Origin of the sequence: Caballeronia concitans, assembly GCF_001544615.1 — a bacterium.
Taxonomy (GTDB): Bacteria; Pseudomonadota; Gammaproteobacteria; order Burkholderiales; family Burkholderiaceae; genus Caballeronia; species Caballeronia concitans.
Map to the genome: position 1 here is coordinate 1 of NZ_FCNV02000004.1, position 57,671 is coordinate 57,671.

Here is a 57,671-nt window from a genome sequence, read left to right on the forward strand (position 1 = left end):
CATCAACTTACACCACGGCCACCCCTCCTAAGCATTTTCCCGCCAGCAGCTTTTTGCACACTTCTCGGTACATTACCCGGCCGGTGTCAGATCTGGAGAGCTTCCGAACGGCGGTTGTACGAGCAGCGGGGCCGAGGCAGTTGCCCGGGGCTGACAGATGAGTCGATCCGCAGGATGCGGCCGACTGCGCAGTGCGTCAGCCGTTGGAACGCTTGAGCCGCATCGCGATGGAAAATCTGTCGGCGGGATGGATGCTGACGGATGTCTCGAAACTGTTGCCCGCCGAATCCAGATAACGCCGAACAATCTCGAGCGCTGCCGTCCCGGCCTCGACGCGCAGCCGCTTTGCCATCTCTTCCGAAACCAGCACCGCCTGGATCCCTTGCTGAATCTCCGCAATGCTGTGCCCGTAACGTTCCTCGATCAAGTCGCTGATCAGTCTGTCGGGCTGTTCGCGCGCGATTTCCGCGACGTCGGCGTAGTCGGGCGCGATGTACACGTCTGTCCAACCAACGGGCGCGCGGACCTTTCCTCCATCGATTCGCAGGCTCGAAATGCGCACAAACCGCGTCCCTTCGGCGCACTGCAGCGTCCGGGCGAGATCGCGATCCGCGACGACCACTTCTGTCGATTGCATGAGCCGCAAGGTGTCCGACCCGAACTGAGCCAGATCGTCCACGGAGGCAAGCGTCGGCCGGAATTCATTGCGTGGACGGGACGACTCCACGCGCGTTCCCGCGTTCTTGCGACGCGAAACCAGACCCCTCTGCTGTAGCTCGTTCAGCGCTGCGCGCACCGTATGACGGCTCGTGCGGTAGTGGTCCCGCAACTCAAGCTCGGTTGGAAGGACAGTACCGACGGGATAGCGCCCGGAAGCAATGGCTTCGGTGAGTTCGCGCGCGATCTCCGCGTAATGGGGTCGATTCATGGGTCGGATAAGCGTCTTTTGCGTGGCTTCGGGTTAATCATAACTTGCCCGAACATGTCCGGACATATTAATCTGGATATGTCCGGACTTATTGACATCGTCTTCGCTTGAGTCCAGCCTTTTCAGTTCGAACATTCGAGGTTGCAATGACGCATATCCCCGTTCCGATGGCCAGCACCGTGGTCGATTCCATCCTCTTCCGTGACGCCTTCGGAACCGCCAAAATGCGCGCGCTGTTCTCCGATCACGCGCTGATTCAACGCTATATCGACGTCGAGGTTGCGCTCGCGAAGGCAGAAGCGCGCGTCGGCGTGATCCCGGCCGATGCGGCCGAAGTGATCGCGCGTGAGTCGACGATCGAGCGCATCGATTTCGATCACATGCGCGAAGAGACCGATATCGTCGGCTATCCGATCCTGCCGCTCGTGCATCAACTGGTGCAGATGTGCGGGGACGCCGGGCGCTACGTCCATTGGGGCGCGACGACGCAGGACATCATGGACACGGCGGTCGCGCTGCAAGTACGCGACGCACTCGATTCGATCGACGGCGATATTCGCGAACTGCGCACGATTCTCGCGAATCTGGCGAAGAAGCATCGCGACACGCCGATGGCTGGCCGCACGCACCTGCAGCAAGCATTGCCAGTGACCTTCGGCTACAAGGTCGCGATCTGGCTCGCGATGTTCGATCGTCATCAGGAGCGAGTCGCCCAGATGCGCGAACGTGTGGCCGTCGTGGAATTCGCGGGCGCGGCGGGCACGCTGGCGTCGCTGGGCGACACGGGCTTCGAGGTGCAGAAGGCGCTCGCCGAAGAACTGAAGCTCGGCGTACCCGCAACCACATGGCATGTCGCGCGCGACGGCTTCGCCGAGGCCGTGAACCTGCTCGCGCTGGTCACGGGCTCGCTCGGCAAGATCGCGCTCGACATCATGATCATGGCGTCCACCGAATTCGCGGAAGTCTACGAGCCCTTCGTCAAGGGCCGCGGCGCGAGCAGCACCATGCCGCAGAAGCGCAACCCCATCTCCAGCGAACTCATGCTCGCGGCGGCGAAGGCCGTGCGCCAGCATGCGGGACTGATGGTGGACGCCATGATTCAGGACTTCGAGCGCGCCACCGGTCCGTGGCACGCGGAATGGATCGCGATTCCCGAGAGCTTCATCCTCACCGCGGGCGCGTTGCATCAGGCCAAGTTCGCGCTCGGCGGTCTCATCGTCGATGAAGCGCGCATGAAGCACAACCTCGGCATCAGCAAGGGTTTGATCGTGGCGGAAGCCGTGATGATGAGCATGGCGCCTCACATCGGACGTCAGCAGGCGCACGACATCGTGTACGACGCATGCCGCACGGTGAACGAGCATGGCGGCACGCTCGCGGAAGCACTCGCCGCCCTGCCCGAAGTCACGAAGCACTTCGACCGTGCTGCGATCGACCGCATGACCGATCCCGCTCACTACCTCGGTCTCGCACCGCAGATGGTGGACCGGGCCATTGCGCTGTCCAGCGAAATCTGAACGTAACGATGAGGAAGGAGCACGCGATGCATCACGAACCCGCATCACACGACGACGCAACCGTCGCAGCGACGAAGAAGCTGCCGTGGTACCGCAAGCTCGGCATGCAGGTGCTGGTGGCGCTCGTCATCGGCATCGTGGTCGGCTTGCTGTTCCCGAAGTTCGGCGCACAGCTCAAGGTGCTGGGCGATATCTTTCTCGCGCTCATCAAAGCAGGTGTCGCGCCGCTCGTGTTCCTCACGATCGTGCACGGGATTGCTTCTGCGGGCGATGTGAAGAGCGCGGGACGTGTGGGGTGGCGTTCCATCGTCTACTTCGAGGTCGTCTCGACGATCGCACTCGCCTTCGGCCTGCTCGCCGGCAATCTGCTGCAAATCGGTAAAGGCATGACCGGGGTGGCGGTCGGCGCTGTGCCGGCAACCGCAGCGAAAGCCGCGCCGCAAGGCTTCACCGAGTTCGTGATGCATATCGTGCCGGACAACTTCATCGGCGCATTCGCGAAGGGCGAGTTGTTGCAGGTGGTCGTGCTCGCGGTGATGGTCGGCATCGGCATTCTCGCCATTCCGGAGCGCCGTCGCGTGCGCATCAACGAAGGGCTGGATCTCATCTCCGAAGTGCTCTTCTCGTTCATCAATCTCGTGATGAAGCTCGCGCCGCTCGGCACGCTCGGTGCGATTGCCTTCTCGGTGGGAAGCAACGGCACAGCCGTGCTGATTGCGCTGGCGCAGCTCGTACTGAGCTTCTATGCGGTGATCGTGCTGTTCATCGTCGTGGTAATGGGCGTGATCGCGAAGCTCGCGGGCTTCAGTCTGTGGCGCTTTCTGCGCTACATCAAGGATGAGATCTTCATCGTGCTCGGGACCGCTTCGTCCGAAAGCGCCCTCCCGCGTCTTCTGATCAAGCTCGAACGGCTCGGCTGCGCGAAGCAAACCGTCGGGCTCGTGTTGCCGACCGGCTATGCGTTCAATCTCGACGGTACGTCGATCTTCATGTCGATGGGCGTGATGTTCATCGCGCATGCGTATGGCGTGCCCATCACGCTGGATCATCAGATCGGCATTCTGCTGCTGATGCTGTTGACGTCGAAGGGCGCGGCCACCGTGTCGGGCGGCTCGTTCGTCGTGTTTGCGGCAACGGTCACGTCGACTGGCATCCTTCCGGTCGAAGGCCTTGCGTTGATCTTCGGCGTGTACCGCTTCATGTCGATGGCCATCGCCACTTGCAATACGATCGGCAACAGCCTCGCAACCGTCGTGATCGCCAGGTGGTCGCGGACCTTCGACGCGGCCATCGCGCAGCGGCACCTGCACCCGGAGCGCTACCCCGAAACCGCACATGCCGACGAGTACCTTGCCGATGGCAATCTCTTGCCCGAAGACACGAACGACGCCAATCCGCATCCGCATGGCATTCCGCTCAAGGGCGCCCGGAACGCGCCCTGATTCGAATGCGGTGTCGCGCTCCCAACCAATTCCGAGATTGTGTACCCGCCATGAACACGCCATCGCGAATCGAACATGACGCATTCGGTCCCGTCAAGATTCCGTCGAATCGATACTGGGGCGCACAGACGCAGCGTGCCCTCGGTCTTTTTGAAATCGGCGAAGAGCGTTTCCCGACTGTCCTGATCCGAGCGTTCGGCTTGCAGAAGTACGCGGCCGCCCGCGCGAATGTGCAGTGCGGCGTCCTTGCGACCGAGCTTGCCTCTGTGATCGAGCCGGCCGCGATCGAACTGCACGAGGGACGATGGGATGACCACTTTCCGCTGACGATCTGGCAGACGGGCTCCGGTACGCAGACCAACATGAACGCCAATGAGGTCATCGCGAACCGCGCGAACGAGTTGCTCGGACAACCGCTCGGGACCAAGACGCCGGTGCATCCCAACGATCACGTCAACCGGTCGCAATCGTCGAACGACAGCTTTCCGACGGTGATGCATGTGGCGGCCGCCATCGAAGTGAATAGACGTCTGCGGCCGGCGCTGGATGAACTGCGCTTGGCGCTCGCCGAGCGCAGTCAGGCTTTCGCCGATGTCCTGAAGGTCGCCCGCACGCATCTGATGGACGCCGTGCCGATGACGATGGGGCAAACCTTCGGCACCTTCGAACACCAACTCTCGAATGCGCTTGCCCGAATCGACGATGCCTTGCCCCGCCTCTTGATCCTGCCTCAAGGCGGCACTGCCGCCGGCACGGGACTGAATGCGCCTGCGGGCTTCGACGGCTTTTTCTGCGCGACGCTCGCGGAGGCTACCGGCCTAGCGTTTGTCCCCAACCCGCACAAGTTCGAGGGCATGGCGGCACACGACGCGCTGGTCGAACTGTCGGGCGCGCTGAACACGATCGCGACTTCGCTGCTGAAAATCGCGAACGACATCAGGTTCCTCGCTTCCGGTCCTCGCTGTGGTCTCGGAGAATTGCGGATCCCCGATGACGGACTGACATCTTCGATCATGCCGGGCAAATGCAATCCGACGATTGCGGAAGTGCTTGTGCAGGCGTGTTTCCAGGTCATCGGAAACCACCAGACGATCACCATAGCCAACGCATCCGGGAACTTCGAACTGAACGTCGCCAAGCCAGTGCTCGTCTACAACCTGCTCCAGTCATTGCGCGTTCTCGCTGACTCCGCCAGCGTTTTTGCCAGGCGCTGTGTCCGCGGTCTCGACGTGGATCGTGAACAAGTCACGACTAACGTTCAGCGGTCACTGCTCGCAGTCACGGCCCTTAATCCGGTACTCGGTTACGACCGGGTCGCACAGATCACCGCGACGGCGTTGCGCGACCGTGTGACACCGCGCGCAGCGGCGATTGCGCTCGGTTTCCTCGACGGCGATGAATACGATCGGCTAGTCGATCCTGCTCTGCTCGCCGGCGGTACCGCTTCAAAGCGATGAATCGGCCGTACGCCGTAAGCGGTCGGATGCACACCTGACGACGCTGGCAGCGCTTCGGTCATAGCCCCTGCCGTGCACGGTCACCCTAATTCGCTCGTCCACGTTAGAAGCTTCCATCGACGGTCGCTGTTTGATGTCGCGCGGCCGCTCAAACGTCAGCTTGACCGCATCCGCGAGAGTCCGCAACTGGCCGACCTGGTTGAAGACAGCGCGGCCGCCTCGGCCCGCTACAAAGCGTCGCTGTCGGACAGAATTCGACCCATTGCAGTCGGTCGGATCGTCGCTATTGCAAGGGCACTTGTCAGACTGGAACGGACGTTCGGAACCTTGAGCTACGGGCCCGTCCTTGCCCCTTGCCGACGTTCGCCATCAGAAGCCCATGCGGCTGGAGCAGGCCGCTTGATCGCATGTCGCGATTCGGCGCGGCGAAGGTCGACCCGCGTAACCTGCAAATGAGCCTTGATACGTTGGGCCAGGCAGACGACGCTCAGCGATGCGAGGCGGTAAGGTCTGTCCTACGTCAAGCTAACGATTGACCCCGTAGATGGTGCCTGTCAGCACGTTATCCCGGCATGCAGCGGTGTCGCGATCGAGCGCTTCCGAAAGACGGCGGCCAATGGATTCGAGAGTTTCTTCGCTGCGAATTGAACTAGGCCGACGAGTCCGTCATCCCGCACTTGTTACGCGCAGGCTTTCCGCAGTTCTTCAGTTCTTCTACGGTGACCCGCCCCGCCACCGGGGAGTTTCTAATCTGAGTCGCGCGCTCGATGCCGCACCTGCCCGCGAGGTTGTCGAGACCTGCGAGGGTAATAAGTCCCTTACCGGAGTTGACGTGGTTACGACGGCAGCTTTGCTGCGAGTACGTGGATGTTCATGATTTCTGGCGCATTAGCGAAAAGATCCGCGGCCCTCGCCATCAGCGTCTCGGCTACTTTGCCCGACAGGTGCGCCTCGCGTCCGGCGTCGTCGGGGAACGCGTCGAAGATGCCGTACACCGATGGCGCGATTTTCAGCGCGAACCACGCGATCGTCGCGGGCTCCTGCTCGACGAGCGGCAATCCGCTCATCAGGAAGCTTTCGACTTCCTGCTCCTTGCCGGGCTTCGCTTCAAGCCGGACGAACAACGCTGTCTTGACCATGCCTGCCTCTGTGTTGATGACGGTTACGGGCGTCGACTGGAACTTCCGCACGATCTGTTACGCGTGCCTGGCGCGCACTAGCCAACTGACTTAATTGAGCGAGAGAAGTTCCGTGCTGGTGCCTCCTTTGGTCGACTGCTGCAATCCGAAGAAAGTCACGCCCGCTGCGCAGCATTCGCAGCTACATGTTCAGCAACCGGCCAGGTTCGGCCGTTCGGCCGAGCACTCGGTAACGAGCGCATAGGCGATGTGACACGGTTCAATTACCATCCCCGGGTTTGCGTCTGGCGCATGTCCCCCACCGGTAATGCGTTGACGAGGTCTCAGCGCACGCTGTTGCGATCTCAGCGCTGGTGAGCCTCCCAACGACTCTTGTTCGATCGGCTGCAAGCAACGCTTAATACTCCGACTCGTCGGCCCGAAGTGTTAGGGCGCGGCGGTTGACACGTTTGACGTGGCCCACAACCAGGCAGGTCGCGTTCAATGCTTCCCCAAGTGCACTTGAATTTCGCGCGCGTCGAGGGCCGAGAGATCTTCGTTGATCTCCTCAAAAATCATCTGGCGTGTCTGCTCGCTCAGGCGCTGTCGAAGCATGCCGAGAAATTTCGGCTCCGCCGCAAATCGCAATCGCTGATACCGGTGATGAAGCCGTCCGTGTTCGACGCGGTCGGCGACGGTCTTCGCGAACTTCTCGCGTTCCTTTTCACTCAGCGCCGGCCCACTGGGGGCGGCGTTGACGAGGTCTTCGATTTCCCGCAAGTCCAGTTTTAGTCCCGTAGTCTCGAAGATTCGAGCGCGGCTGCCGTCGGCGACGACAACCCAGGTAGTGTCAGCCATGGTAAGCCTCTGAGCGCGATCGGTCGCCGGGCTCGGCGGCCATAGCAAATCGTCGCATGACGCAGGCGACCTTGGCGGTCAGCGGCGATGAACCAACGTCAAAGCGTCGTCGTGAAATGACATCAACAGGGTTCCTCTCTAATGGAAGTCTAGCCATGACCCACGCGCGCTTCTTTCCGGTTTTTGCTCAAATGTGTCAGGATCCTGCGGTCATCCGGTCTATCGCCCCATCGGGAATCATGCAGACTACCTCAGCTACTCTTCCGCCTGTTGAGGAGTCGCATCGGAGCGTTCGCCTCGAACGTTGGTACGAGGCTGTCGCAGCCTGGCCGCACAGAGAAGCGCCCGATACGATACGCCGAGGCCGTCGTCGGACGGAAGGAGGACTTTCGGCCTGCTAGCCGGTCACTGCCAGTCCGGAAAGGATGTGGACGATCATCGCGCTGACTTCAGTGGCATCTTCAGGACGGCAGCGCAGTTCTGGCCGAGCGGGCGTCGCAACAGACTGGCGTGTACTGACCGACCAGGGCGACGCGTCAAGATCGACTTACTGCGCAGTCGATGCGGTCGTCCCCCGAGGGTCGCATTGCTCTGCGTCTCGCATGAGCGAGTGGGACGATCATTGCATTAGTCAGTCTGTGCCTGTCCGAATTAACGACTAGACTTAGGATGGTCGGTGCAGCTTACACACCATGCACCGTCTCCTCATGATCCGGATACGCGGCCCAAGGAGGCAGACCGATGCCAAAGACCGTTCGAACCGCTGAGCAGATTCGCGACGAGCTGCAAAGCCGCATGATGAAAATCGCCGCTGAAGCGCCGGGAGCTTTGCACGTACGCATACCGCTACCGGAGCGGCACCCGCCCGACGCATCGGGCCGCAACTGGAACATCTTGCCGCTCAATGACCTCGGGGCAGACTGCATACGTCATGTCCAGAAGGTGGTCGAAGACATGCGTACCGAATTCGTCCTTCCCGAGTGACGCGGTGATAGAGAACTGGGACGGATCATTCGAACGCATGCGTGTGAGCTTCGACGTTGGAAGATTGTCGTACGGCAAAGGACGGAGCAGAACGGACGCGGTGTATTGCAGGCGCACAGTGAACGCACGTCATGCCGATAGCCCGTGGCCGAACCTGGTCCGGAGACGGCTCAGCCGGAATGACTGACGCGGACACGCGGTGGGCAACAGCATCACTGTGGCACGCGCTTTCATTGATGGCAACCCGGAAGAATCGCACGAGCGACGTTATCGAAGCGTCGGCAGAAAGCTAACAAATTCCGGCAGAATCGCGAAAGACTCATTCCAATGATGCGTCTACCGTACTGCGATAGGGTCTACCGTTGTAGCCAAGCGCGGGCTCGTAACCGGTGAAGCGCATGCCACGGAAAAAGCCCTTGAATGTCCTCAAAGGCGGACAAGTTCATGGTCAGGATCTACGGACGCATGCGCAGCGCTAACGGCTACGCGATACGCGACTTCCTACATCGCTCCGACATACCGTTCGAATGGATCGAACTTGGCAGCGATAAGGAAGCGAAGGATCTCGCCCACGTGCAGCATCTTTCCGACTCCCGCTTGCCGATCTGCGTCTTCCATGACGGAACCCGGCTCGAATGTCCCACCGTTCGGCAAATTACCGAGAAGCTCGGCTGGTTTGCGAGTCCATCGCGGGAGGCCTACGATCTGGCGATTTACGGCGCGGGACCGGCAGGATTGAGTGCCGCCGTCTACGGAGCATCGGAAGGGCTGCATACCGTACTAGTCGAGCGTTGGGCACCGGGCGGTCAGGCAGGCAGTAGTTCAAAAATCGAGAACTATCTGGGCTTCCCACAGGGTGTGTGCGGCGCGGACCTGGCAGAACGGGCGCGGGTCCAGGCCATCAAGTTCGGCGCAGACATCCTGGTAGCGCGCGCCGGCGTGCGAGCGGATTTTCCGCCCGGCCAGGGCATCGTGTATCTCGATGACGGCACACGTATTACGGCGCGCACGTCGATTTGCGCGACCGGCGTGGCATATCGCACGCTCGGCCTCGAAGATGAAGCGCGCTTTCTCGGCGCTGGCCTTTACTACGGCGCGGGCGCGAGCGAAGCAGCGCTGATCCATGGCGAAGACGTCTATGTGGTGGGAGGCGGCAATTCGGCGGGACAAGCCGCTATGCACTTTTCGCAATCCGCCAACCGCGTCTATATGCTCGTGCGTGACACCTCGCTCAAGAACACGTTGTCCCACTACCTGGTGGATCGCATTACGGCGGCGCCGAACATTGAAGTTCGGACCAGCACCGAAGTTACCGCGCTCGCAGGCAGTGACACGCTGCAGGAGATTACGCTGACCGATGTGCGCACGGGACGGCAAATCTCGGTAAAGGCGAATTGGCTATTCGTCTGCATCGGCGGCGTACCCCAGACCGAATGGGCGCAGGAGGTCGGCATTGTCCGAGATGACGCCGGTTATCTAGTGACGGGTCCCGACTTGCAGGAATATCGGTCGAGTATGAAATGGCCGCTCGAGCGCGCGCCGCTACATTTGGAAACCTGTGTGCCTGGCGTATTCGCTGCGGGCGACGTGCGTCACGGGTCGATCAAGCGTGTCGCGTCGGCGGTCGGCGAAGGGGCGATGGCTGTCGCGCTGGTGCATCGCTATTTAGATAGCGCGTGAGCGTAAGCGCAACCTTGATTCGCACGCTTGCGCGCCTGTCCGAGGAGTACGATCATGACCGCTGGTTGCACGCATCTGGGCGAGGCCCGCCTTTTCCACACGCCCATCGACTATTGCGAGGAGTGCATCAAGCTTCGTCAGCCGTGGGTCCACTTGCGGCTTTGTCTTTCGTGCGGACACGTCGGCTGTTGCGATTCGTCGCCTAACCGGCACGCAAGCAAGCATTTTCACGCGACCGGTCATCCGCTGGTGCGCTCAATCGAACCTGGCGAAACTTGGATCTGGTGCTATCGCGACGAGATTGTCGTAGGAGAACTTGAATCGTGACGGTACGCCGCCCTCCCGTGCGGGCGGCGTCTCGTTCAGGCAATGCGGGCTCACGTATGCGCCGGTTCTTGCTCCGCCCCTTCGATCGTCGCTTCTGCGGGTGCTGAGCCCTTCTGCACACGTACAGAGTGGGAACCCGAGTCGTAGGTCATTGTGACCTTGTCGCCGTCGTGAACGTCCCCCCGCAGCAGCGCATCGGCGAGTTCTGATTCCACTTCAGCCCGGATCTTGCGCTTGAGCATTCGTGCGCCGAACTCGGGGTCATAGCCGATCTCCGCGAGATGATTGCGCAGCGAATCGTCGAACGACAACTCGATGTTCTGCCCGGCCGCAGTGCGTTGCACGCGCGCGAGTTGCAGATCCACGATGCTACGGATTTGCTCCTTGCCGAGCGCATGGAACACGACGACTTCATCGACCCGGTTCAGGAACTCGGGCCTGAAGTGATGCCGCAGTATTTCCATCAGACGGTCGCGCAGCGCGGGGTAGTCGAGTTGCTTCTTGTCGGAGCGCACGTTGTCCTGGATCAGCTGCGAACCGATATTGCTCGTCGCGATAATGATCGTGTTCGTGAAATCGACGAGACGGCCCTTCCCGTCGGTGAGGCGGCCTTCGTCGAAGAGCTGCAACAGGATGTTGTGCACCTCCGAATGCGCCTTTTCGATTTCATCGAGCAAGACCACGCTATACGGACGGCGTCGCACGCGCTCAGTCAACTGGCCGCCTTCCTCATAGCCGACATAGCCCGGAGGCGCGCCCACCAGCCGGGCTACGGTATGCCGCTCGGCGTACTCGCTCATGTCGATGCGCACGAGCGCGTTCTCGTCGCCGAACACAGAGGCGGCGAGCGCTTTCGCGAGCTCGGTCTTGCCCACGCCAGTCGGTCCGAGAAAGAGAAAGCTAGCGGTCGGCTTGCCGCCTTCGGTGAGACCGGCGCGTGAGAGTCGGACCGCCTTCGCGACGGCGCTGACGGCCTCGTCCTGACCGATCACGCGTTCCTTGAGGCGATCTTCGAGGCGCAGCAGCTTCTCGCGGTCTTCGGCGGTAAGTTCGGACACCGGCACGCCGGTGAGCGACGCCACGATCTGCGCGATGTCCTCCGCTGTGACCTCTTGCGAACTGGTGCCGCGCTCTTTTTTCCACGCCTCGGTCGCATCGTAAAGCCGCTTTTGTTCTGAAACGAGCTTGTCTTCGAGTTCCTTTGCCTTGTCGAACTGCTTGGCGGCGCTTGCCGCGTCCTGTTCCTGACGCGTGCGACGGATGGTTGCCTCGATGTCGTGCAGTTGCCCCGGGCGGGAATTTGACGAGATGCGCACGCGGGCGGCCGCCTGGTCGAGCAGGTCGATGGCCTTGTCCGGCAGGAAGCGCGCTGCGATATACCGGTCCGACAGCTTGGCAGCGGCCGCGATCGCCTCCTCGGTGATCTTCACCTTGTGATGCGCTTCGAGGCGGTCACGCAGTCCTCGCAGGATTTCGATCGTCTCCGCGACGCTCGGCTCGGGCACGTTCACCGGCTGAAAGCGCCGTTCGAGCGCCGAATCTTTCTCGATGTACTTTTGGTATTCGTTGAGCGTCGTCGCGCCCACGAGATGCAATTCGCCGCGCGCGAGCGCCGGCTTGAAGACGTTGCCGATATCGAGGCCGCCTTCGCCGCCGCCCTGGCCAGCACCGACGATCGTATGTAGTTCATCGATGAAAATGATCAGCCGGTCCTGATTCTCGACGATCTCGTCGAGAACCTGCTTCACGCGCTCTTCGAACTCGCCACGATACTTTGCCCCCGCCACTACGCTGTTGATGTTCAACTCAACGACGCGCTTGCCACGCAGCACCTCTGGCACTTGGTCCTGGGCGATACGCTGCGCGAGTCCTTCGACGATCGCCGTCTTGCCGACGCCCGGTTCGCCGATCAGCACCGGGTTATTCTTGCGCCGACGCGCAAGGACTTCGATCGTCGTTTCGATTTCCTTGTCGCGGCCGATTACCGGATCGAGCTTGCCGCGCCGAGCGAGGCTGCTGAGATCACGCGCGTACTTGTCGAGCGTTGGCGTGGTGGAGCGGCCCTCGACGGTGCCTTCCTCGGCACCCTTGCCGACTACCTTGACCGTCTTCTGCCTGAGCGCGTGCGACGATAGCCCATACTTGCGCAGCAGTTCACCCGCAAAGCCGTCTTCTTCTTCCGCGAGCCCGATCAGGATATGCTCCGGTCCGACGTAGCTGTGGCCGAGTTCTCGTGACGCGGTGAGCGCGTTTTCGAGCGCACTCTTCGCGCGCGGCGACACGCCGATGCGTTCTTCGTCCGTCTTCTGCGCGCGGTTGCCGCGTGGTGCGTTCTGCTCGATATTCTTCCTGATCTCCTCAGGATCGAGCTTGAATTCGCGCAGAATCTCCTGCACCACGTTATTGCTGACGAGTGCGAGCAGCAGGTGCTCGGTATCAACTTCGGACTTGCCGAACTCGACCGCCATCTGCGCGGCCGCCTGCAAGCGGTCCAGCCCGCTTTCGCTCAGGAACGTCTGCAGGTCGACGGCTTCGCGCGCACGGCGATGCCGGCGCGGCCGGCCGCCAGCGCGTCCGCCGGCAGACTCACCCATTTGCCCGCTATCGGCGTCTGTACCTTGATCCGATTGTGCGGGCGAGCGTCCGATGCGTGACCGGCTACCCTGGCCGCTTTCCATCTGCGGCCACATGTCTTCGAACAGACTGTCGAACAGTCCGCCGTGAAACAGGGACTCGAGCGGCGACAGGCCGCGCTGATTGCGCGCCATGAACTCCATGTAATGCTCATTGCACAACATCAACTGACGACGCTGGCCGTTTTCGGTGATCGTGATCTGCGAGGTTGCCGGTTTGCCGCAAACGCTGCAAGTAGGCATGATGTTCTCCGTAGTTTGGACAGAGGATGGTCCTTCTGGTCACCCGCGCACAGCGCGACGAGTGCCGTCGCGAAGTGCCGCGAGTGCGGCTTTGGATGCGCTCCGGTTCGCCGAGCGCCTTCTTGGCGGCTTCGTGAGGGGCATCGTCGGGGACGATGGAAGCTGCCGACCTGTGCGATGTAGCCGGGCGCGAACCGCGCTACTTGATCTCGAGACGCCGCTTCGCCGCGGGCTCTTTTGCCGCTTTTGGCAACCGTACGGTAAGCACGCCGTTCTCGAAATTCGCCTCGGCACCGTCGAGATCGACGCCGGAGGGCAGCGGAACCGCGCGCTGAAACTTCCCGAACGCCCGCTCCACCCGATAGCAGCCCTTCTCGTCGCTCTTCGATTCGATGCGCTTCTCGCCGGTCAGCACCAGCATGTCCTCAATGACTTCGAGTTCCACGTCCTCGCGCGACAGTCCTGGCAACTCGGCCACGATACGAAGCGCGTCGCCGTCGTCGACCACGTCGAGTCGCGGCTGAAAGCGGCTGGGACTGAAGTCGCCGAACCGGTTGCCGAGCGGTCCCATTCCGCCGAACGGATCGCGTACGAGGTCAGTGAGAAGATGCAGGGGATCGGGCAGCGGCCACCGCGCCGCATCGAACGATGCCGGCCAGGCGGGCGCGGACCCATCCGATATCGACGGCCCGGAGGTTTGCTGTGCAGACGCGACGTTCGGTTTCGTGCCCGCGCCATTTTCCTCTGGACTCCTGCGCATGAAGCGAAAAGGATTCCACTTATCGACGTCCAATATCATCGCTACGCTCCTTGTTCCAAAGAGCCGTCGCAGCGGCCCGAACCTTCAGTGACTGCCGCTTTGGCGCTCGCTACCAATGTCAGCTCTTGGCATATTCGAACTCCGGCAGTTTCTTGAGCGCGTCCTTGTTGGCGCCGACCAAGATTGCCTTCGGCGCTATCTGCTTGAACTGCTGAATGGGAATGGCGACACGGTGCGCCGCCACCCCGAGAAAGCCGCCGACGTCGATAATCGCGACCGAAAGCGAGCCATCCGGCGCGACAATCAGGTCGTCGACGCGGCCGATCTTTTCGTTCTTTTCGTTGTAGACATCGGCGTGAATCATCTTGGATGCGCGCCAGCCCGTTGCGACCACTTGCTCTTCAGTGACGGTCACCCCGAGTGTCGCCTTGCCGGCGATGGGCGCATTCTGCGCCGTCGCGCCGCTGGCCGCAAAGCCAAAGGCGGACAGCGCGAGGATGATTGACGGCAGCCTTACGGCCGATGCGAAGTTTGTCTTCATGTCGTTCTCCAAATGCACAACGGGCTACGTGGGCGCCGGGCGCGGGCTGCGCTCATGAATGCAGCGGCGCATTTTGCTTGTCGCGAAGGACGGTGCTGCGCCAATTCCGTGCGCCGATGCCAAGGAAGAGCAGAAGCGCACCGGTCACCATCGCGTAGGTGCCGATCATCCAGACGAGAGCAAGCGCTCCAGCACCCGGGACGGCCAGCACGAACATGCCAAACAGAACCGACAGGCTACCGACGAACAAAAGCGGCCACTGCGTCCGACCGCGCCTTCTCAGCCGGAACCAGGCGATGAGGTCGAGCACTCCGGTGACGATGGCGTTCGCGCCCATCACGGTGATCAGCACAAGCGCCGTCACGCCCGGTGCCGCGACGGCAATCAGGCCCGAAGCGATCATGCACAGCCCAAACAGCAAGGGAACCCACCAGTCGGCGCGGATCGAACGATGGCGTATCGCCGCGCTGACCGCAGCGACGCCTCCGATGAGTGCATACGCCGCGAACATCGCGACAAGAACCAGCAGCGTGAGACCAGGCCAACTGAGCGCGAGTAGGCCGAATATTATTCCGGCGGCGCCACGCAGCGCGAGCATCCACCATGCGCGACCGAGCAGTTCGTCCATCGTTTCGGCTCCTCAGGCGGATCGCCGGTATTCGGTTACGACAGCGCGTGCAATCTCTGTTTGATCAAGCGTACGTCCGCGAGGCGCGGTCTTCTTTCGAGTTCCTGCCCAAAGCTGTCGGATTCCTGCGTTGTCGGTTGGTCACCGGTCCAGTCGAAAGCGCATCGCCAGATCGGAGGGGCGGTGATGCGCAAGGCGGAAAGCGCGAGGCGTACAGCCCACATAACGATGAAACACGGCCGTGAAATGCTGCTGCGTCTGAAAGCCAACGCGTGCTGCGATATCGACCAGCGGGAGACTTCCTTCTGAAAGCATTGACTGCGCTAATTTCAACCTTTCGGTTGTCAGGTAGAAGTGCGGCGGACGTCCGGTCGCCTTTTTGAAAACCCGCGCGAAATGCGAGGGACTCATGTGCAGGAGCGCGGCGAGGTCCTCGATCTGAATGTTGTCCGCGATGTGCTCGTGTATGAAACCTTCGACAACGGTTAGCTTCGACTGGGTGAGGCTCGTTCCCGTCTCGCTCGTATCAGCAGTGTGTCCGTACCGGTGCACGAGATGAAGTGCAAACACTTCTGCGAACGCGGCAAGGCATCTAGGGTTCGGGCTACTGCTGGCGTGCAACGCGGCAAGCGTGTCGCCCGCTTCGCGCAAAAAAGGGTCCCACGCCTTGAACCAGCTCGGGATCTCGCAAGTCGGGGTGCCGAGTGCGTTTCGAGCGGTTTCCCTCAGCCTGGCCCAATCGAGCGCGACGACAAGGCCGCGCGGGTCGTTGTCATTGACGAGCTTGACACGCGCAAACGCCGGCACGACCGCGATGAACGGCGCGCTGACGCTTAAATGCTGATAGGACTGCGCGCTGCTGGGGACGGTGTTCGCATACGCGGTGGTCCGGTCAGCCGGGATAACGCACAGGATCCATTGCGCCGACTTAAGGCCGCTGTCAGTGAACGTCGCACCGATCCCGTCGCAGCGAAGGTACTGCACTTGTGGCGATCGGTTTGGCTGGTCCATTGCGCGTCCTTCCGGTCAGGCCTGAAATTCGTCAGCGTTGAATATAGTGTTTACTTTCCGTCCATGCCAGCTTGTTTTGTTATCAGCAGGCGTCGTTCCTTATAGGCGCCCGCGAAGAGCAAGCTTCGTCCCGACGCGCGCGGGGCGTAGGGCTCGACGTTGAAATACCGCTTCCGCCCGGATATGCAGGCTTGTGCGAAGCTCAAGCAGAATTTGCAGTGTCGATGACCTGCATGAGAAAGGAGCGGTGAATTAGTCGCGCTTTTGGCTATCTCGCACGGCGCGCTCAACAATTGCCGCATCAACGGGATCGTCGCGCTGCCGCATTAGCCAATAAACGCTGCCCAGTGCGATTAGCGCGGCCGCGAGTGCAGCAATGCGAGCCGGGTCCGTGGCTGGATCGAGGATGATGAACTTGCGCGCTATCGCGAGCATCGCCACAAGAATCACTGTCTTGACCTGCACGATGTGATCGCGTCTTAACATGACGCGGGTGATCGAATGCTTGAATTCCATCGCGATCAACAAAGTCATTACCATCCCGAAAACCGCCTGGAACATCGCATGATCCAGCGGATTGAGCGCCCCTGACAGCGACAGGACCATGACCGCCCGAATCAGCTGCCACAGCGACACGACGATGATCACCGAGATCACGACGCTCAGGATGTGGGCGATGATCTGCTCGAAGCGCTCATAAAAGGTCAGCACGCGCCATTGCAGCCGGAATTCGTCGAGCTTCACGCGAATCTGCGTTGGCTTACTCATGGATCGGGTGCAGGAAGACTCGGGACATGGAGTGACGCCGATCATGGCGTGGATGCGCCCTGACGGCCGCAACGAAAGCCACAGCCGGCCCTGTGATGCTGAGCCATGCGTGCGGCCTTTTCTTTCGTCTTCGTGCTGTTTTTTTTCCCTTGTCTGCTTGCTGTGCACACACCCGACGCCTTCTCCAGCGCCGAGCGCTGCTTGAATCCCATTCCCGCGAGCGGCGCCGCGCTTGCGTGCCCCGCTCAAGATGAAACTCTTAATCACCGGGAAAAGGTCGCATCGATATCCGCACGAACAGGTGTTACCTCGTTGCCCAACGCGCGTCCTACTATCCTTAGCGGTGTCTGCAGTCCCCCCGGTTCTTCCGCCGCCCGCGGCTTGTGTGACCGAGAGATGCGACTACCTCTGTTGACATCAACCGGGCACGCGAATAGCTGCTGACCGTCTTGCGCAAAGTGACGGGCGATCCGGAGCGCCCAGCACTTCCTGTTTGGGATAGCTCCACACTTATATGTGCAACTATCAATAGCAGACGCTGTCCGCGAGGTGCCAGTGGATCAGACAGGGACGCCACGAGCGAGCCCGCGGGCTTGTCGACGCGGTGGGCCGCCACGCGGCTTCGTTGTGTCTGGCCTGAGCGTGATCCGGCCGGGAGAGTCTCGGGCGGCGCTTCCGGCCTTGCCATATGCGCCCGTGGTCGGGCGGACAGGCCGAAGGTCTTCGAATACCTTGGGCGGACTTCATGTTCCTGAACCTGCCACCGCATGCGGAGCACAACCAGACCGACTACGTGCTGTACGCCGACAGCTTCTCGACCGGCTGGCACGCATTCGAACTTGCCAGCATGGGGTCCGGCGCCGCTGTGGTGATTTAGACATCCGAACCGTTGTGTCTGAAGGCCGTGCATCGGCCATGATCAAGGGGCCGCAGCATCATGGTGCTCGATTGCTATCCCGACCGACTCAAGTTCGCGCAGTCGATCGGCGCGATTGCGATCGAAGATTCGAAGGAAGATCCAGTGCAGCGGGTCACGGACGTCGGCTATCAGTGCCACGATCCGGCTCCGCAACGCCACGAGCGTCCGAACCTCGCGAAGAGCAACCTGATTTTCGTCGGTCGAGTTCGCTGGCGGGATCGGAGAGTTCGGCGTCTTCACTCCGGACGGCCCGGTCGCGCGGGCCGAACCGGCAAAGCAAGGAAAAGATTACATTCGATCGGGGCAACTGCTCGTTCGGAGCCCAGCCGGCCGCGCGAAGCCATCGTTCATTGTTTCGCATGAGTTTGGTTTCGACGACGCACCTGACGCCATCAACACATCGACGTGCGCGAGCACGGCTGGACCTAGCAGGTCTTGCACCGCTGAGGCTAGCGAAGCGACGCGGCGCTCGTAGCCCTACGGGCGCTCGAGTCGATTAGTCATCGCGACCGATAGGAAGCAGCGAACCGCAGTAGGGAGAAGCCGGCGAGAGAATCTCAGTGGCGACAGCCTTGCCGGTCGTCTTATGGAGCCCGACGCACTTCAATACAAAGCCGATTGATTCCACCAAGTCACCGAAATGCAGCAGCAACACGTGGCGAACGCGATGGACGTATCATCCAGAGGCTGGCGGATCAAGCAAGGACTCGCAACTTCGCCCGCTCCTAAATCGCACAACGCGGCCAGTCACGCCTTTGAGACCGTACACGGAGAAACTCATGGAAATTCTCGTAGTCTTGACCTCGCATGACCAGTTGGGAAACACCGGCCGCAAGACAGGCTTTTGGCTGGAGGAGCTTGCTGCGCCGTACTACGTGTTCAAAGATGCAGGCGCAGAAATTGTCCTGGCATCACCCAATGGCGGCCAACCACCGCTTGACCCTAAAAGTAACGAGCCGGCTTCGCAAACGGACGCCACGCGTCGCTTCCAAGCGGACGCCGATGCCATGGCAGCACTCGCTAAGACCGCAAAGCTCAAGGACGCGGCGCACGGAAAATTTGATGCAGTGTTCTACCCGGGCGGCCATGGCCCGTTATGGGACCTGGCAGAAGATCGCGACTCGATTGAACTGATCGAAAGCACGATCAACGGCGGTAAGCCCGTTGCCTTGGTTTGTCATGCGCCGGGCGTGCTGCGGCACACCAAGCGACCCGATGGGAAGTCTCTGGTAGACGGAAAGTCGGTCACCGGGTTCGCGAATAGTGAAGAGGAAGCTGTGGGCTTGACGGAAGTCGTGCCATTTTTGGTCGAAGACGAACTCAAAGCAAACGGCGGCAAATATTCGAAGGGCGCCGACTGGCAGCCATATGTGCTCGAGGACGGACTGCTGATCACGGGACAAAACCCGGCCTCGTCGGGGCCTGCTGCTCTGGCACTGCTGGAGAAACTGAGGAAGGACGCTCAGTAGTGAGCCGCGCCGCCGGCAGGCGAACAACCGGAGCAATTGACGCGAGCGACTGTATGCTCCTGAGGCCGTAGCGCAGCCCGGCGCTGCGCCACATTCACCTTTTGCCGCGTCTGTTCTGCCCGTCAGTTCACAGCCACTTCGATACGCCGCGGCTTTGATTCTCCGCGACGAGGCAGCGTCAACCGTAGAAACCCCGTCTTTCAGTGACGCGTCCATCTCCGATGAAGCGAAGTCGTCGCTCACCATGAACCTCCGCGCGAAACGCGGTGCTCGAACTCCGGCGCGAGTCTTCTGGCCGATCGCCTTTGCGTTGGTCTCTGTCTCGCCGGTTGCGCCGCCGGACAGATACCTCACGGACCGCGAATGCCATGACCCGACTGCGCTGGAGAAGTTCGAATTCGCGCACAGGATCAATGGTGCGTGTGCCGGTTCCGGAGCAACGCGATTCCGCCAACAACCGCGGTGGCGATGAGCGCCTTGCGCACCAGCCCGGCGGGGTTGTGGCGCAGTTCGGCCCGGATGCCCATTTCGCCGAGGACATTAGGTACGTGGCCATGCCGCAGATCATCGACGATGCCTTCCACCACGTTGACCCGGTCGGCGGCGATCAGCATCAGCCAGTGGCGCAGGTCGTTCTCCGGCAGCTTGTAGGCGAGGCGCCGGATCGCGCCCGACAGCCATTTCGGCGGCTGGGCCGTACCGAAGATCGGCGTGATGCCCGGCCGCTCCGGCGAATAGAACACTTCGACGGTCTGCGCCTGCTGTACCGGCTGTCCCTGCGGCACGTGAATGAAGCGCGGCGGCGTGCGCTCCATCGGGATGGCTGGACGGTTCTTATGGTCGAGGTCCGAGCCCCAGCCGGGGATGCGCTGCAGGTCATCGCGGGGCGGACTGTGCCGGTTAAGGTCGTAGTCCATCTGGCGCTCGCAGTCGACGTGTCCGTGGTGTTGCGGGTTCCGCCGCTGCTCGGCAAGATCGCGGCGCGCGATTTCGTTATCCATGGCTGCTCCTTTAGTGAGCGACGCTGGTCACCATCGAGCGCGCCGAGCCGGCACGCGGAGGAATCAGCACAGGTTTGATGCAGTTGTCGTACTTGCTCGCGAAGATGTGGTACGCGTCCGAGGCCTCTTCCAGCGGCACACGGTGGGTAATGATCTCTTTCGGGTTCAAATGCCCTTGGCGGATGTGCTCGATCAGGTGCGGGACATGGCGCTTGACCGCAGCCTGGTTCATCCGCATCGTGAGGCCCTTGTTCAGCGCGTTGCCGATCGGGACTGCGTTGAAGGTCGGTCCGTAGACACCGACGATCGACACGTTACCGGCCTTGCGCACCGAGTTGATGGCCCAGAACAGCGCGGTCGCCGAACCCGCCTGCAGCATGGTCCAGCGCCCGGTGATAGTTTGGGTCAGGCTGCCCGCCGCCTCGCAACCGACCGCATCGATGCACACGTCCGCGCCCAGCCAGTCCGTCATCTTCTTGATGTGCAAGGCTACGTCGCTCACCTCGCGGAAATTGACGACTTCGCAGGGAGCGTAGCGGCGTACGAAATCGAGCCGGTAATCGATATGGTCGACCACGATTACGCGGCCGGCGCCGAACAGCCAGGCCGACCTGGCGGCGAAGATGCCCACCGGCCCGGCGCCGAACACCACCACGGTATCGCCTTCATGGATATCACCCATCTCGGCGGCCTGGTAGCCGGTCGGCAGCGCGTCCGTCAGCAACACCGCGTCGTCGTCGACGATATCTTCTGGCACCTTGTATGGTCCCACGTCGGCCATCGGCACGCGAACGAACTCGGCTTGGCCGCCATCGTAACCGCCGGTGGTGTGCGAGTAACCGTAGATGCCGCCCACGGCGGTCGCTTCGGGATTGGTGTTGTGGCAGTTGCTATACAGCTCGCGCTGACAGAAAAAGCACGAGCCGCAGAAAAGGTTGAAGGGCACCAGCACGCGATCGCCCGGCTTGAGCGTCTCAACCGCAGAGCCGACCTCTTCGACAATGCCGACGATCTCGTGGCCGAAGGTGTGTCCAATGCGCGTGTCGGGCACCAGCCCATGGTACAAGTGCAGATCCGAGCCGCAGATGCAGGCGCGCGTCACGCGGACAATGGCGTCGCCTGGGTGTTCTATCCGGGGATCCGGTTTTTGCGACACGCGGATCCGGTAGGGTCCACGAAAGTTTGTGGCTAACATAAAACCTCCTTTCAGCAATTTTCCACGGTCAAGCACATCTGTTCGCAGTACCGTCGCGTGGCTTCTCGTTAGGCAAAGGACCGTGCTGCAGCGACGCCATTGCGAGCGCCGAAGCCAAACATGCTGACGGTCGTGCGCTTCATTCTTGCCTCCGTGTGTCGCTGTCCCTGTCGGCCACGGCTCGCATGACGCGGACGGTCTCGCATTCGTCGTGCCGTCTTCGCAGCCTCGTCATGTTGCTCACGCGAACTTGATGCAGTCGATGGAGCGTCCAGAGCGGGATGGCGCATCAGCGCCTTCCGATGACTTTCTTGAGTCGCTTGCGGCTCGACGCGTCGGTTTAGGTCGGGCGCCCGATTCGCCACGCAAACGCGTATCTCACCTTTGAGAAGAGAGACACCGGTGCACCGCTCTTAATAAGTGCATTCGGCGATGCTTTCCCTGGCCGGTTCGCTCGGTCGCGCAATAACAGAGGCTCGCCGCTCCGGTATGTCTCTTTTCAAAAAGCGCTGCAGGTCATCAGGCGTTGGATGCGTGCCCCATTCGCTTCCTTCTGCCACCGAACTCAACGATCCATGAGTCAGAAGGATCAATGTCTGCTAGGACCGTTCCGTCGCTCGTGATACGGATTCGACAGGCCGACACGTCATAGTCGGCCGCGACTTCTTGATCGCCTACCGTAACGACCGCTGCTATCGTCTTCATCTTCATACGACCCCATGCGTCGATGCATTCCCACTGGTAATCGGCGGCAGGAAAGTGGCTTCGCAGGTGGTCGCCGTGTGCTACTCCGATTACGGACCTCATGCAGCGCTCGGAGTCTTGCCCACATGAGCGCTCTCACCTCGCCTCCTAGGGGTCATCGCTGTAGCGGTGAACGAATAGTCGGTGGCTTCGCATCAGTGTCCACGTCAAGAATGCGTCCTCAAGTGCTTCAGTTAAGCCGTTGCCAAGACAGCTTCTCGCTACGTCGAAGCCCGCCGCCGGTGCACTCGATCATTGCGCTCTGCTGTCCTGGACGGGTGCTCCGGTGAGACACGCTCACCCTGAGTCGACATAAATTGGGCACGCGGATAGCTCTCAACGTTGGTGCACACCGTCATGACCACTCTGGAGTTCCCCGTCCCTATTATTTAGGAAAACTAGAGACATCTTCGGTTCCCTTATTTATTGAAAACGCTGTTCGCAAGGTGCCGGTCAGCAGGAGAGGGATGCCCCGCAGGTGCGCCTGCAGGTTCGTCGACACCATCACCCGCCGCAGGTCCTCTAGCCCGGGGCCAACTGGAGAACCAACCTATGCGAATCGCACAAATTGCACCGTTGCACGAAGCAGTTCCACCAGAGTTATATGGCTCCACTGAGCGCGTGGTGTCCTATCTGACAGATGCGCTGGTCGACCTCGGCCACGATGTAACCTTGTTCGCGAGCGGCGATTCACAAACCCGTGCGACGCTCGCGCCAGCCTGGCCGCGCGCGCTGCGGCTAGATCCCGCCGTCCGCGATCCGCTCGCTCCGCACATGCTGCTACTCGAAACGGTTCGCCGGCGCGCGCATGAGTTCGACGTGTTGCACTTCCACCTCGATTACATGCCGTTCGCGCTGTTCTCTCGGTTCGATACGCCGTTCGTCACGACGCTGCACGGCCGTCTCGATCTGCCCGAACTGCAGCCGGTCTTCGACACGTTCACGCAGGCGAACGTCATCTCGGTTTCGGACAACCAGCGTGGCCCGCTGCCGCAGGCGAACTGGCTGAAGACGGTCTATCACGGGCTACCGGATGGCCTGCTCACGCCGCAGCCAAGCACGAAGCCTGAATATCTTGCGTTCCTTGGGCGCATCTGCCCGGAAAGACGTGCCGACCTCGCGATCAAGATCGCGACGCAAAGCGGGCTGCCGCTAAAGATCGCGGCGGAGGTCGGCAAGCTCGATCAGGAGTATTTCAAGTGGACGATCGAGCCACTGCTTTCCCAGGCACACGTCGAATTCATTGGCGAAATCGACGAGGCACGGAAGTCGGAGTTCCTATCGGGTGTGAAAGCGCTGCTTTTTCCGATCGACCGGAACGAGCCGTTCGGCCTGGTGATGATCGAAGCGATGGCCTGCGGGACGCCGGTGATTGCGTTCAATCGCGGGTCCGTGCCGGAGGTGATCGATCATGGCGTGACTGGCTTCATCTGCGAAGACGTGCAAGGCGCGGTCAGCGCGCTGCATCGGATTGACGAGCTTTCGCGCACGCGGGTTCGCGCACACTTCGAGCGCCGCTTTAGCGCAAAGACGATGGCGCTAAATTATCTCGAGGCCTACACGTCGATGCTGCGGGCCTCGAAGAGCCTCGCGCCAGGTATCGTAACCCCATAGAAACGACGACGTCAGGAGGCAATGGACGAGCGCGGAGCAACACTTTCCGCTTTGCAGCAAAAGAGGGGTGAGGTAACGAAGGAGCAGTACTGATGCCAGATTTCTGGAAGACAGCGTTCGAGGGCGGCGGCGGCGTTCGCGCGTTGCTGCGCGAATTCGACTGGAGCGCGTCGCCGCTCGGACATCCTTCCGGATGGCCGGCCCCGCTGACCACCGCAGTCAGGATGGTCCTCAGCTCGGCGTTCCCAATGTTCGTCGCTTGGGGTCCCGAGCTGAGGTTTCTCTACAACGATGCGTACGCTGTGATGCTAGGCGGCAAGCATCCGGCCGCACTCGGCGGCCGATTCGAGCAGATTTGGTCGGAAGTCTGGCGTGACATTGAGCCCATTGTCGACAGCGCGCTCGCGGACCGTTCGTCCTATTTCGAAGACCTGCCGCTCACGGTGATACGCCACGGCTACGCGGAGCAAAGCTTCTTCACCTTCTCCTATTCTCCGCTGCACGAGAATTCCGGACGCGTTGGCGGCATGTACTGCACGGTTATCGAGACGACCGAACGCGTGCTGGCAGAGCGGCGCGCGGCTTTCGAGCTGCAGGTGTCGGAGGCACTGCGCCCGCTGAACTCTCCCGAGGACGTCGTCACGCGGGCGAGCGCGCTGCTCGGCGAGCAATTGAAGCTCGCCCGCGTGATGTACGGCGAATGTGACGAGACCGGCAATACCTTCTTCGTGCCACGCGACTGGACTGCCCCACCGTTAGCGAGTCTTGCCGGGACGAGCTTCGCGCTAGACGATTTCGGGCCGGCCATCGTGAACCCGCTGCGCGCCGGTCAGGTTGTCACCGCGAGCGACAGCCGTACCGATCCGCGCACCGTCGAGTTTGGGATTTCGTACGCCCTCACCGGCATCCGCGCACTTGTTGCGGTGCCGCTGATCAAGGCTGGTCGACTGGTGGCGTTCCTCGGTCTACACCGCGCCGGACCGTACCAATGGACCCCAACCGACATCCGGCTCGCGCGCGATATGGCGGAGCGCACTTGGGCCGCAGTCCAGGCTGCACGCGCGCAGGCGGAGTTGCGCGCCGAAAGGGACTGCAGCCGCTACATTTTCGACACGATCGGCGAAGGCTTCATGCTGATGGACCGCAACTGGGACGTCACTTACATGAACGCGGAAGGCCTGCGCATCGTGCGCCTCACGAAGGAACAAGTGATCGGGCGCAGCCACTGGCAACTTTGGTCCGAAGCGGTTGCCTCCGATTGCGCGCGCATGTATCGACGGGTGACTGAGAGCGGCAATGCAGGCGCGTCTGAGTATTGTCAGAGCCGTAGTGACGGCAACATCACCTGGTTGGAAGTGCGCGCCTATTCGACCGACGAAGGCGGGATCGCGTCGTTTTTCCGGGACGTCACCGACCGGAAGGTTGCCGAAGAGAAGCTTCGGGCGGCCGATCAGCGCAAGGACGAATTTCTCGCGATGCTCGCGCACGAGTTGCGCAACCCGCTCGCACCGATTTCCGCCGCAGCCGGACTGTTGCAGGTTAGCAAGCTCGACGAGGCGCAAGTGCGCCACAGCAGCGCGATCATCGCGCGTCAGGTCGCCCACATGACCACACTCGTGAACGACCTGCTGGATGTGTCACGAGTCACGCGCGGGCTGGTCGCGCTAGCCAGGGCGCCGGTCAGTGCGCAAACCGTAATAGCGGAGGCTATTGAGCAGGTTCGCCCGCTGATGCAGGGGCGCGCCCAGCAGCTGTCGGTGCATCTTCCATCGGTGGAGGCGACCGTGCTCGGCGACAAGGCGCGGCTGGTGCAGGTGGCCGCGAACTTGTTGCATAACGCAGCTAAGTACACGCCAGATGGGCGCCTCATTGAAATACGCGCGCACATCGATGGTGACGAACTGGCGGTGACTGTGCGCGACGAGGGCATCGGTATGGCGCCCGAACTGACCGCGCGCGCATTCGACCTGTTCGCGCAGGCAGAGCGTTCGTCCGACCGCTCGCTAGGTGGGCTCGGGCTCGGGCTCGCTTTAGTCAAGAATCTGGTAGAACTGCACGGCGGCTCGGTGCGTTGCTTCAGCGAGGGACTCGGCAACGGCAGCACCTTTGTGGTCAGGCTGCCGTTGATGCGGGTGCAACAGGTCGCTGCCGGCCGGCACGCAGAGAAGACGGGAGTAGCGCTGAACCATCGCCTCAAGCTGCTAGTCGTCGACGACAATGTCGACGGCGCCGAAGCACTCGGCACGCTACTCGCGTCATGTGGGCACGAAGTGTTCGTCGAATACGAACCGCGGCGCGCGCTCGAACGTGCGGCGCGGGAACGGCCCAATGCGTGTCTGCTCGACATCGGTCTACCCGACATGGATGGCAACGAACTCGCGCGGCGCCTGCGTGAGCGGCCGGAGACGGCCGACGCGACGTTGATCGCAGTGACCGGATACGGCCAGGATGAGGATCGCCAGCGCAGCGCGCAGGCCGGTTTCGATCACCATCTTGTCAAACCGGTCATCATGGAGCAGTTGGCAGCGTTGCTCGCAGGCATCGACGCGAAAAAGGATGATTGAAACCGCCCTTTGAGGATGCGCTCGCTGACGCTTTCACGCCGGGCTTTCCGCGTACGGCGCCGCCGACGCGCGAATGCAGCACACCGCGCACCGCAGGCTTCGGCCGCGAGCGGAAGTTTGTCGGATGGCAGGCCTACCATATACGAAGGTGCGCCGGTCGGCATCCGCTTCAATACACAGGTTGGACGCCCGCTGCAGGCGATACGCGCTACGCCCATTCAGAGACCGGAAACGGTCAATGCGCATCAACGCTCTTTGCGGTGAGCGGCTCCAGGCCCATTGTTGGCGCGTGCGGCAAGCGCTCCATGCGTGCATAGCGCCTCGACCATTCGCGCTGCGGCGAGCCAGCGCCAGCCGTCGCGGATGGTCACCACGATGCGGTTCGCCGTTCTCGGCTGCGGCAATTCCTGGAGGAACGAACTGGCGGCAGGAAAATGGCTTCCGAGGTGCTCGCCGTGCACTACGTATTCGGCCTCTTAGAGGCAATGTCCTTCTCACAGGGAGCGTTCCGCTCGGGGATCTGCTGGCCCGCCCCGCTCTACGCCGTGCACACGATCTGAACTGATGCCATCCTCTCCAGCGCCCCAACCGCGTCGCGGGGGCAGTGAAAAGTAGCTATGACGTCAACGAACATGCACTTCGACAAGTGCCAAACCGGCGGTGCTCCTGTGCGCGATGTGGCACAGTCGGCCATGGGTTTCTACTCATCCTTCGCGACTGGTGCAAGACGCGAAGCGTCATAAGACCCGCATGTTCCCGTCGACGAACCGGATTTGCCTCTTGCCTTCCCAGATAGCGCTCTCATCGGTAGCCTCCTTGTGAGCGAGCGGCCGCATTTCGCGATCTCCTTCGTTTCTCGCGTAAGCGCACTGTCAGGCATGCCGAGCATGCCGCGGCATCGGCATAGCCATTGCTGCCTTTGATCGACCCGATCAAGGAGGACAGCGATGAGCAAGCGAGAAGTGCCGGGCGTCGGCCCTTACGGTGGGCCCGCAGGCGGATGGGGCGCGTTGCAGGCAGTGGCGCGCGCGCTGAAGCATCAGATGGGCGTGGCGCGCGAAGCGACGATGCTCCTCAAGGTCAATCAGCCAGCAGGCTTCGACTGTCCCGGTTGCGCGTGGCCGGACCCGCGCAGCACGTCGTCGTTCGAGTTCTGCGAAAACGGCGCGAAGGCGGTCTCGTGGGAAGCCACGACCAAGCGCACGACGCCCGAATTCTTCGCGCAGCACAAGGTGAGGGAACTGTGGGACTGGAGCGATCACGCGCTGGAGGACGAAGGCCGCCTCACCCATCCGATGCGCTACGACGCCGACAGCGATCACTACGTGCCGGTCTCGTGGGACGAAGCGTTCGAGCGCATCGGCGCGGCGCTTCGGGCCCTGCCCGATCCGAATATGGCAGAGTTCTATACGTCGGGGCGTGCATCGAATGAAGCGGCGTTTCTGTATCAGCTCTTCGCGCGCCGCTTCGGCACCAATAATTTCCCGGATTGCTCGAACATGTGCCACGAGCCGACGAGCGTCGGCTTGCCCGAGGCGATCGGCGTCGGCAAGGGAACGGTGACGCTTGCAGACTTCGATCATTGCGATGCGATTTTCTGCATTGGCCACAATCCCGGCACGAATCATCCGCGCATGCTCGCGACATTGCGCAGCGCGGCCCGGCGCGGCGCGAAGATCGTCGTGCTCAATCCGCTGCGCGAGCGCGGGCTCGAACGGTTCGCATCGCCGCAAGATCCCGTTGAGATGGTGACTGGACGCTCGACGCCCATCGCCACCGACTATATCCAGTTGAGGATCGGCGGCGACGTCGCGTTCTTGAAAGGCATGATGAAGACGGTGCTCGCGCTCGATCGCGACAGCATCTCAAAGGGCGGCGAAGGCGTGCTCGATCGCGCGTTCATCGACGCGCATACCGAGGGACTGGAAGAAGTCATCGCAGATCTCGACGCGACTGCGTGGAGCGAGATCGTCAATGCATCGGGTGTGGAGCGCGCCGACATCGAGCATGTCGGCAAGCTATATGCCGGGTCCAAGGCCGTCATCGCATGCTATGGCATGGGCGTTACGCAGCACCATAGCGGCACGGCCAACGTGCAACAGATCGTCAATTTGCTGCTGATGCGCGGGAACATGGGCCGCGACGGCGCAGGCATTTGCCCGTTGCGCGGCCATTCGAACGTCCAAGGCGATCGCACCGTCGGGATCACGGAAGTGCCGCCGGTGGACATGCTCGATTCCATCGAGCGCGTGTTCGGCTTTTCGCCGCCGCGCGAACATGGTCATGGCGCGATCACCGCTATCGAAGCAATGCGCGACGGGCGCTCGAAAGCGTTGATCTGTCTTGGCGGCAATTTGCCTGTCGCGATGTCCGACACCAAAGTTTGCTTCGATGCGATGCGCAAGCTCGACCTCGCCGTGCATGTCTCGACGAAGCTGAATCGATCGCATTTGCTCACGGCAAAGGAGACGCTCATTCTGCCGTGTCTCGGCCGCACCGAGCTGGATGTTCAGGCGAGCGGGCCGCAATCCGTGACGGTTGAAGATTCGATGTCGATGGTGCACGCGTCGCGCGGCTCGCTGCCGCCGGCGTCGGAGCATTTGCTTTCGGAGCCGGCCATTGTCGCGCGCATGGCGAAAGCCACGCTCGACGACGATTCGCTAGACTGGGACGGCTGGGTAGCCGATTACAGCCGCATCCGCGGTCTGATCGAAGCGGTCTTCCCGCAGTTCGACGGATACAACGAGCGCATTCAGGACCCCGGCGGCTTTCGCCTTTTCAACGCGGCGGCCGCACGTCAATGGAATACACCGGCCGGACGCGCGCGGTTTATCGCACACCGGGGCGTGATGATGGACCCGCGCTTGGATCGTGACGATGCGCTGATTCTCGCGACAATCCGCAGTCACGATCAGTACAACACGACGATCTACGGTTTCAACGACCGGTATCGCGGCATCACCGGGCGTCGCGATGTGGTCTTTGTGAACGAGCGCGATCTCGAAGCGCGCGGCTTGCAGCATGGCGATCTCGTCGATCTGGAGACGATCGAAAGCACGGTGAGCATCGGCGGAACGCGGCGGCTTTGCGGGCTGACGGCGGTTGCGTTCGATATCGCGCCGGGGTCCATCGCCGCTTACTACCCGGAAGCGAATTGCCTCGTATCGCTCGCGGACAACGATCCGCGCAGCGGCACGCCGTCGTACAAGTCGATTCCCGTGCTGCTTTCGTTGAGTCAGGGCGATTGCGAAGTCAGCGCGGATGCGCAAACGTGGCAGCACGGAGATGTGCCCAACGACAAGACCGGCGCGACCGTGGCGGCGGAGATGCCGGCGCATCGGCGAACGACCGGTACGCCGTCATGAGCGACGCTGAAACGCCAAGTGCCGCTGATTGATGTTGGCGGGTGCTTCCTTCGAACGTCGAAAGCATCTCAGCACCGGGGCGGAGGCTGGAGGCGAGTCGCTTGCTGGCTCGCCCAGCTTCGATAGCGATCGCCGGCCTCCGCGTAAAAGCCACTATTGCACATTCCCGGTCACCTTGCTGCAATTTAGACCTTGCGAAGCCAGTGCGACGGACGGTCGATAGCAGTCGACAGAGGTGGCGAGCGCGTGCTTTGCAGACGGAGTATCTCTCGGCGACGCCGTCCACAATCTTTATCGTCCGCAGTGCGCTTGCGGTGGCGGTGTGACCGCTTGTCTAGAGACGGAACACCGCGACCGCTTCATTCAACTGCCGCGCCTGTTGCTCGAGCAACTGCGCCGCTGATGCCGCCTGCTCCACAAGTGTTGCATTCTGTTGAGTCGCCCTATCCATCTGCGCCACCGCACGAGCGACCTGCTCGATACCCGAACTTTGCTCGGACGAGGCAGCTGATATCTCGCCCATGATATCGGCCACCTGCTTCACGCTGATAAGGATGGCCTGCATGCGGTCCCCCGCCTGGTTCACGAGCGCACCGCCCGCCTGGACTTTTCCGCTCGACGTCTCGATCAATTCCTTGATCTCCTTGGCCGCCGCCGACGAGCGCTGCGCAAGCGTTCGCACTTCGGAAGCTACCACCGCGAATCCCCGTCCCTGATCACCCGCACGCGCTGCTTCCACAGCCGCATTGAGAGCAAGGATATTAGTCTGAAAGGCGATACCTTCAATAATCGCGATAATGTCGCCAATGCGCGCAGAGCTCTAATCGATCTCGGCCATGGTCGCCACGACCCCCTCTACCGCACTGCTGCCATCGTGGGCAGTTTCCGTAGCGGTGGTCGCGAGCGTCAGCGCCTGCGACGCGTTCTCAGCATTTTGCCTTACCGTACCGGTCAGCTCTTCCATGCTTGCCGCCGTTTCCTGCAATGACGCCGCCTGCTGTTCCGTGCGCGAAGACAAGTCGAGATTGCCAGAGGCGATCTGTTGCGCGGCCGTTGCGATGGTGTCGCTCGCGCGGCGCACCGCGTTCACTGTGCTCGCGAGACCATCACGCATGCGCGAAAGCCCGGTTAGCAGCGCACCCATTTCATCGGGATAACGGACTTCGATTCGTTGCGACAGATCACCCGCCGCAATCCGGTCGAAGTGTTTCAATGCCTCGTTGAGCGGGCCGCTGATTGCGCGGCGTAGCGACACTAACATCAATCCACCGGCAAGCAAGCCGAGCACCGCGGTACCAACAGTTATTGCGCGAAAGTGCCGAAAGCCAGCTTCTGCACCGGCGTATCGGACCTTTGCCTCGTCGCGTTGAAGCTGCTTGAGATCCGCGCTTGCCGTGACATAGTCGGTATTGGCCAAAGCGATTCTCTTCAGCGCAACTTTCACGGCAGCGCCGTCCATGCCCTCAACTGAATCCGCGAACGCGTCAAGCTCGTTCTGCACCTGACTGCGCTTCGCATTGACGACAGCCGCAAGCCTGCTTTCTGTGGACGTGGCGGGCAAGGCGAGGTATTGCTTCCAGGCCTCCATGCCTTGCCCTTTGAGCATGCGATAAGTGGCCCCGTCTTTCTCGACGGTCGGTGCGGTCGGATCGAAGGCGATCCGGTCCACGGTGGTCCGTTCCCGGCTGATCGACAGTTCGGCATCGCCGATGAGCCGTGTGCTGGCGAGCCGGTTTTCGTACGTCTCGCGGTTGGCGTCGTTGCTGCGGGCCATACCGGTCACGCCGAGCGCGCCGATAATGATCAGCAGCACTGACAGCAAAAGTATCGCGGCGCTAAGTCGCGCGCGTATGGATAGTGTTGGCATCTTGTTTATCCTCGTGTAACGCTCGAACCGCCGAGCCGGGTGCCGTGTCATTTCTTCATCGACCAGCCGCATCAATCTGAGCCGATTGCCGTTCCTCGGCGTCTGCGGCAGACGTTCTTCTAAGTAATCCTGGTAGGACATCGGTCGTAGGAAGCGGTCTATCGCGACGTCTCGACCGGAGAGGCTGCGCGAGCGTATTAATCAGGTTGTCTGACAATATTTGTACGTCCGCGTGATGTCAAGTGCTCGACGTCTCTCTTTACCCAACAGGCGTGTTCTACATGGCTTGTGGCGGGTGCTGTCCGCATAGGTTCGACTGCCGCCGAGCATGTTCACCGTGCTCTTCCCGTCCGAGCGCATAAGCAACGCTTCTAACAACCCTTCGAGATCGGAAAAACCCCGCACAGCGCGTTCGAAGCGAGGCTAGCGCATCGCGGTCTGATCTACCAAAAAACAAAAACAGCACAGCATAACCGTGATCAGGCACAGCACAGATCACCGCTATCGAACCTTTTTAGCCGTAGGAACTGGGGACCAAGCTCGTCAAGACGGGTGACACCCAGTAATCCCATGTCTGCGCGAATCTCCGCGTTGATCAGGCCGATTGCATGTTCAACACCTTCTTGTCCGGCCACGCACGCGGCATAGTTCATCGGCCGTCCGATGAAGGCGCATTTCGCTCCGAGCGCCACTGCTTTCAAAACATCGGTGCCGCGACGAAACCCGCTGTCGATCATCACCGTCATGTTCGGGGCCGCCTTCACGACGTGCGAAAGCATGCGGATTGGCGACACTGAGCCGTCCAGTTGGCGCCCGCCATGATTTGACACGATGACGCCATCAGCGCCAATGTCGCGAGCCATCGCAGCATCACCCGGATGCAGAATGCCTTTCAGTATCAGGGGCCCCTTCCACCGCGCACGAATCTCGCGAATCGCGTCCCAGTCCAGATGCTCGCGACCACTGAAATCGCGGTTCGCTTCGCGCGACAGCAGTGGTTCACCGCGGACTGCGGACGCGTTCTCAAAGTGGGGCATGCCGTGTCGGAGCATCGTCCGAAGGAACGTGGATAGCGACCATGTCGGATGCGTGATGCCATCGAGAAGCAGTCGCAGATTGGGCCGAAGCGGCGTTTTGAAGCCGGTACGGAGATTGTTTTCACGATTGGGCACGACAGACGAATCAACTGTCACGACCAGCGCGGAGACTTTCGCCGCACTGACTCTCTCAACAAGCGCGCGCATATCTGCGAAGGTCTTCGGCATGTACACCTGGAACCACGTGCCGGGGGCGGCCTCGACCACTTCCTCGAGTCGGATCAGGGACGCCGCGCTGAGTATCATCGGCACCCCGCATTCTTGCGCGGCCTTCGCCTGCGCAAGATCGCCACGGTAGCCCGTCAACGAACTGATGCCCATCGGGGCAATGCCGACGGGCGACTCATAGCGCACACCGAAGAGTTCTGTCGCCTGGCTGCGCTGCGATACGTTGCGGAGCACACGCGGGACAAAGCCCAGTTCATCGAAGGCGGATCTATTGTCGGCAAGGGAAGCGTTGTCTTCGGTCGCCCCGTAGACATAGCCGAACAGTGGACGCGGCAACCGGCGCCTGGCGGCCGGCTCAAAATCGGCGAGTGAGAGGAAGCCGCGCATGCGGGTTGATACGTTGGCGTTTCGCTTGGTCATGGCGATGCAGCAGAAGTTCGACGATACAAAGAGCCCGGCCACCTGGCCTTCTCATTTGCGCAATGTTAAACGGACCGCATTGCGACCCGCACCTTCACGGCGGAAGCGACGCATTGCGCGCATGGGCGTCCGCATAGCGCGCAAGCCGCCTCAGCGAGCAGCGGGGAGCGACTCCCTTTGGCCGCGCCCACCAAGCCCGAGCCTGAGCCAAACCGCCAGGGCACCAATGCCAAGCAGCAGCAGGCTGAACGCAGGCACCAGCATCGGCGCTGAGGCGCTGTGCATTACTTTGCCGACCCACGGCATGATGTTCTGTGCGAGAAATCCGCCGACGCTCGACCCGGCCGCGATGACAGCGAGTGCGGCAGCCCCGCCCGCGCCCTTCATGAACGATGCGGGCAAGAGCCGCGGCGGCAGTGCCCAGAAGCATGGGATCATGAGGTACAGGCAGGGGGCGCCAAGCGAGAGGGCTGCAAAGCGCATCGCATTCGAGAACGGCCCGACGCTCGCGATGAAGCAGATAATGCCAAACGACGACGCGCAGAACGCCGCAATGAGTACCGCGCGCGGCGTCCGCAGGCGACGAGGCAGCCATAGCAGCATCAGCGAAGTCACGAGCCAGGGGATCATGTTGAGCATGCCGTTGACGCTGCTTGATACGCCGAAACCGCGCACCAATGTCGGAAGCCAGTAGGCGATGCCATAGATGGCGATCGAGATGGTGCCATAACCGATCGAGAACAAGGCGACGATCGCCAGCGATCCGAGCGACCACCTGTCTTGTGTTACGTGCGCCGGCGCGGGATCGCGACGCAGGCTGTCCTCGATCACAAGCTTCTCGGCATCGCTGAGGAACCGCGCCGACTGGGGATTATCGGGCAAGAAATACAGCGAGACGAAAGTGAGTAGCACCGCCGGCGTTCCGGTGGTTAGAAATACCCACTGCCAGCCCTCAAGGCCCAACAGGCCGTGCAGTTCAAGCGAGAAGCCGCCGATGAGCGACCCGAGCGTATTGCCCATGCTGCTGCCGAGCGTGAGCAACCCGATGATGCCGGTGCGCTGACGCTCTGGAAACCACATGCCAAGGTAAAGGATGATGCCCGGGTAGAGTCCCGCTTCAGCAGCTCCGAGCAGGAACCGCAAGACCTGAAAAACGGTCTCGGATGGCGTCCACGCGAGTAGCAGCGTGGCAAGTCCCCACGTCAACATGATGCGGGAAATCCATCGCCGCGCGCCGAATCGATGCATTGCCAGATTACTCGGCACTTCGCATAGCAAATAGCCGATGAAGAACAACGACGAAGCGAATCCGTAGGATGCTTCGCTCATGTGCAGGCTGGTCAGCATCTGCAGCTTGGCGAAGCCGATGTTCGCGCGGTCGATATACGCAGTAAGAAAGATCGCGATCAGGAGCGGCACCAGCCGCCATGCGACGCGCGTGAACAGTTCAGAGTCGGTACTTCGGTTCGTCACTATAGTCTCCAAGCCCGGCGGCGTTCGCCGCTCGCCGTGGCGTATTCAATCAATCGGTCCCGCGCGGCGGGTCGAAACGGCCACGCAGGCATTGCTTGCGATGGCGCTCACTGGGCCACCCTTTGCCGCACGCCCCGCTCGGCACCTTACTGGCCGCTTTGTGCCTTCCAGGCTTCGAATTCCGCATGGGTCGCCTCATCCGGCGGATAGAGGCCGAAAGTGGCCCGCCCTTCCCGGACGCGAGCGTCCACCCAGTCTTCGAAGACGGTCATCGCGGCGGCTTCCTCGGCGACTTCGTTGGCGACGTGCGCGGGAAGGACGACCACGCCCTCCGCATCGCCTACGATGATGTCCCCCGGGTAAACGGCGACATCCCCGCAGGCGATAGGCACGTTGAGATCAACGGCATGGTGGTGAATCAGATTGGTCGGCGCCGATGGGCGAGCCGCATAGCATGGAAAGTCGAGATTGCGCAGATCGGGCGTGTCGCGAAATCCACCGTCCGTTACGACGCCAGCCACGCCGCGCATCATCATCCGCGTGACAAGGATGCCGCCCGCGGATGCCGCGCGCGGATCCTTGCGCGAATCGATGACCATCACGTGGCCTGGCGGGATCTCTTCGACGCCGCGGCGTTGAGGGTGGTTTCGGTCCGTAAATACGGACAGCGTGTCGAGGTCTTCGCGCGCCGGAATATAGCGCAGCGTGTAAGCCTCGCCGACCATCCGCGCGGCTAAAGGGTTGACCGGCGTGACGCCTTGAATACAGGCGTTGCTGAAGCCGCGCTTGAAGAGGGCTGTAGTCAGCGTTGCAATGCTGACGCCACGAAGGCGCGACCGGTTTTCGGGGGTGAGAGCGTGTATCGGATCCACGGAGCGGTCCTGTTGGAAGTGGATGATTAGCGCGGCTTCGGCGCCGCCTTAGAACTTGTGGCGAATCGCGATTCGCACGGCCGCCTGCTGATTGGAGGCAGACGGTGTTAGGCCGTTGAGCGCAGCGCGCGCAGCATGCCCCGTCGAATCGATGCCCGACGCGTGCTGCAACACGCCGATCAGGTAGAAGTCGGTCCGTTTGGACACCGCGTAGTCCGCACCAATCGAACCCTGGTGATACTTTGCATCGTTTGCGTTGTTGCCAGCCGTGTAGTTGTATGCGACTCCCAGCGACAGGGCGGGTGTGAACTGATATTGAAAGTCGGCTTCGATGCTGTTGAACGTCGCCGTCCCTTCCACTCCTGCGGGGTTCAGAGGTGATATCGCGCCGCTAAGATGCCGGAACTGCGTATTCGAGTAGATTGCGCCGAGCGTCGCGCGGCCGATTGCATAAGTGGCGCCGGCGCCGAAAATCCGCTGGCTCTGCGCCGACGCGTAGCCGTTGATGACCGGCGAGCTGCCGAAGTTGTTGCTTGCAGCCGTCGCGCCGACGGCGGTGCCGAAGAAAGACACGTTCGGATTGCGTGCTACTAGATAACCCGCTCCCAAGTTAAGCGGTCCGCTTGAATAGCCGAAGCCCACCGACCAGATCTGGTTCGTTCCCACGCTACCCGGGGTGCCGCCGAAGCTGTACAGACCTTCTCCAGAGAAACCACCGTAGTTCGCGCTGCGATACTTCACCGAATTGTTGATGCGGTTTGCGTTGTTGAGGTTATCGAGGTCGGCCGGGTGCGCACCGATGCTTCCCGAGAACAATGCACTCGGCATGAGTGGATGCACGTAATCCACAACCGGATCGTACTGACGCCCCATCATCACCGCACCGAACGGGGTCGAGAGTCCAACATAAGCTTGGCGGCCGAACTCAAGTGAACCCTGTCCGAGCTTACCGTTGGTCACGTCGAAACCGTTTTCCAGCACGAAGACAGCCTTCATGCCACCTCCGAGGTCCTCGACGCCTCGCAGGCCCCAGCGGCTACCGCTCAGGATGCCGCTCGATATGCTGTAGAGATTGTGGCCATGGCCGGCGCTCGTCTGGACGTTGCTCGTGTAATTCACGCCTTCGTCGATGATCCCGTACAGCGTTACCGTGCTTTGTGCGTGCGCCGGTGCGGTGATGGCGAAGGCAAATGATGCAGCGAACGCCATGCGCGTCATTTGCGGCGAATAGGTTGGTGGTTGCTTTCTCATCGGGTGTCCCCTCTGTGTCGTTGTGGAAAATACTGTTCGTCTTATTATCAGGTTGTCAGACTAATTATGCGCGAAGGGATATGCGGCGTGTCCTGAGGACGCTGATCCAGGCCCCGCTAGTCGTTTGAAGGAAGCTCTATGCCTTGACGTTTGGCCGCAGCCCGGAGATGCCGCTCAGCGGACGCCGCAGCGGCTCGGTGGTCGCCGCGCTCGATCGCGTCGAACAGTTCCCCGTGCTCGCGCTGCGCGTAATCGCCGGCGCTCAGCGCGGTATTCTCCCACTGGGCGCGCCGCGCAATGGCCAGTTGCCCGCGCAGAAAATCATGAAAGGCGAGAAAGTATTCGTTCTTGGTTGCAGAGGCGATCGCCCGATGAAACGCCACGTCGGCTGCAGAAGCGGCCTCAAAGTCGTTGCGCTTCTTCTCCATTTCGCGAATGGCGTCTTTCATGCGCTTGAGGTCGGCCGGAGTGCGACGCCGTGCGGCAGCCGTCGCCGCCTGCGTTTCAATCCATAAGCGCATTTCAAAAAGTTGGGCCAGGTCGAGTTTGCGCCCGGCTTGGCTAGGCAAGCGAAAGACCGTACCCGAAGGAGTCTGAGAGATGAACGACCCGGCACCGCGCCGCGCCACGAGAATCCCATCGGATTTCAGTTGCGCAATGGCTTCGCGGACGACCGAACGGCTGACGTTAAGTCGCTCGGAAAGCTGTTGCTCGGTGGGCAGGCGCGATTCGGCCGGCAGATGCCCCGCGTCAATTTCCGCGCGTATAGCGCCAACAACACGTTGGACGAGCGAATCAGGGCGTTCAAGCTGGAGCATCGATACGTGCAGTTGATCAGATTGTCGGACAATACCACAGTGTTGCGACGAAGGTCAAACCTCCATATGGGGTGGCGCGTCCGCTGCCTTGCTTGCGTCAGAGTCTGCTCATCAACGTCGGCAACAGCAGCCTTTCCGCCGCACTATCGAGTGTTGCGCTTGACGTAACCTGAGGTGCACCGAGAATCGTAGCCTCGAGCGCGGCCTCACCGCCTTTGATCACGGCGAAGCGCGGAAAGCCTTCTGTCGGCGTGCCCGCGCTTGGCTCGAGGTCGTATTAGACTGGGCAGTGTTGGGCCATTGCAGTTTACGCAGCTGCAGTTAATTCAATTAGTCATGCAGACACTTTCGGTCGGGGCTTAGCTTGCTGATAACGGCGCAATCTGAGCCGACTTGTCTGGGAGCGCAGCCTCGGAGCACGGCTTCAAGATATAGCCGTTGGTACCGGCGCGAATCGCTGCAAATACGTGTTCACGCCTCTTCTCAGCCGTCACTATTAACACTGGCAGTTGTGCGAGAGCCTCCGACTTGCGAATCTCCTGCAGAGGCGTCGGCCCGTCCATGTTGGGCATGTTCCAGTCAGACGGCACACGTAATGCTGCGTCAATGTTCCGCTTGCACTGTTTCCGAAGAGCAATGGTTCCTCCACTAATCGAGAGAGCGCGCATGAGCACCCATCCCCTCCCGTATCGCTCGGTCGTTGCCAGCGCCGTCTACGGCGTCCTGAATCCGATTCCTTTCGGCTTTTTCGTTGCCGCATTCGTCTTCGACACTCTTTATTTCCTCACGACCGAGGTGCAGTGGGGCAAGAGCGCGGCGTGGCTCATCGTGTTCGGCCTGCTGTTCGCGGTCGTCCCGCGCCTGGTCAACCTGGCGCAGGTCTGGATCACGTCCCGCCGCAGCGCTCTGCGCGCTGACCGGTTCGATTTCTGGCTGAACCTGTTCGCCATCGCCGCGGCGATCTTCAACGCGTTCGTTCACAGTCGCGACGCGTACGCGATGATGCCCGCCGGCCTCTGGCTCTCGGCCTGCACGGTCGTGCTTCTGGCCATCGGCCGCATCGTCGTGGCGGTTCAGCCGTCCGCAGAGCGAGGTATGGCATGAACAACGTCACCTATGAGAGCGTCTTAACGCTGATATTTAGCGCAGTACTGGCCGCCTGCAGCGGAAACGCCAAGCTCGATACCGCGCAGCAGTCGGGCGACAACCCGCCGCTGCCTGCTCCGCAGAACTTCTTGATGCCTCCCATGCAGGTGCCCGTCGGAGTCGGCTGGAGGCCGGGGCAAAGCCCTAAGGTGGCCCCTGGGCTGAAGATCCAGAGGATCGCGGGCGGCCTGCTGCATCCGCGGCAGTTGCTTGTGCTGCCTAACGGCGATGTGCTGGTGGTCGAAGCCAATGGCCCGGGAACGGAACCGGTCACCACCCCCAAGCAGTTGATGGCTGGCAAGGTCAAAAACCGCTCCGGCAAAGGCGGCAAGGGCGGCAACCGCATCACGCTGCTTCGCCCGAAACCCGGTGGCGGAGAATGGGAACAGCACGTCTTCATCGACCACCTGTACTCGCCTTTCGGAGTGCAACAGATCGGCGACACCCTGTATGTTGCGAACACTGATGACATCGTGAAATTTCCCTACCACGCGGGGGAAACGGAGATCACGGCGCCGGGCGTGGAGTTAGCGGATCTGCCCAGCACCATCAACCACCACTGGACGAAGGCCCTGCTCGCGAGCCCGGACGGCAAGAAGCTGTACGTCGGCGTGGGCTCGAACAGCAATATCACCGAGAATGGGCAGGAAGTCGAATACCGGCGCGCGGATGTGCTGGAGGTAGACGCGGCCACCGGTGCAAGCCGCATCTACGCTGCTGGTCTGCGCAACCCCACAGGGCTGCAGTGGGAACCGCAAAGCGGCAAGCTCTGGGCGATCGTCAACGAACGCGACGAGATCGGCGCAGACCTGGTGCCGGACTACATGACCTCCGTGCAGGAGGGTGGATTCTACGGATGGCCTTACAGCTATTACGGCCAGAACGTGGACCGTCGCGTCTTGCCGCAGCGGCCAGACCTGGTCGCGAAAGCGCTAAAACCAGATTATGCTCTGGGCTCGCATGTCGCCGCGCTGGGGCTGCTCTTCTCCGCAAACAACGCGCTGCCGGCGGCCTACCACGGGGGCGCGTTCGTCAGCGAGCACGGCAGCTGGGACCGCTCGCCCCTCAGCGGCTACGAAGTCGTGTTTGTGGCGTTCCAGCAGGGCAAACCCGTTGGCGTGCCCCGGGTCGTCGTCACGGGCTTTCACTCCGACGACGAGAAAGTGTTGTACGGCGCGCCGGTCGGACTGGCACAGGATCAACAGGGCGCGCTGCTGATCGCTGACGATGTCGGCAACGCCGTGTGGCGGGTGACGGCACAATGACAAGCGCACTTTGGGCAGCGGCCGACGCAATGGTACGCGAATCTTCGGTCCGTTCAGAAGCGGGCCGCGAAGACCTTCGCCGCATTCGATACCGCAACCGGCTAGATACGGGCCAAAACAGCGGCGAGCCACACCAGCGAACAGTTTGTGGCCTTCCTGACCGACTCGGTGGCGAGGGCCAGCGCTCTTGGTTTCGCCCACCCTCGTCGCAGCGATGTCGTCGATGATATCCTCCACGCCCGTCTTCCCGGTTGCAGCAGGCGGCACGCACGGCTTTGGATCTCCCGCGCAATTCACCGGGGAACGCAAGAAGCTCCGACACAAATGACGGCCCCGGGCTCCGACACTACGACTGCGACCACATCCTGAGACCTCTTTGCGACGGCAACTCCCTAATAGGGCGCTCTAGAACCGGTGCCCTTTTGCGTTGCGCTACCGTTAAACCGATTCGACGAGCCATTCGTCGTGGCGCCAATGCCCGTGCCCTGCGTCATGCCGCCCGCCGCGCCAGCGTTGCCGCCCGCTGGACCGCCGGGGTTGCCTGCGCCGCCACGGCCCGCATCGCCAGCCGCGCCGGTGCCCACGCCGGCACCACCGACGGCTCCTGCGGCCGTCCCGCCAGCGCCGCCTGCGCTGCCACCGCCTGCTCCACCACCACCGGCCCCGCCGGCCTGCGCGTAGACACTCACTGACAGCGCCATCCCGAGCGCCGAAGCCAGAATCCTGGCTGTCATGCGTTTCATTGTTGCCTCCCTATGTCGATCGCTACGAGCCACCGCTCGCCCGACGCGCACGGTCCCGCATTCGTCGTGCCGTCGCGTCCCATTCTTGTCATGTCGCTTGTCTCCGATACTGCGCGAACGCTCAGGCGGCCTACCGGAATCGACACTTGCAGAGACTGCGCACCGGCGAGACCCGGTCTTTAGCCGCGACAAGGACTGTCAGCGAGAACCGCAGTAAGTCCGGAATGGCGGCCGGTTTCACGAAAGTAACGCATAAACCCCGACTCCGATGAATGCGGCACGCAGTGTTCATCGCTCCCGCTTGGCATCAGTAGCCGGACGTGTCTGTTTAAACGACTGCGGGCACATGGATGGCTGTTTCGTTGGCAGAGGCGACACGAGCCACAAGCACTTCACATCGCGTTAAGCGTTTAGTAATCCTACTCCACGATCTAGCTGGCGATGTCATGGCCCGTTATCGCTTACGTGCTCGACCAGACGGGAAATGATTTGAACGAAGTCGACAGGACGTGAGCCTCAAAAAGGATGTGCCCATAGTGGAGACCAACCGTCCGACAGGAATACCTGCCTGTTTGTCGACGCCGTAGCCGCCAGGCCGGTCGTGCGGCTCGCGCCTTTTGCAGTCGCCTTTTTGGGAGATAGTTATGAAAGCGGTTGTTTACCGTGGTCCTCGCCACGTCGCGATTGGAAATGTTCCGGATCCCACAATTGAGCGTCCTACCGACGCTATCGTCAGAATTACCAGCACAAACATCTGCGGCTCCGACCTACACATGTTCGAAGGTCGAACGGACTTCGAGCAAGGTCGCATCTTCGGTCACGAGAATCTTGGCGTGGTCGTGGAGGTAGGGCCGGCCGTGGAGCGAATCAAGCCTGGGGACTGGGTGTGCCTGCCATTCAATATAAGTTGTGGCCATTGCAAGAACTGCGAGCGCGGTCTCACTGCGTTTTGCCTGAGCGCAAACCAGCCGGGAATCGCAGGCGGCGCTTTTGGGTTCGCGGACATGGGTCCGTGGCCGGGCGGCCAGGCTGAATTTCTGCGTGTTCCCTGGGCGGACTTCATGTCCTTAAAGCTGCCGCCCGACGCAGCGCAGAAGCAGACCGACTACGTGATGTGCGCCGACATCTTCCCGACCGGTTGGCACGCCACCGAACTCGCCGGCATGCGACCCGGCGACGCCGTGGTGATCTATGGCTCCGGACCGGTAGGTCTAATGGCTGCCCACTCGGCCATGATCAAAGGAGCCTGCAGCGTCATGGTCGTCGATTGCCACCCCGATCGGCTCAAGCTTGCAGAATCCATTGGTGCAATTGCAATCGACTATTCGAAGGAAGACCCGGTTCAGCGTGTCCTGGAGCTGACGCACGGCCGGGGTGCGGACGTGGGCTGCGAATGCGTCGGCTACCAGTGCCACGATCCGTCGCCGCACCGCCACGAAAATCCCAATCTGACCATGAACAACCTGGTGTCGTCAGTTAAGTTCACGGGCGGGATCGGAGTGGTCGGCGTGTTCGTGCCAGAGGATCCGGGCGCGCAGGACGAACTAGCAAAGCAGGGAAAGATTGCATTCGATTGGGGCAAGTGCTGGTTCAAAGGGCAGCACATTGCTACTGGCCAGTGCAACGTTAAGGCATACAACCGGCAGTTGCGCGACCTGATCCACGCGGGCCGCGCCAACCCCTCGTTCATTGTCTCGCACGAGCTGAAACTCGATGAGGCGCCTGACGCCTATCAACACTTCGACGTGCGCGAACATGGCTGGACGAAGGTTGTCTTGCACCCCGGAGGCTAGCGAGGTAACGCGGCGACTTCGAGTTAGGAGCGCGAAGCGGCCAGTTGAATCAGGGCGCTGGCACCCATGGTGCAGGTCCGCGACTCGTCACATTCTCGGGGCTAGGCACATGTGTAAGAAACATTTCCGAGGAATGCAGTGGCACAGGCCAGACCGCATCGCGGGCCGTAACGAAAAGGAGGGCTATATGATGCCAAGCGGCATCGTTGCTATGCAACGGAGCGGTCATTGGGCCCCCTCGGCCGGCAAGGCAATGCAGCTTGGCTACCGACTTCCACGGCGCGATCACTGCGGGACTGAGGCCCAGACGTTAGCCGCAGACGAAGGGTATTTCGAAGCGAAGCTCATCATAGGAGATTGGAACATGACGACTGAAACTCTTAAGGGACTCAAGATTGCGATCCTCGTCGAGGACGGATTTGAGCAAGTCGAGATGGTCGAGCCCCGCAAGGCGCTCGACGAAGCCGGCGCCGAGACGCGTATCGTCTCGCCCAAGAATGAGCAAGTGCGCGCTTGGAACTTCACGGAATGGGGAGACGAGTTTCCGGTTGACGTCGCCCTCGACCACGCCCAGCCGCAAGATTTCGACGCGCTCCTCCTGCCGGGCGGCGTCTTGAACCCGGATACGCTTCGGACGGAGCCGAACGCGGTGGCTTTCGCAAAGGCTTTTTTCGATGACGGCAAGCCAGTGGCATCGATCTGCCACGGCCCGTGGACCATCATCGAGACCGGTGCGGCGCACGGCAGGCGCATGACCTCGTGGCCATCGCTCAAAACCGACCTAACGAATGCCGGAGCGGACTGGGTGGATCAGGCAGTGGTCGTCGACCAAAACCTCGTCACGAGCCGCAACCCCGACGATATCCCCGCGTTCAACCCGGGAATGATTGAGCTTTTCAGCAATGCGTGCGGCCGGCGGGATGCCGCATGATCGCGCGGAGCGCAAGCGAGAACATGAAGCGGCGACGGTCCCGTTCCGCAGGGCGCGACGTCGCTGTCATAGGCCGGGGCACTTTGTACATCAATGACGCCGACCTTGCGTCCGCGTTTAGAGATCCGAAGAGGGCACGGTCGATACCCCAAAACGGCGTCAACAAGGAGGCCGGCGTGGTCAAACCGCGTCTCTCCCTTGACGCAATTCAAGCCAGAGTAAGTTTATGAAAAAAATCTCGATCGCGCTCACCGTATCCGCGCTTGCCCCGTCGGCCGCCCTTGCGCAGGGTTCAGTCACCCTGTACGGGCTAATCGACGCGGGCGTCACTTACACGAACAACGTTCAGAATGGCCCTCCGAGCCACGGTAGCTCGCGCGTCGCACTCGCAAGCGGCAATATCAGCGGCAGCCGCTTCGGCGTGCGCGGCAGCGAGGACCTGGGCGGCGGTCTGCATGCGATCTTTGTGCTCGAAAACGGCTTCAACGTCAACAACGGCGCACTCGGCCAGGGTGGTCGCATGTTCGGCCGTCAAGCGTATGTCGGCCTGAGCACCGATCAATACGGCACCCTAACGATGGGCCGGCAGTATGACTCCATGGTTGACTTCGTCGCGCCGCTGTCCGGCACGGCAGGCACGTTCGGCGACTCGGGCTTCGCGCACGTGTACGACAACGACAACCTTCAACATACTGTCCGTTTCAGCAACGCAGTGAAGTTCACGAGTATCGACTACGCCGGCTTCAAGGTCGGCGGCATGTACGCGTTCAGCAACAGCACCAGCTTCGCCGTTGATCGTGCTTACAGTGCCGGCGCGAGCTACAACAACGGCCCGTTGCGACTGGCTGCGGCCTACCTCCAGATCAACGGCTCGGCGGCGGCGAGTGGCCCTGCAGGCGCCGCCAATCAGACCGTTGCGGCTGATCCGAGCGAGTTCAAGACAACTGCTGGCGGCGGCAACCTGACAGCGGATGTGCAGCGCACGGTGGGTGCAGGCGTCGGCTACACGTTCGGCCCGGCAGCGGTCAACTTCGTGTACACGCACAGCCAGTACCAGGGCACGTCCGCGTTCGGCCTGAACCCGGTGAGCGGTTCGACTCACTTCGACAACTATGAACTGAACGTCAAGTACGCGCTCACGCCGGCGCTGAATCTCGGCCTGATGGATACTTTCACGGACGGTCATCTGAACGGTGTGAGCACCTCGAACTTCGGCTCTAATCCGAAGTGGAACCAAGTCAACGCGATCGCGCGCTACTCGCTGTCGAAGCGGACGGAAGTGTATGGTGAAGCAATGTACCAGCACGCCATCGGTAACAAGAACACCGCCGTGATGTATAACGCCGGCGGTAACTCCGCGACGAGCAATCAGGTGATGGGTGCTGTAGGCATCCTGACCCGCTTCTAAGGTACCTGAACGCCGAGTGGGTTTTCTCCTGTGTAAGGGCACAGGAGCAGTACGCGCCGGCAAAGCACGTGCCGGCGCAAATTCATCCGGGCACGACCGATACGGCTTGATTCAGGGGTCGGGCCAGATGTGTCTTGACGCTCGTCGCGGGTTGACAAGAAACGGCGGTCATAGCGCAGTGAATGCGGAGCGAGAGTCCGCTGATACTCGCGCCGACGCGAGTTTCTCTGAGACACTCCCAGCCGTAATGAGGAATATTTAGGCGCGTCACGATAGACGGTTTTTTTCTATCCGGTGACCCGGACCAAGTCGCCTGCCGACAAGCCGCTGGCCTTTTCTTCCAGCTATTTGCTGCAACCGGCGACGCGCCCCCACCCACCAGGCCGGTGTCTGGCCGGAGCCGACATCTGAATGTCCACGAGGGCGCACGGTCAGACGACCTTGTTGGCCGACAAGCGCATGCTCGCCGGCCACCGGCGATCACACTTCGGTTTGCTCAGCCATTTCGAGAGCATCGTCTACCTCGATCCCGAGGTATCGCACGGTGCTTTCGATTTTTGTACGACCCAAGAGCAATTGAACCGCGCGCAAGTTCTTGGTGCGTCGATAAATCAACGACGCTTTCGTTCGTCGCATGGTGTGCGTACCGTACGCGGTGTCATCGAGCCCGATCGAGGCGACCCAACGATGAATGATGCGCGCATACTGGCGCGTCGACACGTGCGCTGAGGCATGCAGTCGACTTGGAAACAAATAGTCGGCAGGCTTCAATCCCCGCGCCGAAATCCAGGCAGAGACACTTTGACGAGTCTGCTCCGTGATTTCAAACTGCAAAGGTCGATGCGTTTTCTGCTGCATGAAAGTCGCGCGAACTATGACATGACCTCCCATGTAGACGTCCTGGACTTGCAAGCGCGTCAAATCGCACGCTCGAAGCTTACTGTCGATCGCAAGGTTGAACATCGCTAACTCGCGAGCGTTGGACGACATCTGCAGCCTTGTTCGAATCGCCCAGATTTCCCAGAGCTTCAGCGGAGGCTTCTGGCCGGTTAGCCTTCCCTTATTCCACGGCACCCGACGAGCGCCGGAAGAATTAAGCGTTTCCATGACAATCTCCTCTTCAATGAAGGGAGATCGATTGTGCGCTTTGCGGAATGGTCAATCTTCGACCCATTGCAGTCGGTCCGGTTAGTGCCGTCTTAAAGGCACGTATCTGAGGAATGCAGCCGTTCGGGGGTGTCGCACACAAGAGAAAGCCCATTACTAGACCGCAAAACGCACCACTATTCGGATAATGACGCTTACAATTAAGTATTAAAATATGACAACGCTATGTCGAGATCTTCAGATGTCCTGCGTTGGCCCTTTATCTTTCAGCGCGTCATCGTCATCACGAGTGCACGCAGATCAACCGGTCAGCTCGCGGCTAAATGTTTCATGGCGCCGGCACAACGGGCTGAATAACAAACCTTTGGGGTTGGCCTGTTCCTTTACGTAAAGTCGATTTTGCCTCGATGAAGAGCGCTCGTTCCTTCGCTCCGCAAATGAAACCTTGAAAAGTGCCGAGGCGACCTTCCGATGCTCCCCTCAGATCAAACACCGGCGCGACTACCCCTATACCTCCCGCGCGACAGACGCGGCACACTCGGCACCGGTCCCTCGTTCATCTCGATCGCGAGTCTCAGTCCGATCGTATCGAGCAGTGAGATCAGCGTCTTGAGCGTGGGATTGCCACCCGGCGAAAGCGCGCGATAAATCGATGGCCTGCTTCCGCCGCCCGCACGCGATATCGCACCGACGCCGCCTGCCGCGTTCACCACATCGCGCAAGGCCGTCAGCGCGGCGGTGAAGCCATCGGGCTCATGGAGCTTGCGCATCGCGTCGCATACATATTCGGATGCGAATGCGCGATCGGTGCCGAGTCGCGCGATCAGCTCGGCATCCGGCGGCGTGTAGCGGATGCTATCGGCGGTACGCGCGCGGTTCGTTCGGCGCGCCGCCTTGCGTGTGGTACGCATCCCGCTTAGTGATCGGTCTGCGTGTCGGCGACGCCGCCATAGGCCGTGGCATCCTTGCTTTCATGCTGCTCGGCGAAAGCGGCCTTATTACGCGCGATGGCGCGAGCGCTTGGCGGATAGTTCGTGCCGTTCGAAGGCAGCAGACCTTGCGCTTCGGCCTGAACGAGTTGTTGCTTGACCTCGGCGCGCGTGAGGCCGCTCGTCTGCGCCTGAGCCTGTGCTGCGAAGCCAACGGTCAACGATGCGATAAGCAGAAGAAGCGTCTTTTTCATGATCGGTTCCTTAAAAAACTGAAAGCGTTAAGTCGGATTGGAGGATGAGTTGGCAAAGCGCGGACCGTGATCGCGTGCAAAGGCATCGTGCGATACGACGCTCAGCGCCCAAACGAGGCTCAAGAGAACGCTCGCGTACACGGGCCATCGCCTCATTGCGATGCCTCGCCGTAATGCGAAGCGCCGCTCGCCTGCGTGCTGGCATTCGCGCCGCCGTACGCATCGCGCGCGGCGACCTTCGCTTCGGCGGCTTGCAGCGCCTGCGGATAATCCGCATCGTGCGTGCTCGGGCGATAACCCACCGCTTCGAGCTGCGCGAGTTCGGCGCGCACTTGCGCACGCGTCACGTCACCCGGCGCCGATTGCGCGAACGCTGCGAACGGCATCACGGCCGCCGCTGCCAGCACGGCACACATCAACTTTTTCATCGTCTTTACCCTCACTGATTCACGGAAGAATGGCGGAGGGTGACTGCCCTCCGAACGCCGCTGCGTTGTTCGCGACGTTGAGGACATTGTGGAATTCGAGCGCTGTACAGAATCTGACGCTGACGTTACAAGTTTGATATCTTGCGCGTCACGAACGCGGGGCCGCGTGCGGAAAAGACAGCACGAAACGCGTGCTGCGCGCGCCGCTTTCGGCGTGGGCGCGGCCGCCGTGCAGTTCCATGATCGTCCGCACGATAGCGAGTCCCAGCCCCGCCGACCCGCTCGCCGCGCCCGCGCCGCCACGCGACGGATCACCGCGATAGAAGCGGTCGAACACGCGTTCGAGCATCGACGGTTCGATGGGCACGCCTTCGTTCTCGACGCATACGCGCACGAACGCCGCGTCCGCATCGACGGAAAGCGTGATGGTTCCATCGCGCGGCGTGTAGCGCACGGCATTGGCGAGCAGATTGCTCACTGCGCGCCTGAACAATTCGACATCGGCCTTGAGGGGCGCGGAACCGCGCACGGCGATGTGCACACCCGCATCTTCCGCGAGCCCTTCGAAATACTCGGCGATGCGCTGCAACTCTTCGCCCGCTTCGAACCCGCGCAGATGACGCGCGAATTGCGGGTGCTCCGCGCGCGCGAGAAACAGCACGTTTTCGATCATGCGCGAGAGGCGATCGCATTCCTCGAGATTGGATGCGAGTAATGTCTGATACTCGTCCGTCGAACGTGGCCGCGCGAGCGCCACTTCCGTTGCGCCGCGCATATTGGCGATCGGCGTGCGCATGTCGTGCGCGAGATCGGCGGTGAATTGCGACATGCGCTGGAAGCTGCGTTCGAGTCCCGCGAGCATGCCGTTGAGCGCCGCGATCAGCGGTTCCAGTTCGCTCGGCACGTTGTCCATTGCGATGCGCGTATGGAGCTTGTCCGATGTGACCGTCGCCGCGCTGTTCGCCATGTTGCGCAGTGGCTTGAGCGCGCGCCGCACGAGAAAGAAGCCGATCGCGAAGGTCAGCAGCACGCCGATTGCGCCCGCGAGATGCAGGCGGTCTCGATAGCGGTCGAGCAGCATCCATCGATCGCGCATGTCGCGCACCACGACGATGGTCGCGAGCGTGCCGTCCGTCAGACGCGTGTCGACGGCCAGCACGCGAAGCGGATCGCCATCGGCTTCGTGCATATCGACGATGGCCTGAGCGGTGATCTGTGCGCCCACGGGCACCGCACGCGACGGCAACGCGACCTGCGCCAGCGCGGCATCGACATTGTGTTGCACGAGCGGCTTGCGCGCGGCATCGACGATCTTTAGCGACAGCGCGCCGTTGCCGAGGACCTGACTTTCGAGCCGTTCGCGATAGCGTTCGATATCCGCATAGCTCTGCAATTCATCGACCAGCCGCCGCGTATGTCGCGCGGCGAGCACGATGTCCAGATCGTCCTGCACATGCACCTGATGCGCGAGCGCGAGATACACGAAGGTGCCGACCAGCGCGAACACCGCGAGCGTGGTCGCGGCGAACACGAGCGCGAGCGTCGTGGTGAGCGAACGCGTATGCATCAATCGTGGCCGGGGGTATTGATCACATAGCCGACGCCGCGCACGGTCTGAATGAGCTTGACCTCGAAGTCGTCGTCGATCTTCGCGCGCAACCGGCGGATCGCGACTTCGACCACGTTGGTATCGCTGTCGAAATTCATGTCCCACACATAGGATGCGATCTGCGTGCGGCTGAGCACTTCGCCATGACGCCGCGCCAGCAGTTGCAGCAAGGCGAATTCACGCGGCGTCAGATCGATGCGCTTGCCCGCGCGGCGCACCTTGCGGCGGGTCACGTCGATTTCGAGGTCGCCCAGCGAAATCAGGTCGCTTTCGCGCGGCGGGCCGCGCCGTGCCAGCGAACGCACGCGCGCAAGCAGTTCGACAAAGGCGAAGGGCTTGACGAGATAATCGTCCGCGCCGAGTTCGAGACCGCGCACGCGGTCCTGCACGTCGTCGCGCGCGGTGAGAAACAGCACGGGCGTGGCCTTTGTTTCGCGCAGACTGCGCACGACGCTCCAGCCGTCCATGGTCGGCAGCATCACGTCGAGCACGATGACGTCGTAGTTCTCTTCCTTCGCGAGAATCAGACCTTCGGCCCCGTCGCCGACGACATCGACGAGATAGCCCGCTTCTTCCAGCCCTTTCTTGATATAGACGCCCGCTTTTTGCTCGTCTTCGACAACCAGTATGCGCATGCTTGGGCCCGCCGACAGCGATGGATGAGCCTTAGATTTTACGCAATTGCTTCGCAAAGAGCGTGCAGGGCGTCGGGCACGAGGCGACGAACCCGACTGCCTTTACCGCGTTGCACCAAATTCGCAAGACGCGATCGAAAACTTGCGACATGAATCAAGTCGCCGAAAACCGACCCGCATCGAGGGCCATCGATCTCGCAGCATTCGAGACGTAGTCTCGCCGATGATCAAGGTACGCGCGATTCCGACGGACAGGGCAGACATTGTCGCGATAATCAGCATATCCACTTCATCCTCCTGTAAAGGCGTCAAAGGGTCTCCCTGTCGTTCTCAGCTTTATTAATGTCTTCAGACCTGATCTTCTGTGCGCATGCTTGGTAGACGCTCAGCGCACGTCAAACTCGCCATAACGGATTACGCAAGCGCCGTTGGCGACACGAAGATGTATCTGCGCTACACGCGAACAGGAAAACTGTTTTGCATCGATGTCGCGATCCTTGGCCGATTACAGTCCGTGACCATGCAGTGCCGACGACAACACGACACGCGCTGCATCAGGTTCGACCATCACCAACACGGGCTCCCTCATGAAAAGAAAACTGCTCGCCAGCGCGACTCTTTGCGCGCTTGCGTATCCGATCGCATCCTCGGCGCAAACTTCCGTCACCCTCTACGGCGTCATCGACGAAGGCTTTGACTACACGAACAATGTCGGGGGCCACTCCAACGCGCAGCTGGCGAGTGGATTTGCACAAGGCAGCAGATGGGGGCTGAAAGGCTCGGAGGATCTGGGCGGCGGCAACAAGGCCGTATTCCAGCTCGAAAACGGCTTCGACGTGAACAACGGCAAGCTCGGGCAGTCGGGGCGTATGTTCGGGCGGCAAGCGTACGTGGGACTGAGTTCCGCGACACTGGGAACACTGACCGTCGGTCGTCAATATGATTCGGTGGTCGACTATATCGCGCCGCTGACGGCGAACGGCAACTGGGCCGGCTATCTGCTCTCTCATCCATTCGATAACGACAACACGGACAACTCGTTCCGCCTCAACAACGCGGTCAAGTACACGAGCAACAACTACGGCGGATTCACGTTCGGCGGTCTCTACGGCTTCAGCAATCAGGCCGGCGGCTTCGCCAATAATCGCGCATACAGTGTGGGCGTGCAGTACGTCTCGGGACCGCTCTCCGCCGCGGCCACGTATATGCAGATCAACAATCCGGGCGCCAACGCGGGCGGCTCCCTCGCCGCCGACGACACCGCCTTCTTCGCCGGACGCGAGCGCGTCTGGGGCGCGGGCATCAACTACGCCGTCGCCGATGCCGCGACGCTCGGCTTCGTCTACACCCATACGGACCTGAACGATGCCACCGGCTCCGTCTATGTCGGCAACTTCGCCAACACCGCAAGTTCGCTCAAGTTCGACAATTTCGAACTGAACTTCAAGTACCAGTTCACCAAGGCGCTCTTTGCGGGCGCGATGTACAACTACACGCTGGGTGAATTCGACAGCGCGGCGGGAAATTCGAAACCGAGGTGGCATCAATTCGGCTTGATGGCGGACTATCAGCTTTCACCCCGCACGGATGCCTATATTCAAGGCATGTATCAGCACGTCGCGGGCGAAAGCGCAGCGGCGTCGCCGCTCGATCAGGCTTATATCACCGGGGCGGACGCTCCGTCTTCGACGCGCAACCAGTTCGTCGGCCGCGTCGCCGTTCGACACTTGTTCTAAAGGGAAACGCGCATCGCGACACGATTCAATTCTTCCGATTAGCCCGCGAATCGAGCGCTGTCCCCCGGTTCGGCGCGGGCACTTCTTCGATATCGGCGCAGGATTCGATATGAAGCTGGACGAGCCATGCTGCCGGACATTCATCCGCAACGACCAGCCGCGATTCTTCTCGCTCATCCGTTACTTGCGTGAGATGACCTTTCGATACTGCCGCCTCGAACGCCGAGCCAGCGTGGATCTTCGCCGCGATGACGAGCGCAAACGACACGACGAGCACGATGAGTCGCGTGGTCTCGTCATTGAAATCATCGAGACGCCCGGACGCAGCCAGAACGAGCAGCGCCAGCGCTTCGGTGATCGCAACCGAGATAGCGAACAGCACGGCATTCGCGCGCATCCTGGCGAGCACGGCATGTCGCATCGAAACCTCCCGTCAAGACCACGAATGAATGGCCCACGCTGAATTGTCGGTTCGCATCCACCACGCGACAAGAAACACATCAGAAAAAGAGAATTCCTCCACGCGAGGACACGCGACGCAACCGCGACGTTGGCATCGCTCGCTTAGCTGAGCCTTAGCGATTGGCTTCGTCACAGGCAGGCCAAACAACGAATCGATGCAAATCTCTATTCCTCGAGCATGCGTATGAATGCCCGTTCTCGAACGCTAGACTCATGTCGAATATCCGCTCCCTCAAATCGCCATGAGATGCCTTCGACTCGCAGCCCTTCTCTGCTTCGCCTGCGTTGCCGCTGTCCAGAGCGTTCACGCGACCGACGCACCTAAGCTCAACCTGATCACAACGATTCCCTTGCCCGCGATTACCGGCGGAGACTTCGATCATTTCGCCGTCGATCTGGCGCATTCGAAGCTTTACGTCGCAGCGGAAAAATATGGGTCGATCGAGACGTTCTCGCTGCCCGACGGTCGTCATCTGGCGAGCAATCGGAGGCTCGCGGTCTCGCCGCACAAGATCGAACTGATCAAGGACGGGCAAGCATTGATGATTGCCGACGCGGGAGCCGCGCGCCTCGAAATCGTGGACACGATAAGCATGACAGTTCAAAAGCGCATTTCGCTACAGCCCCAACCTGACAGCGGCGTTCTCGATGCGCGAACCGGAATCTTCTATGTCGGCAACGGCGGCGTTCAAAGCGGCAAGGACTACGCCTATATCAGCATGGTATCGACGCAAGGCGAATCGTTGCTCGGACGGATTCGCGTCCCGGCGGGCCAGATCAAAGGCATGGCGATCGATCCGCGGACCCGGCGCCTGTTCGTGAACTTCCGCGACAAGAACGCCGTCGGCATCATAGATACCGGGACCAACAAGCTCGTCGGAACATGGAGCATTCCGGGCCCTTCCCGCAATTCCGCGATGACCCTCGACGCCGAACATCGGCGCCTGTTCATCGGATCGCGCCAGCCGGGAAAGCTCTATGTTCTGAATGTCGATACTGGCAAGATCGTGCAGACACTGGGCATTACCGATATCTCCGACGAGATGGCCGTGGACCCCGCGCATGCTTGCGTGTATGTCGCTGGCGAAGGCGGACTCGACGTGATACGGCGCGAACACGACGGCTCCTACACGAAGGTCCAGCACATCGATACCCACGGCGGAAAAACCTTCGCCTTCGTGCCCGAGTACCACCGCCTCTATGCGGTGCATACGAAGGGTCCGCTTGCTTCGACAGCCGGCCTGCAAATTTTCGACACGCACTAGAAGCAAGATTACGAACTTGTCACTTTCCGGTCAGGGTCGGGCAAAGCGCGCACATGCAAACTGCGTCTTCCAGTGCACCGACCGGAAAAGACTTCGTGTGGATCGTTCGACTCGCCCTTCGCCGCCCTTATACGTTCATCGTTCTGGCGCTCCTGCTGTTCATGATCGGCCCGCTTGCCATTCTGCGCACGCCGACCGATATCTTTCCCAACATCAATATTCCGGTCGTCAGTATCGTCTGGTCGTATAGCGGGTTTTCCGCCGAGGACATGGCGAACCGCATCACGTCGAACTATGAGCGTGCGCTCACGTCGGATGTCGAGAATATCGAGCATATCGAGTCGCAGTCGCTCAACGGCGTATCGGTCATCAAGATCTTCTTTCATCCGGGCGCGGACATCAATCGCGCGGTCGCACAAGCCACGTCCAACTCCGCATCCATTCTGCGCATTCTGCCGCCGGGCACGCTGCCGCCGAATATCATCACGTATAACGCGTCGACGGTGCCGATTCTTCAACTCGGCCTGTCGAGCGACTCATTGCCCGAGCAGACGCTCTACGATCTCGGCAACAGCTTCGTGCGCACGCAGCTCGCTACTGTCCAGGGCGCGGCCGTGCCCCTGCCCTTCGGCGGCAAGATTCGCCAGATCATGGTCGATATCGATCCGCGCAAGTTGCAGGCGAAGGATCTCTCGCCAAGCGACGTGGTGAACGCCGTCAACGCGCAGAATCTGATCCTGCCCGGCGGCACGGCGAAAATCGGCGCGCGCGAATACAACGTGCAGATGAACGGCAGCACGAACAGCGTCGCCGCGCTCAACGATCTGCCCATCAAGACGATCAAGGGCGGCGTGGTGTATCTTCGCGATGTCGCGCAAGTACGCGACGGTTACGCGCCGCAAACGAATATCGTGCGCAGCGACGGCAAGCGCGCCGCGCTCCTGACCGTGGAAAAGACCGGCAGCACGTCCACGCTCACGATCATTCAGCAGATCCGCTCGATGCTGCCGCAGATTTCCGCGGGCTTGCCCAAGGCGCTGAAGATCACGCCGCTCGCGGATCAGTCCGTATTCGTCAAGTCTGCGATCATTGGCGTCGTACGCGAAGCGCTCATCGCCGCATGCCTCACCGCGATGATGATCCTGCTGTTCCTCGGAAGCTGGCGCGCGACGCTGATCATCGCGGTGACGATTCCGCTCTCGGTCATCACCTCGCTCATCGCTTTGTCGGCGCTCGGCGAAACCATCAACATCATGACGCTCGGCGGCCTCGCGCTCGCGGTCGGCATTCTGGTGGACGATGCGACGGTGGCCATCGAAAACATCACGCATCATCTGGAAAACGGCGCACCGCTCGCCGATGCCATTCTCAACGGCTCCGGCGAAATCGCGGTGCCGACCTTCGTGTCCACGCTGTCCATCTGCATCGTGTTCGCGCCGATGTTCCTGCTCTCGGGCGTTGCGCGTTATCTGTTCGTGCCGATGGCCGAAGCGGTCGTGTTCGCGATGTGCGCGTCGTATTTCTTTTCGCGCACGCTCATCCCGACGCTCGCCATGTATCTGCTCAAGGCGCGCGAGCGCGGCGAACCGCGCGGACGCCTTGCGTTTCTCGCGCGCTGGCAGGCGGCGTTCGAGCGGCGTTTCGAAGCCCTGCGCATCAGCTACAAGGGCGTGCTTGCAAACGGCATCGGGCATCCGCGCACGGTGATCGCGATCTTCGTCGTGTTCTGTCTCGCTTCGATGACGCTCGTGCCCTTCACCGGCCGCGACTTCTTTCCGAGCATCGACACGGGCGAAATCCGTCTGCATATGCGTGCGCCGACCGGCACGCGCATCGAGGAAACTGCGCGGCTGGCGGATGAAGTCGAAGCGAAGATCCGCACCGTGATACCCAAGTCCGAGGAAGCGTCGCTGCTCGACAACATCGGCGTGCCGGTGAGCGGGATCAATCTCACGTATTCGTCGTCGGCGCCCATCGGCACGGAAGACGCGGACATCATGATCGCGCTCGCGCCCAGTCACGCGCCGACCGCTTCCTATGTCACGAAGCTGCGCGGCGTGCTCGCGGCATCGTTTCCCGGCACGACCTTCTCCTTCCTGCCCGCCGATATCACGAGCCAGATTCTCAACTTCGGGCAGCCCGCGCCGATCGACATTCAGATCGTCGGCAGGGACCTCGCGAAGAACCGCGTGGCGGCCAATCAGTTGCTCGCGAAACTGCGTCATGTACGGGGCCTCGTGGATGCGCACATCCAGCAGCCCGGTGACGCGCCCGCGATCAACATCGACGTGGATCGCACCAAGGCGATGCAGGCGGGGCTCACGCAGAAGGACGTCGCGCAGGATCTGCTGATCTCGCTGTCCGGCAGTTCGCAGACCACGCCGAACTTCTGGCTCGACCCGAAGAACGGCGTGAGCTATCCGCTCATGACGGAAGTGCCGCAGTACGATATTCATTCGTTGCAGACGCTCGCTAATTTGCCGCTCAACAAGAGCCAGGCATCGAGCGCGCCGCAAAGCCTTCTCGGCTCGCTCGGCACGATGCGGCGCACGTCGCAGCAGGCGGTGGTGTCCCACTACAACGTGCGACCCGTGCTCGATATCTACGGTTCCGTGCAGGGCCGCGATCTCGGCAGCGTGGCCGCCGACGTGAACCGGCTCATCGATCAGGCCAAGGCGCATTTGCCGCCAGGCTCGAGCATCGTCATGCGCGGACAGGTGCAGTCGATGACGCAATCGTTCAGCGGTCTCGGCTCGGGACTGGCGTTCGCCATCGCGCTCGTCTATCTGCTGATGGTCGTGAATTTTCAGTCGTGGATCGATCCGCTCATCATCATCTGCGGTCTGCCGGCTTCGCTTGCGGGCATTGCGTGGATGCTGTTCGCAACCGGCACCACGCTGAGCGTACCCGCGTTGACCGGCACGATTCTGTGTATCGGCATCGCGACAGCGAACAGCATTCTCGTCGTCACTGCGGCGCGAGAGAAGCTGCACGAAGGCGCCCAGCCTTGGGACGCGGCGCTCGAAGCGGGCTTCACGCGCTTTCGTCCCGTCATCATGACCGCGCTCGCGATGCTGATCGGCATGCTGCCCATGGCGCTCGGTCTGGGCGATGGCGGCGAGCAGAACGCACCGCTCGGACGCGCCGTGATCGGCGGTCTCGCGCTCGGTACCGTATCGACACTGCTGTTCGTGCCGGTCATGTTCGCGATCGTGCATGCGTGGCTCGCACGCCGCCGCAATGCGCAAGCTGCGCCATTCACCGACGCTCAATAAAGCCACCACTCAGGTCATTAGAATGAATCCGCAACACGACCCACACACACGGCCGCGAGCGCGCCGCTTCGTCTTCCCGCTGATCGTCGCAGGCGTCGCCGCCGCGCTGCTTGCGGCGGGCATTCTTCCGCGGCTTCGTGCGCAAGGCGCGCTGGCAGCGCAAGTCGCTACGCAAAGCGCGCAAACGGTGTCGGTCATCGAGCCGAAACTCGCGCCCGCCACGCAGGAACTGCTGTTGCCGGGCGCCGTCACCGCATTTTCCGATGCCGCGATCTATGCCCGCACGAGCGGCTACGTGCAGCACTGGTACACGGATATCGGCGCGCATGTGAAGAAAGGACAGGTGCTCGCCGATATCCAGACCCCGGAACTCGATGCGCAACTCCAGCAAGCGCATGCCGACGAAGCCACCGCGCAGGCCAACTTCAACTATGCGAAGGCGACCGCGCAGCGCTGGCAGGACATGCTGAAAACGCAATCGGTCTCGCAACAGGACGCGGACACCAAAACCGGTGACATGCTCGCCAAGCGGGCCATGCTGCAATCCGCGCAGGCGAACGTGCAGCGGCTCACCGAACTCGTCTCCTATGAGAAAGTCGTCGCGCCCTTCGACGGCGTAGTAACGGCGCGCAACGTCGATGTCGGCGCGCTCGTGACGGCGGGCGGTGCGCCGGGTCTCGCGGCATCGGCAGGCGAGTTGTTTCATGTCGCGCAGCGCGACACGTTGCGCGTGTTCATCGAGGTGCCGCAAAACGACGCGCCCTACGTTTCCGCCAGCACGCAGGCCTATCTGACCGTGCAGCAATTCCCGGGCAGACAGTTCGCCGCGCATGTCGCGCGCAGTTCCGGTGCGATGGACCCGGTGAGCCGAACGCTTCGCGTGGAGGTCGACGTCGACAATCAGGACGGCACCCTGCTTCCCGGCGCGTACGCGCAAGTGCATCTCGCGCTTC

The 57,671-nt window shown here is 61.4% G+C and carries 46 protein-coding genes (1 of these 46 running past the window's edge); 20 read left to right on the plus strand and 26 right to left on the minus strand.

Annotated elements, in window-relative coordinates; genetic code table 11:
- Positions 1-196: 196 nt before the first annotated feature.
- On the minus strand, positions 197-928 hold the full coding sequence (locus tag AWB72_RS12370) for a GntR family transcriptional regulator (protein ID WP_040052381.1): 732 nt from the start codon (positions 926-928) through the stop codon (positions 197-199).
- A gap of 146 nt (positions 929-1,074) precedes the next feature.
- Here AWB72_RS12370 and AWB72_RS12375 point away from each other — a divergent pair, with 146 nt between their 5' ends.
- The 3 genes from AWB72_RS12375 to AWB72_RS12385 are packed head-to-tail and all read left to right on the plus strand — an operon-like array spanning position 1,075 to position 5,344.
- Positions 1,075-2,445, plus strand: a complete 1,371-nt coding sequence (locus tag AWB72_RS12375; RefSeq protein ID WP_040052382.1) for a class-II fumarase/aspartase family protein — start codon at positions 1,075-1,077, stop codon at positions 2,443-2,445.
- A 26-nt stretch (positions 2,446-2,471) separates the two neighbouring features.
- Entirely contained in the window at positions 2,472-3,887 is a 1,416-nt protein-coding gene (locus tag AWB72_RS12380; RefSeq protein WP_040052657.1) for a cation:dicarboxylate symporter family transporter, read from the plus strand.
- A gap of 50 nt (positions 3,888-3,937) precedes the next feature.
- A complete protein-coding gene (locus AWB72_RS12385) occupies positions 3,938-5,344 on the plus strand; it encodes a class II fumarate hydratase (RefSeq protein WP_040052383.1) in 1,407 nt (468 codons plus the stop codon).
- Between the two features lie 836 nt (positions 5,345-6,180).
- Here AWB72_RS12385 and AWB72_RS12390 read toward each other — a convergent pair.
- Together AWB72_RS12390 and AWB72_RS12395 are read right to left on the minus strand one after the other, a co-directional pair.
- On the minus strand, positions 6,181-6,483 hold the full coding sequence (locus AWB72_RS12390) for a putative quinol monooxygenase (RefSeq protein ID WP_040052384.1): 303 nt from the start codon (positions 6,481-6,483) through the stop codon (positions 6,181-6,183).
- 480 nt (positions 6,484-6,963) lie between these two features.
- Positions 6,964-7,320: a host attachment protein gene (locus tag AWB72_RS12395; RefSeq protein ID WP_040052385.1), complete on the minus strand. Its 357-nt coding sequence runs from the start codon at positions 7,318-7,320 to the stop codon at positions 6,964-6,966.
- Positions 7,321-8,061: 741 nt separating this feature from the next.
- Here AWB72_RS12395 and AWB72_RS12400 point away from each other — a divergent pair.
- The 3 genes from AWB72_RS12400 (at position 8,062) to AWB72_RS12410 (ending at position 10,311) form a co-directional block, all read left to right on the plus strand.
- Positions 8,062-8,304, plus strand: coding sequence for a hypothetical protein (locus AWB72_RS12400; protein WP_040052386.1), 243 nt, complete (start codon positions 8,062-8,064; stop codon positions 8,302-8,304).
- Positions 8,305-8,748: 444 nt separating this feature from the next.
- On the plus strand, positions 8,749-9,984 hold the full coding sequence (locus tag AWB72_RS12405; protein ID WP_084593064.1) for an NAD(P)/FAD-dependent oxidoreductase: 1,236 nt from the start codon (positions 8,749-8,751) through the stop codon (positions 9,982-9,984).
- 54 nt (positions 9,985-10,038) lie between these two features.
- Entirely contained in the window at positions 10,039-10,311 is a 273-nt protein-coding gene (locus tag AWB72_RS12410) for a UBP-type zinc finger domain-containing protein (protein ID WP_084593065.1), read from the plus strand.
- 50 nt (positions 10,312-10,361) lie between these two features.
- On the opposite strand, the gene AWB72_RS12415 is transcribed toward AWB72_RS12410, so the two are convergent.
- From AWB72_RS12415 to AWB72_RS12440, 6 genes are all read right to left on the minus strand, one after another.
- Complete coding sequence (locus AWB72_RS12415; protein ID WP_087128096.1) at positions 10,362-13,187, minus strand: ATP-dependent Clp protease ATP-binding subunit; 2,826 nt, start codon at positions 13,185-13,187, stop codon at positions 10,362-10,364.
- A 199-nt stretch (positions 13,188-13,386) separates the two neighbouring features.
- Entirely contained in the window at positions 13,387-13,986 is a 600-nt protein-coding gene (locus AWB72_RS12420; RefSeq protein WP_040052389.1) for an Hsp20/alpha crystallin family protein, read from the minus strand.
- Positions 13,987-14,065: 79 nt separating this feature from the next.
- Positions 14,066-14,488: a PRC-barrel domain-containing protein gene (locus AWB72_RS12425; RefSeq protein ID WP_040052390.1), complete on the minus strand. Its 423-nt coding sequence runs from the start codon at positions 14,486-14,488 to the stop codon at positions 14,066-14,068.
- A gap of 52 nt (positions 14,489-14,540) precedes the next feature.
- Positions 14,541-15,116: an HdeD family acid-resistance protein gene (locus tag AWB72_RS12430; RefSeq protein ID WP_040052391.1), complete on the minus strand. Its 576-nt coding sequence runs from the start codon at positions 15,114-15,116 to the stop codon at positions 14,541-14,543.
- A 141-nt stretch (positions 15,117-15,257) separates the two neighbouring features.
- A complete protein-coding gene (locus tag AWB72_RS12435) occupies positions 15,258-16,127 on the minus strand; it encodes a helix-turn-helix transcriptional regulator (RefSeq protein ID WP_040052392.1) in 870 nt (289 codons plus the stop codon).
- A gap of 252 nt (positions 16,128-16,379) precedes the next feature.
- Positions 16,380-16,895 (minus strand): phosphate-starvation-inducible PsiE family protein, encoded by a 516-nt coding sequence (locus AWB72_RS12440; protein ID WP_040052393.1) that lies wholly within the window; start codon positions 16,893-16,895, stop codon positions 16,380-16,382.
- A gap of 745 nt (positions 16,896-17,640) precedes the next feature.
- Here AWB72_RS12440 and AWB72_RS29655 point away from each other — a divergent pair.
- Entirely contained in the window at positions 17,641-17,772 is a 132-nt protein-coding gene (locus AWB72_RS29655) for a hypothetical protein (protein WP_280174565.1), read from the plus strand.
- Between the two features lie 821 nt (positions 17,773-18,593).
- Positions 18,594-19,283, plus strand: coding sequence for a type 1 glutamine amidotransferase domain-containing protein (locus AWB72_RS12450; RefSeq protein WP_040052394.1), 690 nt, complete (start codon positions 18,594-18,596; stop codon positions 19,281-19,283).
- A gap of 410 nt (positions 19,284-19,693) precedes the next feature.
- On the opposite strand, the gene AWB72_RS12455 is transcribed toward AWB72_RS12450, so the two are convergent.
- Together AWB72_RS12455 and AWB72_RS12460 are read right to left on the minus strand one after the other, a co-directional pair.
- Positions 19,694-20,284, minus strand: coding sequence for a hypothetical protein (locus AWB72_RS12455; RefSeq protein ID WP_244285605.1), 591 nt, complete (start codon positions 20,282-20,284; stop codon positions 19,694-19,696).
- Between the two features lie 10 nt (positions 20,285-20,294).
- The gene (locus AWB72_RS12460) at positions 20,295-21,479 is read right to left on the minus strand and encodes a zinc-dependent alcohol dehydrogenase (protein WP_040052395.1); all 1,185 of its coding nucleotides are present in this window, start codon (positions 21,477-21,479) and stop codon (positions 20,295-20,297) included.
- A gap of 1,296 nt (positions 21,480-22,775) precedes the next feature.
- On the opposite strand from AWB72_RS12460, the gene AWB72_RS12470 reads away from it, so the two are divergent.
- The 3 genes from AWB72_RS12470 (at position 22,776) to AWB72_RS12480 (ending at position 29,766) form a co-directional block, all read left to right on the plus strand.
- Positions 22,776-23,837, plus strand: a complete 1,062-nt coding sequence (locus AWB72_RS12470; RefSeq protein WP_040052397.1) for a glycosyltransferase family 4 protein — start codon at positions 22,776-22,778, stop codon at positions 23,835-23,837.
- 92 nt (positions 23,838-23,929) lie between these two features.
- On the plus strand, positions 23,930-26,401 hold the full coding sequence (locus AWB72_RS12475; RefSeq protein ID WP_040052398.1) for a hybrid sensor histidine kinase/response regulator: 2,472 nt from the start codon (positions 23,930-23,932) through the stop codon (positions 26,399-26,401).
- Positions 26,402-27,348: 947 nt separating this feature from the next.
- Entirely contained in the window at positions 27,349-29,766 is a 2,418-nt protein-coding gene (locus tag AWB72_RS12480) for an FdhF/YdeP family oxidoreductase (protein ID WP_040052399.1), read from the plus strand.
- Between the two features lie 334 nt (positions 29,767-30,100).
- Here AWB72_RS12480 and AWB72_RS29660 read toward each other — a convergent pair whose 3' ends face one another.
- The 8 genes from AWB72_RS29660 to AWB72_RS12520 all read right to left on the minus strand — a co-directional run bounded on the left by AWB72_RS29660 (position 30,101) and on the right by AWB72_RS12520 (position 38,400).
- Entirely contained in the window at positions 30,101-30,574 is a 474-nt protein-coding gene (locus tag AWB72_RS29660) for a methyl-accepting chemotaxis protein (RefSeq protein WP_087128098.1), read from the minus strand.
- Between the two features lie 12 nt (positions 30,575-30,586).
- Positions 30,587-31,774 (minus strand): methyl-accepting chemotaxis protein, encoded by a 1,188-nt coding sequence (locus tag AWB72_RS29665; RefSeq protein WP_087128099.1) that lies wholly within the window; start codon positions 31,772-31,774, stop codon positions 30,587-30,589.
- A gap of 338 nt (positions 31,775-32,112) precedes the next feature.
- Positions 32,113-33,318: an alpha-hydroxy acid oxidase gene (locus AWB72_RS12495; protein WP_040052400.1), complete on the minus strand. Its 1,206-nt coding sequence runs from the start codon at positions 33,316-33,318 to the stop codon at positions 32,113-32,115.
- A gap of 150 nt (positions 33,319-33,468) precedes the next feature.
- Positions 33,469-34,791 (minus strand): MFS transporter, encoded by a 1,323-nt coding sequence (locus tag AWB72_RS12500; protein ID WP_244285606.1) that lies wholly within the window; start codon positions 34,789-34,791, stop codon positions 33,469-33,471.
- A 146-nt stretch (positions 34,792-34,937) separates the two neighbouring features.
- Positions 34,938-35,654, minus strand: coding sequence for a ribonuclease activity regulator RraA (locus AWB72_RS12505; protein WP_087128128.1), 717 nt, complete (start codon positions 35,652-35,654; stop codon positions 34,938-34,940).
- Between the two features lie 57 nt (positions 35,655-35,711).
- A complete protein-coding gene (locus tag AWB72_RS12510; protein WP_208863140.1) occupies positions 35,712-36,881 on the minus strand; it encodes a porin in 1,170 nt (389 codons plus the stop codon).
- A gap of 149 nt (positions 36,882-37,030) precedes the next feature.
- Positions 37,031-37,732, minus strand: a complete 702-nt coding sequence (locus tag AWB72_RS12515; RefSeq protein WP_040052402.1) for a FadR/GntR family transcriptional regulator — start codon at positions 37,730-37,732, stop codon at positions 37,031-37,033.
- 359 nt (positions 37,733-38,091) lie between these two features.
- Positions 38,092-38,400 (minus strand): response regulator, encoded by a 309-nt coding sequence (locus AWB72_RS12520; protein ID WP_084593067.1) that lies wholly within the window; start codon positions 38,398-38,400, stop codon positions 38,092-38,094.
- On the opposite strand from AWB72_RS12520, the gene AWB72_RS12525 reads away from it, so the two are divergent.
- The 5 genes from AWB72_RS12525 to AWB72_RS12555 all read left to right on the plus strand — a co-directional run bounded on the left by AWB72_RS12525 (position 38,399) and on the right by AWB72_RS12555 (position 45,018).
- On the plus strand, positions 38,399-38,836 hold the full coding sequence (locus AWB72_RS12525; RefSeq protein ID WP_040052404.1) for a DUF2231 domain-containing protein: 438 nt from the start codon (positions 38,399-38,401) through the stop codon (positions 38,834-38,836). The two genes, AWB72_RS12520 and AWB72_RS12525, sit on opposite strands and share 2 nt — an antisense overlap.
- A complete protein-coding gene (locus tag AWB72_RS12530; RefSeq protein ID WP_040052405.1) occupies positions 38,833-40,143 on the plus strand; it encodes a PQQ-dependent sugar dehydrogenase in 1,311 nt (436 codons plus the stop codon). Before AWB72_RS12525 ends, AWB72_RS12530 begins: the two co-directional genes overlap by 4 nt.
- A 1,387-nt stretch (positions 40,144-41,530) precedes the next feature.
- A complete protein-coding gene (locus AWB72_RS12540; protein WP_087128103.1) occupies positions 41,531-42,679 on the plus strand; it encodes a glutathione-independent formaldehyde dehydrogenase in 1,149 nt (382 codons plus the stop codon).
- 364 nt (positions 42,680-43,043) lie between these two features.
- A complete protein-coding gene (locus AWB72_RS12545; RefSeq protein WP_040052662.1) occupies positions 43,044-43,610 on the plus strand; it encodes a type 1 glutamine amidotransferase domain-containing protein in 567 nt (188 codons plus the stop codon).
- 226 nt (positions 43,611-43,836) lie between these two features.
- A complete protein-coding gene (locus AWB72_RS12555) occupies positions 43,837-45,018 on the plus strand; it encodes a porin (protein WP_040052409.1) in 1,182 nt (393 codons plus the stop codon).
- A 480-nt stretch (positions 45,019-45,498) separates the two neighbouring features.
- Here the strand turns inward: AWB72_RS12555 and AWB72_RS12560 are convergent, their stop codons facing one another.
- From AWB72_RS12560 to AWB72_RS12585, 6 genes are all read right to left on the minus strand, one after another.
- Positions 45,499-46,125, minus strand: coding sequence for a tyrosine-type recombinase/integrase (locus AWB72_RS12560; protein ID WP_040052410.1), 627 nt, complete (start codon positions 46,123-46,125; stop codon positions 45,499-45,501).
- A 485-nt stretch (positions 46,126-46,610) separates the two neighbouring features.
- The gene (locus tag AWB72_RS12565; RefSeq protein WP_244285607.1) at positions 46,611-47,036 is read right to left on the minus strand and encodes a helix-turn-helix domain-containing transcriptional regulator; all 426 of its coding nucleotides are present in this window, start codon (positions 47,034-47,036) and stop codon (positions 46,611-46,613) included.
- A 5-nt stretch (positions 47,037-47,041) separates the two neighbouring features.
- Positions 47,042-47,308 (minus strand): DUF4148 domain-containing protein, encoded by a 267-nt coding sequence (locus AWB72_RS12570; RefSeq protein WP_040052411.1) that lies wholly within the window; start codon positions 47,306-47,308, stop codon positions 47,042-47,044.
- 152 nt (positions 47,309-47,460) lie between these two features.
- Entirely contained in the window at positions 47,461-47,736 is a 276-nt protein-coding gene (locus AWB72_RS12575) for a DUF4148 domain-containing protein (protein WP_040052412.1), read from the minus strand.
- 148 nt (positions 47,737-47,884) lie between these two features.
- Positions 47,885-49,303 carry a heavy metal sensor histidine kinase gene (locus tag AWB72_RS12580; RefSeq protein ID WP_040052413.1) on the minus strand — a complete coding sequence of 473 codons (1,419 nt, stop codon included), beginning with the start codon at positions 49,301-49,303 and terminating at the stop codon, positions 47,885-47,887.
- Positions 49,303-49,980 carry a heavy metal response regulator transcription factor gene (locus tag AWB72_RS12585; protein ID WP_040052414.1) on the minus strand — a complete coding sequence of 226 codons (678 nt, stop codon included), beginning with the start codon at positions 49,978-49,980 and terminating at the stop codon, positions 49,303-49,305. Before AWB72_RS12585 ends, AWB72_RS12580 begins: the two co-directional genes overlap by 1 nt.
- Positions 49,981-50,567: 587 nt before the next feature.
- On the opposite strand from AWB72_RS12585, the gene AWB72_RS12590 reads away from it, so the two are divergent.
- Positions 50,568-51,716 (plus strand): porin, encoded by a 1,149-nt coding sequence (locus AWB72_RS12590; protein WP_040052415.1) that lies wholly within the window; start codon positions 50,568-50,570, stop codon positions 51,714-51,716.
- Between the two features lie 25 nt (positions 51,717-51,741).
- Here AWB72_RS12590 and AWB72_RS12595 read toward each other — a convergent pair whose 3' ends face one another.
- Complete coding sequence (locus tag AWB72_RS12595) at positions 51,742-52,137, minus strand: hypothetical protein (protein WP_143754622.1); 396 nt, start codon at positions 52,135-52,137, stop codon at positions 51,742-51,744.
- Positions 52,138-52,528: 391 nt separating this feature from the next.
- Between AWB72_RS12595 and AWB72_RS12600 the strand changes: the two genes are divergently transcribed.
- From AWB72_RS12600 to AWB72_RS12610, 3 genes are all read left to right on the plus strand, one after another.
- Positions 52,529-53,443, plus strand: coding sequence for a YncE family protein (locus tag AWB72_RS12600; RefSeq protein ID WP_040052417.1), 915 nt, complete (start codon positions 52,529-52,531; stop codon positions 53,441-53,443).
- Positions 53,444-53,538: 95 nt separating this feature from the next.
- Complete coding sequence (locus AWB72_RS12605; RefSeq protein ID WP_040052418.1) at positions 53,539-56,718, plus strand: efflux RND transporter permease subunit; 3,180 nt, start codon at positions 53,539-53,541, stop codon at positions 56,716-56,718.
- Positions 56,719-56,740: 22 nt separating this feature from the next.
- Positions 56,741-57,671 carry the 5' portion of an efflux RND transporter periplasmic adaptor subunit gene (locus tag AWB72_RS12610; RefSeq protein WP_244285608.1) on the plus strand. The gene runs 248 nt beyond the window's last position, so 931 of the gene's 1,179 nt are visible here — the first part of the coding sequence; the start codon lies at positions 56,741-56,743; its stop codon lies beyond the right edge, outside the window.

Bases quoted from the DNA above. Each gene is read 5' to 3' on its own strand.
- AWB72_RS12405 (WP_084593064.1), top strand. From the start codon at position 8,749: ATGGTCAGGATCTACGGACGCATGCGCAGCGCTAACGGCTACGCGATA.
- AWB72_RS12510 (WP_208863140.1), bottom strand. From the start codon at position 36,881: ATGACGCGCATGGCGTTCGCTGCATCATTTGCCTTCGCCATCACCGCA.
- AWB72_RS12470 (WP_040052397.1), top strand. From the start codon at position 22,776: ATGCGAATCGCACAAATTGCACCGTTGCACGAAGCAGTTCCACCAGAG.
- AWB72_RS12585 (WP_040052414.1), bottom strand. From the start codon at position 49,980: ATGCGCATACTGGTTGTCGAAGACGAGCAAAAAGCGGGCGTCTATATC.
- AWB72_RS12570 (WP_040052411.1), bottom strand. From the start codon at position 47,308: ATGAAAAAGACGCTTCTTCTGCTTATCGCATCGTTGACCGTTGGCTTC.
- AWB72_RS12450 (WP_040052394.1), top strand. From the start codon at position 18,594: ATGGAAATTCTCGTAGTCTTGACCTCGCATGACCAGTTGGGAAACACC.
- AWB72_RS12390 (WP_040052384.1), bottom strand. From the start codon at position 6,483: ATGGTCAAGACAGCGTTGTTCGTCCGGCTTGAAGCGAAGCCCGGCAAG.
- AWB72_RS12520 (WP_084593067.1), bottom strand. From the start codon at position 38,400: ATGCGCGCTCTCTCGATTAGTGGAGGAACCATTGCTCTTCGGAAACAG.
- AWB72_RS12495 (WP_040052400.1), bottom strand. From the start codon at position 33,318: ATGACCAAGCGAAACGCCAACGTATCAACCCGCATGCGCGGCTTCCTC.
- AWB72_RS12560 (WP_040052410.1), bottom strand. From the start codon at position 46,125: ATGGAAACGCTTAATTCTTCCGGCGCTCGTCGGGTGCCGTGGAATAAG.
- AWB72_RS12515 (WP_040052402.1), bottom strand. From the start codon at position 37,732: ATGCTCCAGCTTGAACGCCCTGATTCGCTCGTCCAACGTGTTGTTGGC.
- AWB72_RS29655 (WP_280174565.1), top strand. From the start codon at position 17,641: ATGTTCCTGAACCTGCCACCGCATGCGGAGCACAACCAGACCGACTAC.
- AWB72_RS12575 (WP_040052412.1), bottom strand. From the start codon at position 47,736: ATGAAAAAGTTGATGTGTGCCGTGCTGGCAGCGGCGGCCGTGATGCCG.
- AWB72_RS12420 (WP_040052389.1), bottom strand. From the start codon at position 13,986: ATGATATTGGACGTCGATAAGTGGAATCCTTTTCGCTTCATGCGCAGG.
- AWB72_RS29665 (WP_087128099.1), bottom strand. From the start codon at position 31,774: ATGTCCTACCAGGATTACTTAGAAGAACGTCTGCCGCAGACGCCGAGG.
- AWB72_RS12525 (WP_040052404.1), top strand. From the start codon at position 38,399: ATGAGCACCCATCCCCTCCCGTATCGCTCGGTCGTTGCCAGCGCCGTC.
- AWB72_RS12540 (WP_087128103.1), top strand. From the start codon at position 41,531: ATGAAAGCGGTTGTTTACCGTGGTCCTCGCCACGTCGCGATTGGAAAT.
- AWB72_RS12530 (WP_040052405.1), top strand. From the start codon at position 38,833: ATGAACAACGTCACCTATGAGAGCGTCTTAACGCTGATATTTAGCGCA.
- AWB72_RS12400 (WP_040052386.1), top strand. From the start codon at position 8,062: ATGCCAAAGACCGTTCGAACCGCTGAGCAGATTCGCGACGAGCTGCAA.
- AWB72_RS12440 (WP_040052393.1), bottom strand. From the start codon at position 16,895: ATGAGTAAGCCAACGCAGATTCGCGTGAAGCTCGACGAATTCCGGCTG.
- AWB72_RS12375 (WP_040052382.1), top strand. From the start codon at position 1,075: ATGACGCATATCCCCGTTCCGATGGCCAGCACCGTGGTCGATTCCATC.
- AWB72_RS12425 (WP_040052390.1), bottom strand. From the start codon at position 14,488: ATGAAGACAAACTTCGCATCGGCCGTAAGGCTGCCGTCAATCATCCTC.
- AWB72_RS12580 (WP_040052413.1), bottom strand. From the start codon at position 49,303: ATGCATACGCGTTCGCTCACCACGACGCTCGCGCTCGTGTTCGCCGCG.
- AWB72_RS12555 (WP_040052409.1), top strand. From the start codon at position 43,837: ATGAAAAAAATCTCGATCGCGCTCACCGTATCCGCGCTTGCCCCGTCG.
- AWB72_RS12430 (WP_040052391.1), bottom strand. From the start codon at position 15,116: ATGGACGAACTGCTCGGTCGCGCATGGTGGATGCTCGCGCTGCGTGGC.
- AWB72_RS12480 (WP_040052399.1), top strand. From the start codon at position 27,349: ATGAGCAAGCGAGAAGTGCCGGGCGTCGGCCCTTACGGTGGGCCCGCA.
- AWB72_RS12460 (WP_040052395.1), bottom strand. From the start codon at position 21,479: ATGTTAGCCACAAACTTTCGTGGACCCTACCGGATCCGCGTGTCGCAA.
- AWB72_RS12565 (WP_244285607.1), bottom strand. From the start codon at position 47,036: ATGCGTACCACACGCAAGGCGGCGCGCCGAACGAACCGCGCGCGTACC.
- AWB72_RS12395 (WP_040052385.1), bottom strand. From the start codon at position 7,320: ATGGCTGACACTACCTGGGTTGTCGTCGCCGACGGCAGCCGCGCTCGA.
- AWB72_RS12385 (WP_040052383.1), top strand. From the start codon at position 3,938: ATGAACACGCCATCGCGAATCGAACATGACGCATTCGGTCCCGTCAAG.
- AWB72_RS12380 (WP_040052657.1), top strand. From the start codon at position 2,472: ATGCATCACGAACCCGCATCACACGACGACGCAACCGTCGCAGCGACG.
- AWB72_RS12435 (WP_040052392.1), bottom strand. From the start codon at position 16,127: ATGGACCAGCCAAACCGATCGCCACAAGTGCAGTACCTTCGCTGCGAC.
- AWB72_RS12370 (WP_040052381.1), bottom strand. From the start codon at position 928: ATGAATCGACCCCATTACGCGGAGATCGCGCGCGAACTCACCGAAGCC.
- AWB72_RS12455 (WP_244285605.1), bottom strand. From the start codon at position 20,284: ATGGATAACGAAATCGCGCGCCGCGATCTTGCCGAGCAGCGGCGGAAC.
- AWB72_RS12415 (WP_087128096.1), bottom strand. From the start codon at position 13,187: ATGCCTACTTGCAGCGTTTGCGGCAAACCGGCAACCTCGCAGATCACG.
- AWB72_RS12475 (WP_040052398.1), top strand. From the start codon at position 23,930: ATGCCAGATTTCTGGAAGACAGCGTTCGAGGGCGGCGGCGGCGTTCGC.
- AWB72_RS12545 (WP_040052662.1), top strand. From the start codon at position 43,044: ATGACGACTGAAACTCTTAAGGGACTCAAGATTGCGATCCTCGTCGAG.
- AWB72_RS12595 (WP_143754622.1), bottom strand. From the start codon at position 52,137: ATGCGACATGCCGTGCTCGCCAGGATGCGCGCGAATGCCGTGCTGTTC.
- AWB72_RS12410 (WP_084593065.1), top strand. From the start codon at position 10,039: ATGACCGCTGGTTGCACGCATCTGGGCGAGGCCCGCCTTTTCCACACG.
- AWB72_RS12590 (WP_040052415.1), top strand. From the start codon at position 50,568: ATGAAAAGAAAACTGCTCGCCAGCGCGACTCTTTGCGCGCTTGCGTAT.